The organism is Halorubellus litoreus, assembly GCF_037081675.1.
GTDB classification, from domain to species: Archaea; Halobacteriota; Halobacteria; order Halobacteriales; family Natrialbaceae; genus Halorubellus; species Halorubellus litoreus.
Genome location: NZ_JAZAQL010000001.1, coordinates 377,897 through 434,011 on the forward strand (window position 1 = coordinate 377,897; position 56,115 = coordinate 434,011).

General features: G+C 68.4%; 58 protein-coding genes (2 of these 58 only partly in view). 33 read left to right on the forward strand and 25 right to left on the reverse strand.

The genetic code is table 11. The annotated features are described in order from the left end of the window. On the reverse strand, positions 1–1,499 hold the 5' portion of the coding sequence (locus VYJ16_RS01955; RefSeq protein ID WP_336348639.1) for an ABC transporter permease. 136 nt of this gene lie to the left of the window's left edge; only the first 1,499 of its 1,635 coding nucleotides appear in the window; its start codon is at positions 1,497–1,499; its stop codon lies off the left edge, out of view. A gap of 257 nt (positions 1,500–1,756) precedes the next feature. Here VYJ16_RS01955 and VYJ16_RS01960 point away from each other — a divergent pair, with 257 nt between their 5' ends. Continuing rightward, positions 1,757–2,776, forward strand: coding sequence for an ABC transporter permease (locus tag VYJ16_RS01960; protein ID WP_336348640.1), 1,020 nt, complete (start codon positions 1,757–1,759; stop codon positions 2,774–2,776). Between the two features lie 90 nt (positions 2,777–2,866). On the opposite strand, the gene hpt is transcribed toward VYJ16_RS01960, so the two are convergent. From hpt to VYJ16_RS01980, 4 genes are all read right to left on the reverse strand, one after another. Further along, the gene (gene hpt / locus VYJ16_RS01965) at positions 2,867–3,436 is read right to left on the reverse strand and encodes a hypoxanthine/guanine phosphoribosyltransferase (RefSeq protein ID WP_336348641.1); all 570 of its coding nucleotides are present in this window, start codon (positions 3,434–3,436) and stop codon (positions 2,867–2,869) included. Between the two features lie 56 nt (positions 3,437–3,492). Further along, positions 3,493–3,954, reverse strand: coding sequence for a hypothetical protein (locus VYJ16_RS01970; protein WP_336348642.1), 462 nt, complete (start codon positions 3,952–3,954; stop codon positions 3,493–3,495). 63 nt (positions 3,955–4,017) lie between these two features. Then, positions 4,018–4,485, reverse strand: coding sequence for a type IV pilin N-terminal domain-containing protein (locus tag VYJ16_RS01975; protein WP_336348643.1), 468 nt, complete (start codon positions 4,483–4,485; stop codon positions 4,018–4,020). Positions 4,486–4,563: 78 nt separating this feature from the next. Continuing rightward, positions 4,564–5,142: a DUF7344 domain-containing protein gene (locus VYJ16_RS01980; RefSeq protein ID WP_336348644.1), complete on the reverse strand. Its 579-nt coding sequence runs from the start codon at positions 5,140–5,142 to the stop codon at positions 4,564–4,566. Between the two features lie 277 nt (positions 5,143–5,419). On the opposite strand from VYJ16_RS01980, the gene mbhE reads away from it, so the two are divergent. The 8 genes from mbhE (at position 5,420) to VYJ16_RS02020 (ending at position 12,870) form a co-directional block, all read left to right on the forward strand. Next, a complete protein-coding gene (gene mbhE / locus VYJ16_RS01985) occupies positions 5,420–7,873 on the forward strand; it encodes a hydrogen gas-evolving membrane-bound hydrogenase subunit E (RefSeq protein ID WP_336348645.1) in 2,454 nt (817 codons plus the stop codon). Further along, a complete protein-coding gene (locus tag VYJ16_RS01990; RefSeq protein ID WP_336348646.1) occupies positions 7,870–8,358 on the forward strand; it encodes an MnhB domain-containing protein in 489 nt (162 codons plus the stop codon). The genes mbhE and VYJ16_RS01990 overlap by 4 nt, the downstream gene beginning before the upstream one ends. Then, entirely contained in the window at positions 8,355–8,750 is a 396-nt protein-coding gene (locus VYJ16_RS01995; RefSeq protein WP_336348647.1) for a sodium:proton antiporter, read from the forward strand. The genes VYJ16_RS01990 and VYJ16_RS01995 overlap by 4 nt, the downstream gene beginning before the upstream one ends. After that, positions 8,747–10,396, forward strand: coding sequence for a complex I subunit 5 family protein (locus VYJ16_RS02000; RefSeq protein ID WP_336348648.1), 1,650 nt, complete (start codon positions 8,747–8,749; stop codon positions 10,394–10,396). The genes VYJ16_RS01995 and VYJ16_RS02000 overlap by 4 nt, the downstream gene beginning before the upstream one ends. Positions 10,397–10,527: 131 nt before the next feature. Then, positions 10,528–11,160 carry a Na+/H+ antiporter subunit E gene (locus tag VYJ16_RS02005; RefSeq protein ID WP_379761979.1) on the forward strand — a complete coding sequence of 211 codons (633 nt, stop codon included), beginning with the start codon at positions 10,528–10,530 and terminating at the stop codon, positions 11,158–11,160. After that, entirely contained in the window at positions 11,153–11,470 is a 318-nt protein-coding gene (locus VYJ16_RS02010; RefSeq protein ID WP_336348650.1) for an MrpF/PhaF family protein, read from the forward strand. The genes VYJ16_RS02005 and VYJ16_RS02010 overlap by 8 nt, the downstream gene beginning before the upstream one ends. A gap of 2 nt (positions 11,471–11,472) precedes the next feature. Beyond that, positions 11,473–11,892: a monovalent cation/H(+) antiporter subunit G gene (gene mnhG, locus VYJ16_RS02015; protein WP_379761981.1), complete on the forward strand. Its 420-nt coding sequence runs from the start codon at positions 11,473–11,475 to the stop codon at positions 11,890–11,892. A 156-nt stretch (positions 11,893–12,048) separates the two neighbouring features. Beyond that, complete coding sequence (locus VYJ16_RS02020; protein ID WP_336348651.1) at positions 12,049–12,870, forward strand: helix-turn-helix transcriptional regulator; 822 nt, start codon at positions 12,049–12,051, stop codon at positions 12,868–12,870. Between the two features lie 533 nt (positions 12,871–13,403). On the opposite strand, the gene coaBC is transcribed toward VYJ16_RS02020, so the two are convergent. After that, positions 13,404–14,609, reverse strand: coding sequence for a bifunctional phosphopantothenoylcysteine decarboxylase/phosphopantothenate--cysteine ligase CoaBC (gene coaBC / locus VYJ16_RS02025; protein WP_336348652.1), 1,206 nt, complete (start codon positions 14,607–14,609; stop codon positions 13,404–13,406). A 98-nt stretch (positions 14,610–14,707) separates the two neighbouring features. After that, positions 14,708–16,141 (reverse strand): NEW3 domain-containing protein, encoded by a 1,434-nt coding sequence (locus VYJ16_RS02030; RefSeq protein WP_336348653.1) that lies wholly within the window; start codon positions 16,139–16,141, stop codon positions 14,708–14,710. A gap of 143 nt (positions 16,142–16,284) precedes the next feature. Here VYJ16_RS02030 and VYJ16_RS02035 point away from each other — a divergent pair, with 143 nt between their 5' ends. From VYJ16_RS02035 to VYJ16_RS02045, 3 genes are all read left to right on the forward strand, one after another. Then, entirely contained in the window at positions 16,285–16,809 is a 525-nt protein-coding gene (locus tag VYJ16_RS02035) for an SRPBCC family protein (RefSeq protein WP_336348654.1), read from the forward strand. Between the two features lie 118 nt (positions 16,810–16,927). Then, positions 16,928–18,265 (forward strand): Trk system potassium transporter TrkA, encoded by a 1,338-nt coding sequence (gene trkA, locus VYJ16_RS02040; RefSeq protein WP_336349654.1) that lies wholly within the window; start codon positions 16,928–16,930, stop codon positions 18,263–18,265. Further along, positions 18,262–19,887: a TrkH family potassium uptake protein gene (locus VYJ16_RS02045; RefSeq protein ID WP_336348655.1), complete on the forward strand. Its 1,626-nt coding sequence runs from the start codon at positions 18,262–18,264 to the stop codon at positions 19,885–19,887. Before trkA ends, VYJ16_RS02045 begins: the two co-directional genes overlap by 4 nt. A 45-nt stretch (positions 19,888–19,932) precedes the next feature. On the opposite strand, the gene VYJ16_RS02050 is transcribed toward VYJ16_RS02045, so the two are convergent. The 4 genes from VYJ16_RS02050 to VYJ16_RS02065 form a co-directional block, all read right to left on the reverse strand. After that, a complete protein-coding gene (locus tag VYJ16_RS02050) occupies positions 19,933–20,295 on the reverse strand; it encodes a hypothetical protein (protein ID WP_336348656.1) in 363 nt (120 codons plus the stop codon). Between the two features lie 180 nt (positions 20,296–20,475). Further along, the gene (locus VYJ16_RS02055; protein ID WP_336348657.1) at positions 20,476–21,045 is read right to left on the reverse strand and encodes a plastocyanin/azurin family copper-binding protein; all 570 of its coding nucleotides are present in this window, start codon (positions 21,043–21,045) and stop codon (positions 20,476–20,478) included. 102 nt (positions 21,046–21,147) lie between these two features. Continuing rightward, entirely contained in the window at positions 21,148–22,212 is a 1,065-nt protein-coding gene (locus tag VYJ16_RS02060; protein WP_336348658.1) for a M42 family metallopeptidase, read from the reverse strand. A gap of 97 nt (positions 22,213–22,309) precedes the next feature. Continuing rightward, positions 22,310–23,251 (reverse strand): DMT family transporter, encoded by a 942-nt coding sequence (locus VYJ16_RS02065; RefSeq protein WP_379761984.1) that lies wholly within the window; start codon positions 23,249–23,251, stop codon positions 22,310–22,312. Positions 23,252–23,442: 191 nt separating this feature from the next. On the opposite strand from VYJ16_RS02065, the gene VYJ16_RS02070 reads away from it, so the two are divergent. Continuing rightward, complete coding sequence (locus VYJ16_RS02070; protein WP_336348660.1) at positions 23,443–23,931, forward strand: Lrp/AsnC family transcriptional regulator; 489 nt, start codon at positions 23,443–23,445, stop codon at positions 23,929–23,931. A 93-nt stretch (positions 23,932–24,024) separates the two neighbouring features. Then, positions 24,025–24,324: an MTH865 family protein gene (locus VYJ16_RS02075; RefSeq protein ID WP_336348661.1), complete on the forward strand. Its 300-nt coding sequence runs from the start codon at positions 24,025–24,027 to the stop codon at positions 24,322–24,324. Between the two features lie 43 nt (positions 24,325–24,367). On the opposite strand, the gene pdhA is transcribed toward VYJ16_RS02075, so the two are convergent. After that, a complete protein-coding gene (pdhA, locus tag VYJ16_RS02080; protein WP_336348662.1) occupies positions 24,368–25,429 on the reverse strand; it encodes a pyruvate dehydrogenase (acetyl-transferring) E1 component subunit alpha in 1,062 nt (353 codons plus the stop codon). A gap of 219 nt (positions 25,430–25,648) precedes the next feature. Between pdhA and VYJ16_RS02085 the strand changes: the two genes are divergently transcribed. The 3 genes from VYJ16_RS02085 to VYJ16_RS02095 all read left to right on the forward strand — a co-directional run bounded on the left by VYJ16_RS02085 (position 25,649) and on the right by VYJ16_RS02095 (position 28,352). Further along, a complete protein-coding gene (locus tag VYJ16_RS02085) occupies positions 25,649–26,971 on the forward strand; it encodes a M28 family peptidase (protein WP_336348663.1) in 1,323 nt (440 codons plus the stop codon). Positions 26,972–27,077: 106 nt separating this feature from the next. Further along, positions 27,078–27,866: an NAD(+)/NADH kinase gene (locus tag VYJ16_RS02090; protein ID WP_336348664.1), complete on the forward strand. Its 789-nt coding sequence runs from the start codon at positions 27,078–27,080 to the stop codon at positions 27,864–27,866. Positions 27,867–27,890: 24 nt separating this feature from the next. Continuing rightward, positions 27,891–28,352, forward strand: coding sequence for a DUF7313 family protein (locus VYJ16_RS02095; RefSeq protein ID WP_336348665.1), 462 nt, complete (start codon positions 27,891–27,893; stop codon positions 28,350–28,352). Between the two features lie 382 nt (positions 28,353–28,734). Here VYJ16_RS02095 and VYJ16_RS02100 read toward each other — a convergent pair whose 3' ends face one another. The 8 genes from VYJ16_RS02100 to VYJ16_RS02135 form a co-directional block, all read right to left on the reverse strand. Further along, on the reverse strand, positions 28,735–28,992 hold the full coding sequence (locus VYJ16_RS02100) for a DUF7314 family protein (RefSeq protein WP_336348666.1): 258 nt from the start codon (positions 28,990–28,992) through the stop codon (positions 28,735–28,737). Then, a complete protein-coding gene (locus tag VYJ16_RS02105) occupies positions 28,985–29,299 on the reverse strand; it encodes a DUF7315 family membrane protein (protein ID WP_336348667.1) in 315 nt (104 codons plus the stop codon). The genes VYJ16_RS02100 and VYJ16_RS02105 overlap by 8 nt, the downstream gene beginning before the upstream one ends. 19 nt (positions 29,300–29,318) lie before the next feature. Further along, on the reverse strand, positions 29,319–30,107 hold the full coding sequence (locus VYJ16_RS02110) for a cytochrome b family protein (protein WP_336348668.1): 789 nt from the start codon (positions 30,105–30,107) through the stop codon (positions 29,319–29,321). 4 nt (positions 30,108–30,111) lie between these two features. Further along, positions 30,112–30,906, reverse strand: coding sequence for a cytochrome b (locus tag VYJ16_RS02115; protein ID WP_227131801.1), 795 nt, complete (start codon positions 30,904–30,906; stop codon positions 30,112–30,114). A 4-nt stretch (positions 30,907–30,910) separates the two neighbouring features. Continuing rightward, on the reverse strand, positions 30,911–31,759 hold the full coding sequence (locus VYJ16_RS02120) for a ubiquinol-cytochrome c reductase iron-sulfur subunit (RefSeq protein ID WP_336348669.1): 849 nt from the start codon (positions 31,757–31,759) through the stop codon (positions 30,911–30,913). 2 nt (positions 31,760–31,761) lie between these two features. Continuing rightward, positions 31,762–32,154 carry a DUF7318 family protein gene (locus VYJ16_RS02125; protein ID WP_336348670.1) on the reverse strand — a complete coding sequence of 131 codons (393 nt, stop codon included), beginning with the start codon at positions 32,152–32,154 and terminating at the stop codon, positions 31,762–31,764. A gap of 3 nt (positions 32,155–32,157) precedes the next feature. Beyond that, entirely contained in the window at positions 32,158–32,820 is a 663-nt protein-coding gene (locus VYJ16_RS02130) for a plastocyanin/azurin family copper-binding protein (RefSeq protein ID WP_336348671.1), read from the reverse strand. 61 nt (positions 32,821–32,881) lie between these two features. Continuing rightward, complete coding sequence (locus tag VYJ16_RS02135) at positions 32,882–33,934, reverse strand: DUF7319 domain-containing protein (protein WP_336348672.1); 1,053 nt, start codon at positions 33,932–33,934, stop codon at positions 32,882–32,884. 93 nt (positions 33,935–34,027) lie between these two features. Here VYJ16_RS02135 and VYJ16_RS02140 point away from each other — a divergent pair, with 93 nt between their 5' ends. After that, on the forward strand, positions 34,028–34,510 hold the full coding sequence (locus VYJ16_RS02140; RefSeq protein ID WP_336348673.1) for a DUF7321 family protein: 483 nt from the start codon (positions 34,028–34,030) through the stop codon (positions 34,508–34,510). 64 nt (positions 34,511–34,574) lie between these two features. Here the strand turns inward: VYJ16_RS02140 and VYJ16_RS02145 are convergent, their stop codons facing one another. Both VYJ16_RS02145 and nth read right to left on the reverse strand, forming a co-directional pair. Then, a complete protein-coding gene (locus VYJ16_RS02145; protein ID WP_336348674.1) occupies positions 34,575–34,814 on the reverse strand; it encodes a hypothetical protein in 240 nt (79 codons plus the stop codon). A gap of 80 nt (positions 34,815–34,894) precedes the next feature. Next, complete coding sequence (nth, locus tag VYJ16_RS02150; RefSeq protein ID WP_336348675.1) at positions 34,895–35,578, reverse strand: endonuclease III; 684 nt, start codon at positions 35,576–35,578, stop codon at positions 34,895–34,897. 181 nt (positions 35,579–35,759) lie between these two features. Between nth and VYJ16_RS02155 the strand changes: the two genes are divergently transcribed. The 9 genes from VYJ16_RS02155 (at position 35,760) to VYJ16_RS02195 (ending at position 45,865) form a co-directional block, all read left to right on the forward strand. After that, the gene (locus VYJ16_RS02155; protein ID WP_336348676.1) at positions 35,760–37,640 is read left to right on the forward strand and encodes a hypothetical protein; all 1,881 of its coding nucleotides are present in this window, start codon (positions 35,760–35,762) and stop codon (positions 37,638–37,640) included. Positions 37,641–37,717: 77 nt separating this feature from the next. Beyond that, positions 37,718–38,725: a phosphomevalonate decarboxylase MvaD gene (mvaD, locus tag VYJ16_RS02160; protein WP_336348677.1), complete on the forward strand. Its 1,008-nt coding sequence runs from the start codon at positions 37,718–37,720 to the stop codon at positions 38,723–38,725. Positions 38,726–38,818: 93 nt separating this feature from the next. Continuing rightward, positions 38,819–39,727, forward strand: a complete 909-nt coding sequence (locus VYJ16_RS02165; RefSeq protein ID WP_336348678.1) for a rhomboid family intramembrane serine protease — start codon at positions 38,819–38,821, stop codon at positions 39,725–39,727. A 28-nt stretch (positions 39,728–39,755) separates the two neighbouring features. Then, positions 39,756–40,514: an endonuclease V gene (locus VYJ16_RS02170; protein WP_336348679.1), complete on the forward strand. Its 759-nt coding sequence runs from the start codon at positions 39,756–39,758 to the stop codon at positions 40,512–40,514. Between the two features lie 233 nt (positions 40,515–40,747). Then, the gene (locus tag VYJ16_RS02175; RefSeq protein WP_336348680.1) at positions 40,748–41,629 is read left to right on the forward strand and encodes an SDR family oxidoreductase; all 882 of its coding nucleotides are present in this window, start codon (positions 40,748–40,750) and stop codon (positions 41,627–41,629) included. 3 nt (positions 41,630–41,632) lie between these two features. Next, positions 41,633–43,090 (forward strand): glycerate kinase type-2 family protein, encoded by a 1,458-nt coding sequence (locus tag VYJ16_RS02180; RefSeq protein WP_336348681.1) that lies wholly within the window; start codon positions 41,633–41,635, stop codon positions 43,088–43,090. A gap of 90 nt (positions 43,091–43,180) precedes the next feature. Beyond that, entirely contained in the window at positions 43,181–43,618 is a 438-nt protein-coding gene (locus VYJ16_RS02185) for a DUF5788 family protein (protein ID WP_336348682.1), read from the forward strand. A gap of 18 nt (positions 43,619–43,636) precedes the next feature. Next, positions 43,637–45,400 carry a DNA polymerase/3'-5' exonuclease PolX gene (polX, locus tag VYJ16_RS02190; protein ID WP_336348683.1) on the forward strand — a complete coding sequence of 588 codons (1,764 nt, stop codon included), beginning with the start codon at positions 43,637–43,639 and terminating at the stop codon, positions 45,398–45,400. A 15-nt stretch (positions 45,401–45,415) separates the two neighbouring features. After that, a complete protein-coding gene (locus tag VYJ16_RS02195) occupies positions 45,416–45,865 on the forward strand; it encodes a Mut7-C RNAse domain-containing protein (protein WP_336348684.1) in 450 nt (149 codons plus the stop codon). 319 nt (positions 45,866–46,184) lie between these two features. Here the strand turns inward: VYJ16_RS02195 and VYJ16_RS02200 are convergent, their stop codons facing one another. Further along, positions 46,185–47,204, reverse strand: a complete 1,020-nt coding sequence (locus VYJ16_RS02200) for a cell division protein CdpA domain-containing protein (RefSeq protein ID WP_336348685.1) — start codon at positions 47,202–47,204, stop codon at positions 46,185–46,187. Positions 47,205–47,376: 172 nt separating this feature from the next. On the opposite strand from VYJ16_RS02200, the gene VYJ16_RS02205 reads away from it, so the two are divergent. The 3 genes from VYJ16_RS02205 (at position 47,377) to VYJ16_RS02215 (ending at position 49,013) form a co-directional block, all read left to right on the forward strand. Beyond that, positions 47,377–47,661, forward strand: coding sequence for a DUF5789 family protein (locus VYJ16_RS02205; RefSeq protein WP_336348686.1), 285 nt, complete (start codon positions 47,377–47,379; stop codon positions 47,659–47,661). An 84-nt stretch (positions 47,662–47,745) separates the two neighbouring features. Beyond that, positions 47,746–48,453, forward strand: coding sequence for a CPBP family glutamic-type intramembrane protease (locus VYJ16_RS02210; protein WP_336348687.1), 708 nt, complete (start codon positions 47,746–47,748; stop codon positions 48,451–48,453). Between the two features lie 95 nt (positions 48,454–48,548). After that, positions 48,549–49,013 (forward strand): DUF302 domain-containing protein, encoded by a 465-nt coding sequence (locus VYJ16_RS02215; protein ID WP_336348688.1) that lies wholly within the window; start codon positions 48,549–48,551, stop codon positions 49,011–49,013. Between the two features lie 50 nt (positions 49,014–49,063). Here the strand turns inward: VYJ16_RS02215 and VYJ16_RS02220 are convergent, their stop codons facing one another. Continuing rightward, on the reverse strand, positions 49,064–49,276 hold the full coding sequence (locus VYJ16_RS02220; RefSeq protein WP_336348689.1) for a hypothetical protein: 213 nt from the start codon (positions 49,274–49,276) through the stop codon (positions 49,064–49,066). A gap of 72 nt (positions 49,277–49,348) precedes the next feature. Further along, positions 49,349–50,629, reverse strand: coding sequence for a DNA repair protein NreA (gene nreA / locus VYJ16_RS02225; RefSeq protein WP_336348690.1), 1,281 nt, complete (start codon positions 50,627–50,629; stop codon positions 49,349–49,351). An 882-nt stretch (positions 50,630–51,511) separates the two neighbouring features. Between nreA and VYJ16_RS02230 the strand changes: the two genes are divergently transcribed. The 3 genes from VYJ16_RS02230 to smc all read left to right on the forward strand — a co-directional run. Continuing rightward, the gene (locus VYJ16_RS02230; RefSeq protein ID WP_336348691.1) at positions 51,512–52,594 is read left to right on the forward strand and encodes a glycosyltransferase family 4 protein; all 1,083 of its coding nucleotides are present in this window, start codon (positions 51,512–51,514) and stop codon (positions 52,592–52,594) included. Positions 52,595–52,841: 247 nt separating this feature from the next. After that, positions 52,842–53,225 carry a DUF7518 family protein gene (locus tag VYJ16_RS02235; protein ID WP_336349683.1) on the forward strand — a complete coding sequence of 128 codons (384 nt, stop codon included), beginning with the start codon at positions 52,842–52,844 and terminating at the stop codon, positions 53,223–53,225. A 33-nt stretch (positions 53,226–53,258) separates the two neighbouring features. Continuing rightward, positions 53,259–56,115, forward strand: the 5' portion of a protein-coding gene (gene smc, locus VYJ16_RS02240) for a chromosome segregation protein SMC (RefSeq protein ID WP_336348692.1). Its footprint extends 719 nt past the window's final position; the window shows 2,857 of its 3,576 coding nt (coding positions 1–2,857); its start codon is at positions 53,259–53,261; its stop codon lies beyond the right edge, outside the window.

A 56,115-nucleotide genomic window follows, 5' to 3' on the forward strand; every position in this document is an offset into this window, starting at 1 on the left:
GCGATGCTCTCGCCGAGCGAGATGACCATGATGTCGTTCAGACTCAGGTACGCGATGGCGGCTTCGGCGAGGATGAGCATCGGGATGCGGCGCGTCACCGACGTGAGGACGGTGTTCGAGACGTTCGGGAGGATGTGCTTGCGCATGATGCGGCGGTCGTCCGCGCCCGCGGAGCGCGCGGCGGTGACGAACTCGGCTTCGCGACGCTGGACGACCTCCGAGCGAACGAGGCGGGCTGCACCGCCCCAGGAGAGCAGGCCGAACACGAGGATGAGCAGGAAGAGGCTCCGGCCGAACACGTAACTCAGGACGATGTACGCGACGAACGCGGGGATGGTCTGCTGGATGTCGATGTAGCCCGTGATGGTGTCGTCGACGAGTCCGCCGGTGTAGCCGGCGAACGTCCCGACGAGCGTCGCGATCGGGAGCATGATCATCGACGTGAGGAGCGCGACCTCCAGGCTCACGCGGAACCCGACGAACAGGACCGCGAGCACGCTCTTCCCGACGTAGTTCGTCCCGAGCGGGTGCTCCCACGTGCCGAGACACCCGGAGTCCACCACCTGTCCGGCGCAGTTCGACGGCGAGGAAACGCCGATCGCGGGGCCGAACTCGAGGAACTCGTACATCGTGAACCGGACCGCGAACAGCGTCACCAGGCCGACGCCGACGACGGTCGCGGCGAGCGCGAGTGGCTCGCGGACGCGCTCGACGCGATTGTAGAGCGCGAGCACGACGCCGAACGCGATGGCGGCCGCGAGCAGGAGCGTGAACAGGTCCGTCGTCCCGAACGGCGTCGAGACGGGCGCGGGTGGCTGATGGGAGAACGTCTCGTAGCTGCCGTCGACCTCCTTGAACGTCGTCGGCATCCCGACGACTGCATTCCCGAACGCACCCCCGAGCACGAAGAACGTGACGTACGCGAGTGCGACCGCGCCCGTCGGGTGGTCCTTCAGTCGTCGAAGGTACAGTCGCGTCCGGTCGAGGTCGTCGAACAGGCGGCCGAGCACGAAGCACGCGAACACGAGCAGCGAGAACACGAACACCCACTCGACCCCGTAGACGTCCCAGTAGAGGTACCCGTAGTAGGGTATCTCGACGCTATCGAACGTCGGGTCCGGCGCGAGATAGTAGTAGTCGTACGCGAACGCGACCGCGAGCACCGTCGACAGCGCCGCGAAGACCTTCGTGCGGACGGCGACGCGACGCCAGTTCTCCACGACGGGGAGTGCGAACGCGAACAGGAAGCAGACCGCGAGGACGAGGTACGCGAAGTCGAGCGACGACGGCTCGACCCATCGGACCGTGCCAGCGAGGACGTCCACGGTCGGCACGCGCGCCCCCGACTCGGCGACGTTCGCGTACGCGAACACGCCGAGGATCGCAGCGAGGACCGTCGCGAACGCACCCCGGCGAACGCTGACGTCGTCGGGTTCCTCGACGCGCTCCCAGTCCACGCGCTCGAACGCCGCGAGTTCCCGACGGTCACCGGTCGCCATCGACGCTCACCTCATCGCAGGGCGTGGCCGAACGTTGCAGCATCGACCCAACGATTCACCCCCACATCTAAAAAGATGACATAGTGTCAAACGCCGGCTTTAGTATCGATACCGGTCACGTCGTGCGGTTCTCCGGGATTCCGCCGTGATACACACCCGGTTTTAATACCGAGCCTCGGAGAGTGTGGTTCGATGACCGACACTCGCTGCCGTCGCCGGCGATCCCGACACCAGACCCTCGTCGGGGAGGCCGAACCGTGAGCTTCCAGCTGAAGGTGGCGCGACGCGGGGCGTTCGCCGTCCTGTCGATGTTCCTCATCGTCACCGTCGCGTTCGCGTTCGTCACCCTCACCGAGGACCCGAACGTCGGCGCCGTCGCGTACGAGGCGTCGAACACCGGCGGCGACCCGAAGGAAGCCGTGCAGGCGTACCGCGAAGCCAGGAACCTGAACGACCCGTTCCTCCAGCGGTACGCGAAGTGGATGATGAACGTCGCGACGCTCGACTGGGGGCTCTCCTACAGCACCGGTCAGTCCGTGCTCGGCGTGCTCGGCAGCAGCCTCCCGTTCACGCTCCTCTATCTCGTCCCGTCGATGCTCCTGTCGCTCGTCATCGGCGTCACCGTCGGCCTCTACTCGGCGCTGAACCAGCACTCGCTGAGCGACAAGTTCGCGACCGCGACCGCGTACTTCAGTCTCGGCACGCCGAACTTCTGGCTCGCCCAGATACTGTTCGTGGTCGCCATCACGCAGATGAACTGGGTCCCGTACCTCTACATCGCCCCCGGCTTCGACATCTGGGGCGGCACCCTCTCGCTTCCGTTACTCCCGGACGTGCCACTCCTGAAAGGCGACCTCGTGAAGTACTACTCGCTGCCCGTCGTCACGCTCACGACCGTGCTTCTCGCCGGCCAGCTCCGGTACGCGCGCGCCGAGAGCCTCGAGTACGTCGACGCGGACTTCGTGAAGATCGCGAAAGCGAAAGGCGCGGGCCCGATCCGGATCGCGGTCCACATCCTCCGGAACGCCGCCATCCCGCTCGTCGCGCTGTTCTTCACGGACATGCTCAGCGTCCTCGTCCTGAACATCTTCGTCATCGAGTTCGCGTTCGCCATCCCCGGGTTCGCGCAGGTGAGCATGAACGCCATCACCGCCCGCGACCTCCCGCTCATCCTCGGGATGACGATGGTCATCGCGCTCGTCGGCGTGTTCGGGAACTTCCTCCAGGACATGGCGTACACCGTCCTCGACCCCAGAGTCGGGAGCGACGCGGAGTAGGTCGACCGCGGACATCGCTCTTCTCCCTTCCAATCAAGACGATACACCGAACCGACGGCCTGGCGGCCGTCGGATGCTACCGGAGTCCGGTCAGTCGTCGCCGTCGGCGTCGACGATGACGACCTCGCCGTCGACGACGTCGACGTTCACGAGCGTCTTCACGTCGTAGCCCGCGTCCGCGACCTCGTTGTCGCCGCCGACCTTCTTGATGACGGCGACGGTGTCGACGACGTCCGCGCCGATGTCGTCGAGCGCGCCCAGTACGGCCGCGAGCGTCCCGCCCGTGGAGAGGACGTCGTCGAGGACGAGCACGCGGTCGCCCTCGCGGACGTCGTTGATGTACATCTCGTTCTCCGAGTATCCCGTCGTCTGGTGGAGCGCGGTCTCGCCGTCGAGCCCGTACTCGCGCTTCCGGATGACGGTCAGCGGGATGTCCGTCATGAGCGACACGGCCGTGGAGATGTGGATACCCATCGCGGCCGGTGTGACGATCTTGTCGACGTCGTCGAGTTCCGCCTTCCGGATGATGCGGATGACGATCTCGCGCAGCAGCCCCGGGTCGAGCTGGGGGACGCCGTCCGAGATCGGGTGGACGAAGTAGTGATAGCCGTCTTTCTCGATGATCGGGCACTCGAGCAGGGACTCCTGCAGTCGGTCCATGCCGGAACTACTCCATGCGAAGCAAAAAGCTGGCGGTCGACGCGCCGATATCGGCGTCAATCCTCGACCGTCGTCGCGGGCCCGTTCCCGGCGTCCGTGCCTGCCGCGCTCGCGGTCGCTGCATCCGCGTTCCAGGACGCGAGCACGAGGAACTCGTCGTCGTCGGTCACCCAGAGGACGTAGACGCTGTCGTCGGCGTCGACGCCGTCGAGCGTCGCTGACTCGCCCGCGGAGACCGTCCGGCCGCTCGAGAAGTTCCCGACCGGCTCGAACCCCTGGTTCACGAGGCGGACGCGGTCCGCGTCCAGGTTGTCGCCGCCGTAGTGCGTGACGACGAGCGTATCCGTCGACGGGTCGTGCGCGAACGTGAACGACGCCTCCGGCCGCGGCTCCGTCGGCAGCACGGCCGATTCCAGGTCGAAGACGACGACGCCGGCGACGAACGCAGTCGCGACGACGAGCGCCGCCATCAACGTCGCGTGCAGTGCGTTCGTCCCACCGGCTCGACCCGTCACCATGTACTGATGACATCTCGGGCGGTGGCTACGAGAAGCTTCCGGCAGTCGACACGCGCACTCCCGTCAGGAGTCGGTGCTCGCGATGATGGACGACCGCTGGCCCTCCTGCCAGACGAGCTGGACCGACGACGACTCCTTGATGTTCGCGGTGTCCTCCTCGATACGGAGTTCGTCGCCGCTCGTGACCCCGTCGTTCCAGTCGGTGCCCGCACCGGTCGTGAAACCGCCCACCGACGACCCGTCCTCCCACGCGATGGCGCCGTCGACGGTCACGCGGAGCGTGCTCGTCGCCAGCTCGTCACCGCCGTTGTGCCGGAGAATAACTGCGTCATCGGTCCCGCCGCCGCTCGCGATGTCGAACTCGAACTCGATGACGGCATTCGGTTGCTGTTCGGTGACGGCGTTCCCGATGTCGAGGACGAACGCGCCGATGGCCGCGGAGAGGACGACGGTCACGGCGACCATCAGGATGACGCCGATGACCGGCGAGACGGCGTCGTCGTCGGTCAGCAACCCGCGGATGTCGGTCATCGACCCACGGTTAGCCGTGGACTTGGTTAAAACGTCCGGCCGGAGCGACGAGCGTACCGGCCCGTCGAGCGAGCCCGTTCAGGCGTCGTCGAGGTCGATCTCGGGCGGCGAATCCAGGTCCGCGAGGCGCATGTTCCGCTCGTGGTAGACGTGCACCGCGGCCGTGAGCGTGAACGCGATCGAGATGAGGAACGCCCACCCGAGCCCGTCGAGGACGTCCGAGTACGGGACCTCCGCCCAGATGGCGACGCAGAGCGCGCACGCGACCGCCCCCATCGAGAGGTAGAGCTCGCGCCACGGGAGTTCGTGCCCGGGCACGATCTCGAGGTAGATCGCGAGGTCGTTCGCGCGGTCGGTCGCCTCGATGACGCCCTCGTCGGCGTCGTAGTGCACGATGTTCACCTCCGAGAGTCGCGGCAGGTGCGTCTGCTGGAGCGTCGTGTACACGCGCTTGCGTTGTTCCGCCGAGACGTCCTCGCACGTCGTGTCGTACTCCCACGCGGCGACCTGCGTCGCGAGTTCACCGAGCTCGACGGGTTCGTCTCGTCGCTTCAGGTACTGGAGCACGAACCGCCGGCGTTGGTTTCGAAGTACGTCGAATATCTCGCCCTTGGAGAGGTCTTTCGAGGACCGCGCCGAGGACGCTAGCACGCCCACGATTCGCCCTCCGTCGGTACAGGGACCACCTGACCACCAGTCATGCTTGCCCCAACGTCACGCGCCGACGACCATAACTATTCTGTGGCAATCCCCGCCGGCACCGCGACACCCCGCGGCAATGTGACGTCGCGACACCCCCGCGGCAATGTGACGTCGCGACACCCCCGCGGCAATGTGACGTCGCGACACCCCCGCGGCGGTCGGACACCTCGATACCCGGAGGCGTCGGGTTTGAGAAGTATTAAGTCCGGAACGTGCCGGGTTGGGACTAGACATGGCTGTAGATCTCGCGACGTTGCTTGCCGTCGTGGGGTTGCCGTTCCTCGCCGCCGCACTCACCCCGTTCGTCTACCGGTTCCTGGGCGAACGGACGGCGTACTACGCCGCGGCGGTCGCGCTCGCGTGCCTCGGACTGGTCGCGAGCCTCTTCGGCACCCACGGTGCGGCGAGCGTCCAGTGGATACCCGCCCTCGACGTATCCCTCCGGTTCTACGTCGACGGCCTCTCGCTGCTCATCGCGACGCTCGCGAGCGGCGTGGGCGTCCTCATCCTCACCTACTCCGGCGCGTACATGCACGACGAGTCGGGGCAGGCGAAGTACTACGCGGCGCTGCTGGCGTTCATGGGGTCGATGCTCGGCGTGGCGTTCGCCGCGGACATGATCGTCCTCTTCCTGTTCTGGGAGTTGACGAGCCTGTCGTCGTACGTCCTCATCGGGCACTACCAGCGCGCGGGCCCGTCGCTGTACGCGAGTCGGAAGTCGATGCTCATCACGGTCGCCGGCGGGTTGTTCATGCTCGCGGGCTTCCTCGTCCTGCACGCGGTGTCGGCGGACGCGCTCGGGTCGGCGACGTGGGCGCTGTTCGGCGACGGCGGCATCCTGATGCCGGAGAACGCCGCGGCGATGCAGGCCGCGCTCGCCGAGCAGGGCCTGCTCGTGCCTGTGGTCGCGCTCGTCGGCATCGGTGCGGCAGCGAAGTCCGCGCAGGTCCCACTTCATATCTGGCTGCCGAACGCGATGGAGGCCCCGACGCCGGTGTCGGCGTTCCTGCACTCCGCGACGATGGTGAAAGCCGGCGTCTACCTCGTCGGGCGCCTCCGGCCGCTCCTCGGCGGCGAGGAGTGGACGGCTGCGTTCGTCGCACTCGGGTTGCTGACGATGACGGTCGCCGCCATCCTCGCGGTCGCGGCGACGGACATCAAGGAACTGCTCGCGTACTCCACGGCCTCCCACCTCGGACTCATCATCGCCGGGTTCGGGTTCACGTCGTTCTACGGCGCGGAGACCGGCGCCTTCCACATCGTGAATCACGCGCTGTTCAAGGCCGCGCTCTTCCTCGTCGCCGGCATCGTCGCGCACGAGGCCGGGACGCGCGCGCTGAACGAACTCGGGGGGCTCCGCGAGGACCTCCCGATCACGGCCGGTATCGCGGTCATCGCCGGCCTCGGGATGGCGGGCGTCCCGCCGTTCAACGGGTTCTACTCGAAGGAGTTCCTGTTCAAGGCCGCGTGGGAGTACGCGACCGTGCACGGCGGCGTCGCGTTCCTCGTGCCAGTCGTCGCGGTGTTCGGGAGCGTCTTCACGTTCCTGTACTCCATCCGGTTCGTCGCGATGTTCTTCGGCGACAAACCGGACGCGCTCGGGCACGTCCACAGTCCACCAGCGATAATGCTCGGCCCGCCGGCGTTGCTCGCGACGCTCGCCGCGGTCGTCGGCCTCGGCGGCGTCACCGCGACGTTCGGCGTCCACCTGGAACCGCTCGAGACGTTCGTCGCGAGCGTCATCCAGGCGACCGGCGGCGAACTCGGCGGTGGCGCGCACGCGGTCGCCGCGAGCGGCGCGGCGGGCGCGGTCGCGAAAGGCAGCGAGTTCACGTACCACCTGCCGACCTCCCGGGAGACCCTGCCGGCGGCGACGATGAGCGCCATCACGATCGTCCTCGGCGCGGCGGCGTACACCGAGTACGACGCGCTCCACGACCGCCTCGACGACCTCATCTCGGGACCGTTGACCGCGAACTACTACTACGACGGCCTCACCGACGGCGCGAACCCGTTCAGTGACCGCGTCCGCGAGGCCGTGCAGACGCGGCGCCTGCGGACGTACGCGACGTGGACGCTCGCCGCGTTCGTCGTCCTCACGCTCGGCGCGTACGCCGCCGCGGAGGTCGCCGTCGCGCTCCCCATCGACGAACTGTTCCCCGTGACGCCACCGAAGCTCGCGACCTGGCTCGTGCTCGCGCTCGCCGGCGTCGGCGCCGCGATGGTCGTCCGCGCGAACTCGCACGTCGCAGGCGTTCTCACGCTCTCCATCCTCGGGTTCATGATCGCCATCTTCTACATCCTCTCGAAGGCACCCGACCTCGCGCTCACGCAGCTCGTCGTGGAGACGCTCTTGCTCGTCATCTTCCTGCTCGTCCTCGACCGCCTCCCGGCGTTCTACGGGAACGTGACGCGGTCGACCGCGCTCCGTGACGGCGTCCTCTCGGTCGCGGTCGGCGCGACCGTCGCGACGACCGTCCTGCTCGCGACCGCCACCCGACCGGACTCCATCGCGACGTACTTCGTCGAGCGCGCGTACCCCGACGGCGGTGGAAGCAACATCGTCAACATCATCCTCGTCGACTTCCGAGCGTTCGACACCATGGGCGAGATCGCCGTCGTCTCGATGGCCGCGCTCTCCATCATCACACTCATCGCCCTGCGGGAGCGAGGTGAGACGCAATGAGTCGCTATGGAGATGACACGACCGTCATCGCGCGAACCGCGACGCGCATCGTGTCCCCCATCATCTTCGTCACCGCGATCGCGCTCCTCCTCCAGGGGCACAACCTCCCCGGTGGCGGGTTCATCGCGGGCGTGCTGACCGCGGCCGGGTTCGCGCTCATCTACGTCATCTTCGGCGTCGACTACGTGCAGGACACGCTCCTGCATCGGGACGTCGAACCGGCCTTCGGCATCCCGCGACCGGCGCTCGCCGCGGACTACCGCACGATGTTCGCGCTCGGCCTGCTGGTCGCCGCCGGCGCGGGCGTCGTCGCGATGTTCTTCGCCGACACCGGGTTCGCGTTCCTCGGCCAGCACGACTGGCTGTACGACGTGAAACCGCTGTTCAAGTTCCACTTCGCGAGCGCGTTCGCGTTCGACCTCGGCGTGTACCTCGTCGTCGTCGGCGGCCTGCTCGCCATCGTCTCGGTGGTGGGGGCAGAATGACGGAAGTCGTGCTCGCGGCCGTGCTCGGGTTCCTGTTCGCCGTCGGGACGTTCCTCGTCCTGCGGCGCGACGTGGTACGCGTCGTCTGGGGCGTGAGCATCATCTCGCAGGCCGCGAACGTCTACCTCATCACGATGAGTTCGCTCGGCGGCGGCGCGGTCCCGTTCGTGTCCGCCGGTGGGGCGGATGCGCCGGCGACCGTCGACCCACTCGTGCAGGCGCTCGTCCTGACCGCGATCGTCATCGGGTTCGGGACGACCGCGTTCGCGCTCGTCCTCACGTACCGCACGTACGAGGAACACGGCACCATCGACATGCTCGAACTCGCTGACGGCACGGAGGAAGCGGAGACGAACGGTGCGGTGGCGACCGACGGAGGTGCCGACGAATGAGTCCGCCGGTCGCGGTCATCGCACCGCTGCTCGTCGTCCTCGGGACCGCCATCCTGACCGCGCTCGCGCACCGGTCGCTGCGCGTCCAGCGCGCGCTCTCCGTGCTCGGCGGCGTCGCGTACCTCGGCGCGGTCGCGTACCTCTTCGCTCGCGTGAAAGCCGAGGGGACGCTCGTCTACCAGCTGTCGGACTGGCGAGCGCCCTACGGTATCACGATCGTCGCGGACGACCTCTCGGTGTTCATGCTCGCGTTCGGCTCGTTCGTCGGCGTCGCCGCGCTCGCGTTCGCGGTCGCGTACGTCGACGAGGTCGGGCAGCGCGTGAGCTTCCATCCGCTCTATCACTTCATGCTCGTCGGCGTCACCGGGTCGTTCCTCACCGGCGACATCTTCAACCTCTTCGTGTGGTTCGAGGTGATGCTGATGTCGAGCTACGTCCTGGTCGTCTTCTACTCGGGGCCCGAGCACACGCGCGCCGCGCTCCAGTACGTCGTCCTGAACCTCGTCGGGAGCGCGCTCATGCTCGTCGCCATCGGCGGCCTGTACGCGACGACGGGGACGCTGAACATGGCGGACATGGCGCGACGGCTCGCCGACCCGGCGGCGTTCGGTATCACGACGCTCGCGCCCGTCCTCGGCCTCTCGGTCGTCCTGTTCGTCGTGTTCGCGCTCAAAGCGGGTATCGTCCCGTTCCACTGGTGGGTGCCCGCGGCGTACCGCGCCGCGCCCGCACCAGTGTCGGCGGCACTCGCTGGTGTCGTCAAGAAGGTCGGTATCTACGCCATCATCCGCCTGTACTTCACGGTGTTCGCGCCCGCCGACCTCGGCGAACTCGCGCTCCCCGGACTCAGTGGGTCCGGGCCGCTCGCGTACTTCGGCCCGGTCCTGCTCGTGATGGCGATCGCGAGCATCCTCCTCGGCGGGGTCGCGGCGGTGAACCGGGACCGGATCGACGACCTGCTCGCGTACTCGAGCGTCGGTCAGGTCGGGTTCATCGTGCTGCCGCTCGCCCTCGCCGCGTTCGGTATCGTCGCGGGCGTCGACGCGCCGGCACCGTACGGTGACGTCGCAGGTGTGAGCGGTCTCGCGGTGCTCGGCGTCACCGCCGCGCTCGTGTACTCGCTGAATCACGGGCTCGCGAAGAGCGCGCTGTTCCTCGCGAGCGGCGCCATCCACGACGCGACGGGCACCTCGCGCCTCGACCGCCTCGGCGGGCTCGCAGAGCGCGCGCCCGTGCTCTCCGGCGGGTTCTTCGTCGCCGCCATCGGCCTCGTCGGCATCCCGCCGCTCGTCGGGTTCTTCGGGAAGTTCCTCGTGTTCGACGCCGCGGTCGTCGCCGGGAGCGAACTCGCGCTCGGCGGGGCACTCGCCGGCGCGATACTCACGATAACGTACGTCACGCGAGCGTGGAACCGCGGCTTCTGGGGGACGCCCACGGAGGTCGTCGACGCGACGCACACGAACCGCACGCAGGTCGCGGTCGTGGTCGTCCTCGCGCTCGCGGTCGTCGGCGTCGGGGTCGCGTTCGACCCCGTGCTCGAAGCCGCCATCGAGGGCGCGACCGCGGCGCTCGACACGCAGGGGTACGTCGACGCCGTGAACCCAGACACTACCAGTAGCGCCACCAGCGGAGGTGGGCACGCATGAACGACCACGCACCCGACGACAGCGATGTGCGCGACGGCAGCGACGCGGCCGAAGCCGCCGACGCACCCGACGAACCAGCGAACACCGCGCCGCGCGAGGACCTAAGCGACGACGCGCCCCGGCGCTGGCCGCTGCTCGGGTTCGCGTTCGCCGTCCTCTGGCTGTTCGTCCGCGGCGTCGACATCGCCGAAGGCGGCGAGCTCGTCCTCGGGTTGGCGCTCGGCGAGTTCCTCATCGGACTCACGGTCGGCATCCCGATCGCCTTCCTCTTCCGGCGGTTCTTCAGTCCGACGCCCGTGCTCGTCCGGACGCCGCGAGCCGTCCTCGCCGCACTACAGTACGCGACGGTGTTCCTCTGGGAACTCCTGACGGCGAACGTCGACGTCGCGTACCGCGTCCTCTCGCCGTCGATGCCGATCGACCCGGACGTCATCGAAGTGCCCTTGCGGGTCGAGACAGACCTCGCCATCACGACCATCGCGAACTCCATCACGCTCACACCGGGGACCCTCACCATGGACTACGACGCCGAACGGAACAGCCTGTACGTGCACGCCATCGCCGCGGACGACCCGTCGAGTATCGTCGACCCGATCCGGACGTGGGAGGACCTCGCGCTCGTGATGTTCGACGAACGCCGCGACCCCGGGAGTCCGGTTCCGGAACCCGAGGGTGACGCGACCGTCGAGCACGAAGGCGTCGACGCCTGGTCGGCCGACGTCGACGAACGCGACGAGGACGCCGGAGGTGAGGACGATGCGTGACCTCGGGGTCGCGCTCGCCGCGAACGAACCGCTCGGCGGACTCGCGCACGACGTCATCGGTCTCGGCCTCGTCGTCGCCGCCGCCGTGACGCTGTTCTCGGCGTACCGCGTCGTCGCGGGCCCGTCGACGCCGGACCGCGTCGTCGCGCTCGACACCATCGGGACGAACGTCGTCGCCATCGCCGCGCTGTACGCGATGTGGACGGGTCGCGGCCTGTTCGTGGACGTGGCGCTCGTCCTCGCCATCATCGGGTTCATCAGTACCATCGCGGTCGCGCGGTTCGTCACCGAAGGAGACATCATCGAATGACCATGCTCGCCTCCCTCCCCAACGCAATCGACGGCATCGCACCTTCGACGACCGGCGCGGACGCGGTCCCGCTCGCAGCCGGCGGGTCCGCGAGTCTCAATGGACCGATCCAGGCCGCGCTCGTCGTCGCGCTCGTCGCCGTCGGCACGTTCTTCCTCGTCGTCGGCGTCGTCGGCCTCGTCCGCCTGCCGTCGGTCTACAACCGGATGCACGCGACGAGCAAGGCGACGACGCTCGGCGCGTCGTCGATGCTCCTCGCCGGCTTCCTGTACTTCGGCGGTGACGGGTCCGGGCTCGCGGCGCTCGTCGCGGTCGCGTTCCTGTTCATCACCGCGCCGACCGGCGCGCACATGATAAGCCGCGCCGCCCAGAAGATGGGCATCCCGTTCGAGGACACCGTCACCTGGCCGCGCGACGACTGACCGCGCGCGAGCACGCCGCGGCGACGACCGACCCGGGGTCGTGTCGCGGGCGAACGCACCACGGGAGCGTGTCCTTCGGGAGTGCACCCCCGGAGACGGGTGAATACCGCCATTGCCGCAACTAATTTATCGCTGCAACAACAGTTAAATGAGCGTATGCCCGAGCGAGCGGTGGACACTGGGAGGGAGACGGAACCGGCGACCGAGTCGAGCCCGCCGACCGACGAACTGCTGCGAGCGCTCGCGAAGTCGCGAACGCTCGTCCGCTCGCTTCGAGACGGCCCGAAGTACAAACGAACGCTCGCCGAGGACCTCGACGTCTCCAAGTCGACGGTCTACAACTGGGCGCGGGAACTCAACGAACACGGTGTCGTCGCCCGAACGCACGAGGGATACGAGCTCACGGCACTCGGCGCGCAGGTCGCGGCGGTCTTCCAGATGACCGTCGAGACCACCGAGCACCTCTACGAAGCCCGTCCGCTGCTCGAAGCCGTGCCCGAGTCGATGGCGCCGCCACCGTGCGTGATGGCGACCGCGTCCGTCGTGACGACCGATACCAGTCCGACCGCGCCACTGGACGCGTTCATGACGTGGGTCGAGGACGCGACGCACGTCACCGGCCTCCCCGGACTCACGTACCCGCGGAGCTTCGAGGCGGTCGCCGACGACCTCCGTAGCGGCGACATGACGTGCGACGTCGTCATCGAGAACGACGACGTCGACGCGCTCACCGCGAAGTACCCCGCCGTCTGCGAGCAGGTGCTCGCCGGCCCATCGACCGTCCACTACGTCGACGAGACCCCACCGGTGGGACTGTACCTCCTCCCGGACAGCACGCCGAACGTCGGCGTGACGACGTACACCGACCGCGGCCACATCGCCAGCTTCGTCCGCCTGTCTGGCGAGGACGCCGCGACGTGGGCGCGTGGCGTCTACGAGGACGTTCGCAAGGACGCGACGCTCGTCGACTCGCAGTAACTGGTTGCGACCGGTCGCTCCGCGCAAGCCCCTGGTCGGGAGTGACGACTCGACGATGGCAACTCGAGCGACTCGGGAGAACGTTACCGAGGTGGGATGGCCGCGGTCGACGATTCGCGCAAGTCGACGTCGAGGGTATCGACCGCGGGACAACGGTTGGTGGGTGACTAACCGCAAAGAACCCGGCCGGAGGATGGGCTCGAACGACCACTGGGGAGTGGTGGCTCCGGCCGGAGAGAGACAGGCGACGTGGGCGTCGTTGCCGTCAGCTCGTCGTCGGGGGGCGGAACGGGGCCGCGTCCAGGGAGGTCGCTCCGTCTCCGGTCGAGCGGTCGACGCCCGCGAGAGACCACGTCCCTCCCGTCACCACCGTCCATGCGAAGACAACGCACGGCAGTCACCACCTAGCTAACTGGTTGCAGGGCCTGCTAGTTGCTACGCGGACACAACGGACCCCCACCCCCTCAACGTTCCTGATTTATCAACGCCATCGGGGTTCGCGAGCGCGACCTCGTCGAGTCCGTCCACGCCCGCTACGAGAGGACCTCCGCGAGCGCCGCCGCCACCTCTCGCCCGAGCGCCGCCTTCGACCCCGTGAACGCAGCGTACCCTTCCGCGTGCACGAGGAGCGCGCGCGTCTCGTCGGCACCCATGACGCTCGCGTCGTTCGCCACCACGAACGCGAGGCCCGCGCGCTCGAGGGTCTCCCTGGCCTGCTCGACCATCGCCGCATCGTCGCCGCTCGTCTCGGCCTTGAACCCGACGATAGGGAGGTCCGGGTGTGCGTCGCGCACGGTATCGATGAGCTTCCGCGTCGACTCCAGTTCGAGCGACAGGTCCTCGCGACCACTCCGGATCTTCTCGTCCGCGCTCGCGACCGTGTAATCCGATATCGCGGCAACCGATACGAGCGCGTCCGCATCCTCGTCCTCGACCACTCGCAGGACCGCGTCGGTCATCTCCGCGGCCGTCTCCACGTCCACGACCGAGGCGTACGGCACGTCGCCGTCCGGATGCACGAGCGTCACGTCCGCACCCGCGACGTACAGCGCTCGCGCCAGCGCACGGCCCGTCTTCCCCGACGACCGGTTCGTGAGGACGCGCACGGGGTCCACGCGCTCGCTCGTCGCCCCCGACGTCACCACCACGTGCTCGCCCGCGAGCGGCCGACCCCCGGCGGCACGCGCGGTCGCGAGCACGATCGCCTCCTCGGTCGCGATCTTCGCCTTCCCCTCCTCGACGCGCGGGTCGACGAACGACACCCCCCACGATTCGAGCGTGTCGATAGCGTCGAGCACCCCCGGATGGTCGTACATCGGCTCGTGCATCGCGGGCGCCACCACGACCGGCAGGCCCGTGCCGAGCGCGGTCGTCGCGCACGTCGTCACCGTCGAATCGTCGACCGCACTCGCCATCTTCCCGACCGTGTTCGCGGTCGACGGCGCTATCAGGAGGACGTCAGCCCACTCGTCGCGCCCGCAGAGCGCGACGTGCTCGACGCTCCCCGTGATCTCCGTGACGACGTCGTGCTCGGTCGCGAACTCGAGCGCCCACGGATGCACGATTCCCGTCGCGCTCTCGGTCATCACCGCTCGAACGCTCGCACCCTCCCGGCGGAGTTCGTGCGCGAGTTCGACGGTCTTCACCGCTGCAATCGACCCCGTTACGCCGAGCGCCACGTTCACGCCGGCGAGCGCGCCATCGTCTCGTCGCTTCGGTTCGTCCGACTCCGCAGTCATACCACGCGATTGGAGTGCCCCACACAAGAGCGTACCCGATACCGAACCCGCGCCCGAACGACCGTGCACGGTCGGTCGCGCCGTGACCGGTCGGGCGGTCAGCGGAATCGACGCGAGATGAGGACGCCGATCGAACCGATGGACAGCAGCGAGAACACGCCGTCGAAGTGCTGTCGTTTCGGGTCGTCGATCGGTTTCGAGATCGGGTCGAGCACGGAGAGCGGATCGAATCCGTCGTCCGCACCGCCGACACCGAGGACCGCGTTCACGTCCTGACTCGTCGACTCGGAGCCGCTGTCCGCGTTCGATGCCTCGTCGCTCGAAGCGCCGGCGTCACCGGCGGCCTCGGTCGAGGAATCCTCGCCGGCTTCGTCGTTCGCGCCCGAGCGTTCGTCCGCGGACGCGGAGTCGTCTCCACCCTCGGAGTCGCTCCCGCCGGATAGTCCACCGTCGCCGTCGTCGCTCCCGGACGTCCCCTCCGACCCGGAGTTCGAGCCGTCGCCCGACTCCGAGCCGTCACCCGATTTGGAACCGTCGCCGGACTTCGAGCCGTCACCCGATTTGGAACCGTCGCCGGACTTCGAGCCATCGGGCTTCTTCGAACCGTCGCCGGACTTCGAGCCGTCACCCTTCTTCGAACCGTCGTCAGGTTTCGAGCCGTCACCCGACTCCGGAGCGTCGTCGTCGGAACTTCCGTCGTCACCGCCGCTGAGTCCACCGTCGTCGGAGTCGTCATCGCCGCTCCCACCATCGTCACCGCTACCGTCGTCGCCACCGTCCAGTCCACCACCGGAATCGTCGTCGCCAGACCCATCGTCACCACCGGACCCGTCGTCACCACCGGACCCGTCGTCACCACCGGACCCGTCGTCACCACCGGACCCATCGTCACCACCGGACCCGTCGTCACCACCGGACCCGTCGTCACCACCGGACCCATCGTCACCACCGGACCCATCGTCACCACCGGACCCATCGTCACCACCGGACCCGTCGTCACCACCGGACCCATCGTCGCCAGACCCGTCGTCGTCGTCGCCGCCGCCGTCCTTCTCGCCGACGACTATCGTGGTGTTGGCACTGGCCGTATTCCGTTCGCGGTCACCGACCTGCGCGCGCAGCGTCAGGTCGCTTCCGTCGTGGTCCTCCGGGACCTGCATCGTGACGGAGACAGTCCGGTTCGCACCGGGTTCCAGCGTCTCGAACTGCCAGCCGACGCCGCGTCCCGCGAAGTTCGCGCCGTCGTCCGAATGGCTCTGCACCGACCACGTCGGCGGGAACCGCGCCTGGAGGGATGCGGACGACGCCGCAGTCGAACCGGTGTTCTCGACGACGAACGTCACCGTCACCGTCCCGCCCGGGTCCGTCGATCCGGCGGATATCGAGAGCGCGAGGTCGACGGCGGACGCGTCCGTCGACTCGTTCACCGGACTCGTCGCGCCAGTCCCGTCGACCGCACCGGCGACCGGCCCGGTAACGGCGAGGGCGGCGACGAGCACGACGAGCACGCGAACGCCACGTTTGTTTCTCATTAGTAGTTACTCCAATTATACCGTAGCGCGACAAATATATCTTTCCGTGCAGGCTCTACTGGCTTGAATTTTCGGCCCTGGAGCCGAGTTCGAGCGAGGTTCGGCGACGAAACGTTTACCTCCGGACCGCCGTCAGTACGGTCGTGGAGCGAGTCGAGGTCACGACCGTCGTGTACGCGGACAGACAGCGAGTGTACGAGTTCCTGCTCGACTTCCCCGGGTACGCCGCGTACTCCGAGCACATGAAGCGCGTCGGCCAGCGCGGCGACGGCGGCCCCGGCACGCGATACGACCTCACGTTCGCGTGGTGGAAACTCACCTACACCGCGCACTCGGAGGTCACCGAGACGCACCCGCCGGAACGCATCGACTGGCGTATCACGAAGGACATCGACGCGACCGGTCACTGGTTCGTCGAATCCGTCGACCCGCCGGACGGCGAGGACGTCGCGACGCAAGTCCGGTTCCTCGTCGAGTACGACCCGGACTCCGCGACGGTCGGGAACATCGACCTGCCGCGGTTCGTCTCGCTGTCCTGGGTCGTCGAGAAGGTGAAACCGAAGATCCAGCGCGAGGCGACCAACATCGTCGAGCGCGTCGTCGTCGACCTCGAAGGGCAGCGACGGCGCGTCGACCTGGACGTCGACACGACGTCGAGCGACGGCTGAATGCGCCGCGAGCGCCCGCGAACGGCCGCGAGCGCGCAGCAGGCGCCGCGACGCGCGCATGACAACCCTCTTGTTCGGGCCGTTCGTCCGCCCCGATTATGTACGAGGTGAGCGCGTGATGCGAGTGGTGGTCGTGGGTGCTGGCGAGGTCGGTGCGAACATCGCCAGCGGGCTCGCTGACGCGCACGAAGTGGTGGTCGTCGACACCGACCCCGAGCGCGTCGAAGCGATCACGTACCAGTTGGACGTCCTCGCCATCGAGGGCGACGGGACGTCCCTCGCGACGCTCAAGGAGGCCGGGGTGGAGGACGCGGACATGCTCATCGCGAGCACGGACAGCGACGAGGCGAACATCGTCGCGTGCGCCACCGCGAAGACCGTCTCGGACGCGTTCACGGTCGCTCGCGTCCGGAAGACCGATTACTTGACGACGTGGCGTGGCGCCGAGGGCGCGTTCAGCGTCGACTTCATGGTGTGCACGGACCTGCTCGCCGCGGAGACCATCGTCCGCATCGCGGGCCTGCCGGGCGCGCAGGACGTCGACTCGTTCGCGGGCGGACGCGTCCGCATGGCGGAGTTCGAGGTGACCGAGGAGAGCACGCTCGCGAACGAGACCGTCGAGTCCGCGGACCGCTTCGAGTCGTTGACGTTCGCCGCCATCCTCCGGAACGGCGACGTGGAGATTCCGCGTGGTGACACGCTCATCGAGCCGGGTGACAAGGTCGTCGTCATCGGGAGTCCGGAGAGCTGTCGGTTGTTCGCGTCGGAGTTGACGCCGACGAACGGCCTGGAGAGCTCCGACGAGGTGTACGTCGTCGGCGGGAGCGAGATCGGGTATCAGACGGCGCGACTGCTGGAAGCGCAGGGCGTGACGCCGCGGGTCATCGAGCGAGACCCGGAGCGCGCTCGCGAACTCGCGGAGGAACTCGTCGGGAGCGTCGTCCTGGAGAACGACGGGACGGACATCGACTTCCTGGAGCGCGAGCACGTCGCGGACGCGGACCTCGTCGTCGCGGCGTTGTCCTCGGACGAGAAGAACCTCCTCGTGAGTCTGCTCGCGAAGCGCCTGGGCGCGAAGCGGACGGTCGCGGTCGTCGAGGACGGGTCGTTCGTCGACGTCTTCGAGACCGTTGGCGTGGACGTGGCGGTGAACCCGCGGGAGGTGACCGCCGAGGAGATAACGCGGTTCACGCGCGAGGAGCACACGCAGAACGTCGCGATCATCGAGAGCGACCGCGCGGAGGTCCTCGAGATCGAGGTGGACGACGAGAGCTTGCTCGCGAACCGCACCATCGCGGACGCGACCGCGGACCTCCCCCAGGGCGTGGTCGTCGGTGCAATCACGCGTGACGACGAACTCATCACGCCGCGCGGTGATACGGTCGTCAGACCCGGGGACCACGTCGTCGTGTTCGCGGAGACGTCGATACTGGAGGAGGTCACGCCGCAGCTATGAAGGTGGACTGGCGCGCGAGCGTCTCGCTCGTCGGCCGGGTGACGAAGTACCTCGCGGTCGCGTTGCTGGTCCCCATCGTCACCGGGTTGCTCTACGACCCGCGCACGATCGTCCCGTTCGTCGTGACGGCGCTGGTCGCGGTCGGCGTCGGCACCGTCCTGGAACGCCTCGACGACGACCCGGACATCGGTGCGCGCGAGGGGTTCCTGATGGTGGCGGCGACGTGGTTCGCGGTGTCGGTCGTCGGCGCACTGCCGTACCTCCTCGAACATCTCGCGTTCCAGGGAGGGTCGCTGACATATACCACAGACACGACGCTCCATCACCCGGAAAACGCGCTGTTCGAGACGATGAGTGGGTTCACGACGACGGGCGCGACCGTGATGGGTGACATCTCCTTCGAGAGTCACACGCGAGCGCTCATGATGTGGCGACAGATGACGCAGTGGCTCGGCGGGATGGGTATCGTCGTGCTCGCGGTCGCCATTCTCCCGGAGCTATCGGTCGGTGGCGCACAGTTGATGGACGCGGAGGCGCCGGGCCCGGGCATCGAGAAGCTCACGCCGCGCATCGCGGAGACGGCGCGCGCGCTCTGGGTGGCGTACGCGGGCATCACCGCCCTCGAAGTCCTCCTCCTCTACGGCCTGCACGTCGCGGGAACGGCACCGGCCATGACCGCGTACAACGCCATCGCGCACGGGTTCACGACGATGTCAACGGGCGGGTTCTCGCCGGAGGCGCGGTCCATCGAGGCGTTCTCGGCGGCGGTCCAGTGGTTGATAATCCCGTTCATGGTCGCGGCGGGCACGAACTTCGCGCTGTTCTGGCACGCGACGAAGGGGAACGTCGACAAGCTCCTCAAGGACGCGGAGTTCCGCGCGTACGCCGGCGTCATCGGCGTCCTCGCGGCTGTCGCCGCGGCGTTCATCTACCTCGACCCGGGGCTGTCCGGGCCGGCGACGGCGTCGACGGCACCGCACTACGCCGACAAGGGCGTCGCCGCCGGGCCGATCGCGCACACGTTCCCGATATTCGGTGACGTCGAGGGAGCGCTCCGGCAGGCGACGTTCCAGGTGGTGTCGTTCGTGACGACGACGGGGTACGCGACGATGGATTTCAACGCGTGGAACGGTTCGGCGCGGTACGTGCTCGTGTTCGCGATGTTCATCGGTGGGTCCGCCGGGTCGACCGGTGGTGGTATCAAGATCGTGCGGTGGCTCGTCATCCTGAAGTCGCTGCGTCGCGAGCTGTTCACGACCGTTCACCCGGACGCGGTCAGGCCCGTGCGGCTCGCGGGGAAGCCGCTGGACGAGCGCGCCATCCGCGGCATCTACGGGTTCACGCTCCTGTACTTCGCCATCTTCTTCGTCGCCACGCTCGTGCTCGTCGCGGACGCGGCCGTGATGGCCGAACCCGCGCCGCTGTCCGTCATCGAGGCGATGACGGCGGTTGCGGCGACGCTCGGGAACATCGGGCCGGGCCTGGAACTCATCGGGCCGATGGGGAGCTACATCGACTTCACTATCGAGGCGAAGGTGTTCATGGTCGTCCTGATGTGGATCGGCCGCCTCGAGATCTTCCCGGTGCTCGTACTCCTGACGCGCGGGTACTGGTCGTCCTGACCGCGAACGCGGCTTTTTCGGGGCGCGGTCACCGGGCGCGCTCGCTCACGGGATCGCTGTCGCCGTCGTTGCGAGGTCGCGGTACGCGAGGAGCGATTCGATGCCAGCGACGGCGAGGACGAGCGAGACGGCGACGGCGAACACGCCGGAGACGCGCGTGGCGAGCACGACCCGCTCGCGCTCGGCGGCGTCGGCGTCGCCGAAGACGGTGAGGAACGCGCGCGGTCGGTGAACGGCACCGACGCCGAGGACCGCGGCGGTGGACGACGCGGTGACGGCGAGCACGGCGGCGGCTTCGACCATCGCGTCCGTGAACGCCATCGCGCCGACGGCGACGGCGGTGAGCGCCAACAGGACGACCGCCGCGAGGCCGTACGTGCGCTTGAACGCGGAGACGTCACCGGGCATGCCTCCGTCTGCTGGCGCTGCCCTCCTCAATCTACCGGCAGAACCGACCGGCGGGTCCCGAGGCCGCGTCCGCGGACACCGCTGGCGGGCGGACGCGACGTCGTGCGAACGAGAGTCGTAGCGACGACGTGAAAACGGATGGCGTGGATGCGCCGGGGTCGGCGTTCCGCGACGACGGGGTTACTCCGGCGTCTCGAAGTCGCCGCCGTACCGCATGAAGAAGTACGCCATCGAGAGCACGGAGAGCAATGCGGCGGTGCCGGCGACGGCGAGCGTCTTCGCGCTCCCGGGGAGCACCGGGCCGCTCGACCCGGCAGGTTCGAGGCTCTCGACGACACTGATGCTGGCCTCCATCCCGGCGCCGACGTGGGGCTGACAGAAGTAGTCGTAGTCGCCGGTCGTGTTGAACGTGTGCGAGTACTCGTGGCCGGTGTCGTACGTCTTCGACGCCGGGCCCTCCGTTCCCTCCCATTCCGCGCCGTCGGGCTGGTTCTCGACGACGATGTTGTGGTTGTCCGAGTCCCACACGAAGTTCACGGTCGTGCCGACCGCGATCTCGAGGTCGGCGGGCTCGTACACGAGCGACCCGCCGGGGCCGACGACGACCTCTTCGGTCGCGCCACCGCCGCCCCCGCCTTCGGTGCCTTCCTGTGCGGCGGCGGTCCCCGCAGCGCCGGCCGCGGCCGCGCCCGTGACGGCCGTCATGAACTGCCGGCGCGAGACAGGCGTGTCCGTAGCGTCTTCGTCCATACCCGGTGGTTAGGGGAGCCCCGTACTGAAATCTTCGATTCGCGCACGGCGGTTCCGTGCGGCGAGTCGGTGCTTCGTCCGTCCGGTGCGGTCGCGCCCGACCTACAGCGTGTAGTCGTGGGCGCCGGTCTCGGTGTCGAGGAAGGCGTCGGCGAGGTCGATGGCGGCGGCGACGTCGTCGCCGTGCACGCTCTCGACGGGCGTGTGGAGGTACCGCGTCGGGAACGAGATGGCGCCGACCGGGGTCGGCCCGGAGGAGCGCTGGAAGCCGGCGGTGTCGGTGCCGCCGGCGGGGAGGACCTCGTGCTGGACGGCGACGTCGCGGTCGGCGGCGACCGAACGCAGGCGGTCGACGACCTTCCGGTTCGGGATGACGCTCGAGTCCTTGAACTTGATACCGGCGCCGGCGCCGAGTTTCGTGACGTACTTGTCGTCGTCGGTCTCGGGGACGTCGTTCGCGACGGTCGTGTCGAGGTTCAGTGCGAGGTCGGGCGCGAGGTCGACGCCGATGGCTTCGGCACCCCGCAACCCGACCTCCTCCTGGACGGTCGCGGCGAGGTGCACCGTGACGGGCGGGTCGTCGAGGCGGTCGGCGAGCGCGCAGAGCGCGAACACGCTCACGCGGTTGTCGAGCGCTTTCCCGTTGATGCAGTCGCCGACGACCTCGGTGGTCTGCGTGGTTGAGACGCGGTCGCCGACCGCGACGCGTTCGCGGACCTCGTCGGCGGGGAGGCCGAGGTCGACGTCGACGTCGTGGACGCCGCGTTCGTCGTCGTCGTCGCTCCCGCCCGAGTGCGGGGGGATGGAGCCGATGACGCCCAGGAGCTCCTCGTCGTCCGTGTGGACGACGACGCGCTGCGCGCGCAGGACCTCGGGGTCCCAGCCGCCGAGCGCGTCCACCTGCAGGAACCCGTCGTCGTCGACGTTCCGGACCATGAACCCGATCTCGTCCATGTGCGCGGCGACGACCACCTCGTAGTCGGGATTCTCGCTCCCCTCGATGGTGCCGACGAGGTTCCCCATCGCGTCCGAGCGTACCTCGTCGACCGCGCTCGCGGCCGCGAACTCGCGGCGGACGACGTCGCGGACCGCGTCCTCGTACCCTGGTACCCCGTGCGCTTCGGTCAGCTCGACGAGCAGCGACTCGTCGAAGTCGAAGGCTGTCATGACTCCCCATCCGTCGCCCGCGCACAAAAACCGATAGGACGGCGAGGGCGTCGCCGGTTCACGGCGGGGCGCGCGAGGGAATGTGGTTCGACCCTGGTCAGGTGCGGACGTGCACGCGCCGACGGACCGTGGCGAGAACGTCGGTGAGCGCGTGGCGTTTGAGGACGGCGAAGCCGACGAAGATGACGACGAACCCGAGGGCGGTCGTGGCGTCGACGACGTTCCCGAAGACGGCCCAGGCGACGAGCGCGGCGACGACGGGTTCGAGGTAGGAGACGAGCGTGAGTTCGGTTGCGCCGATGCGTTCCAGGAGCTCGAAGTAGACGAGGAAGGCGACGGCGCCCGAGGCGAGCGCGAGGAACCCGAGCGCGACGATGGCCTCGGTCGTCCACGTGGCGTCGGCGAGGGATTCGCCGCGCGCGAGGCTGGCGAGGTGGAGGCCGATGGCGCCGCCGACCATCGCCCACGCCTGCGTCGTGGGCTTCGGGAGGCCGGCGTCGAACGGGCGTGCGAGGACGCTCCCGAGCGCGAAGCACGCGGTGCCGGCGAGCACGAGCGCGACGCCGACGATGCTGCCGTCGAGCGCGCCCGGGCTCGGGTCGACGACGACGGCGACGCCGAGGATGCCGAGTGCGACGCCGACGAGGCCGGTCGTCGTCAGCGGTTCCTCGAGGTCGAGCGCGCTCCCGACGCCCGCGGTGAGGACCGGGGAGAGGGAGACGACGACCGCGGCGACGGCGCCGGAGACGTACGTCTCGCCGACGTAGAGGAGCGCGGGGTACGCGCCGAACACGAAGACGGCGGGAACGAGGACGCTCATGAACTCGGTCCGGGTGCGGGGTCGCCAGCGGTCGGTCGCGGTGACGGCGTACGCGAGGACGACGACGCCGGCGAGGTCGTAGCGGAGCGCGGCGAACGCGAGCGCGGGGACGTGATGGAGGCCGACCTCGATGGCGACGAACGACGTCCCCCAGAGGATTGCGAGCGATACGAACAACAGGCTCGTGTCTGGGAGTGCTCTCCAGAACTTCTGCGATATCATTGGTTGCTATCCAACGCCAGCCGATGGTAGTATTAAAATCCGTTGCAACTCGAACTCCAGAACCAGAATTGTGAATTGCTCTCGACACAGGAGTTGTACGAAACTACGAATTTTATCGATATTCTGGATTCTATCCGAGCGAAGAACCGGTCGGGAGGCTGAAGTCGGTCGCGTGCGACCGTCGACGCATGGACGACCGCGACGTGCGCCTCCTCAAGGCCATCAGCGAACTCGGCACCGGCAGCCCCGAACGACTCCACGAAGAGACGGACATCCCCGTCTCCACCATCCACTACCGGCTGAACAACCTCCGCGAAGCCGGCGTCATCGAGAACGACTGCTACGACCTCGACCTCGACGCGCTCGGCCTCGGCGTCACCGTCATCCTCGAGGTCCTCACCGACTACTCCGGGAGCCACGAGGACGTCGCCGACGACATCGAAGCCATCGAAGGCGTCACCCAGTTGTTCTCGACGATGGGCGAGACCGACTACGTCGCCATCGCACGCCTCCACGATGGCGACGACGTCGGCCGCCTCATCCGCGACTTCGAGACCGTCGACGCCGTCGAACGCACCAACTCCACGTACGTCATCGACGAACTCCACGAGGACGCCCGCGCCCTCGGCAGCTACAGCATGGAGACCCTGCTCGCCACGCTCACCGACGACGACTGACAGCCGACGACCGACCAGCGACGCTCGACCGACCGGCGACCGACCGGCGACGCACGCCGAGACATAAAGTCCACCGCACGCGTACGGGAGCGCGTGCCCGAGGACGCAACGAAGTGGAGTTCGGTGGAGCGCGACCGCGAGGCCGCCGAACGCGCGGTTCGCCAGCGGCTCGCGGTCGTCCTCGCAGACGTCGCCTTCCCCGTCGAGGACCAGCTCGCCGTCGCCGCAGCCGTCGACGCCCCGCACAGCCAACGCGTCACCGTCGGCGACCGCCGGTTCACCGCGATGGAACTCGCCGTCAGACTCGAACCGTACCAGGACTTCCCCTACGAGTCGCTCGACGCGCTCGTCGACGACGTCGTCGCCGGACTCCGCGAAGAAGAACTACTCTGAATCGCGCCCACCGACCGGGCAGCCGCCCAGAAGAGGTCCGCTATCAGTGGTCGACCTGCGGTTCGTCCACGAGCTGCCGGCGCTGCTCGCGGAGGTGCGCGGGCATGTCCGCGTACGCGTGCTCGAACATCTCGCCGGGGTCCAGGCCCGTGTGGTCCTCTGCAGCCGCCACCGCCTCCCGCACGGTCTCCGTCGCCCACTCCTGGGTCGCCGCCTCGTCCGTCTCCGACCACCCGAACTCCTCCTCGAGGTACGTCCGCGCGCGGTCCAGGGGGTCCTCGAGCCGCCAGTCCTCGGCGTCGGACTCGTCGCGGTACTTCGACGGGTCGTCCGTCGTCGTGTGCGCGCCCTTCCGATAGGTCACCGCCTCGACGAGCGTCGGCCCGCCGCCGTTCCGGGCGTTCTCGAGCGCCTCCGAGACGACGTCGTACACCGCGAACACGTCGTTCCCGTCGACGCGAACGCCGTCGAACCCGTACGCCTGGGCCTTCTGGGCGATGGTCGCGCTCGCCGTCTGGCGTTCCCGGGGCACCGAGATGGCGTAGCCGTTGTTCTGACAGAAGAACACCGTCGGCGTCTCGAAGACGCCCGCGAAGTTCAATGCCTCGTGGAAGTCGCCCTCCGACGTGGCGCCGTCGCCGAACGAGACGAGGCTCGCGACGTCGTCGCCCTTGTACTTCGCCGCCATCCCGACGCCGACCGCGTGAGGCAGCTGGGTCGCGATCGGTATCGTGATGGGGAACGTCGTCAGGTCCGCGGGGTCCTCGTGGTCGATGTAGTTCCCTTCGCCGGAGAGGTGAAGCAAGACCTCGCGGAGGTCGACGCCGCGCTGGAGGAACATCGCGTGGTCGCGGTACGTCGGGAACAGGTAGTCCCGGTCGGGCATCGCCGCGACCGCACCGATCTGCGCCGCTTCCTGGCCGGCCATCGGCGCGTACGTCCCGATGCGGCCCTGTCGGTGGAGGCTGACTGCTTTCTCGTCGAATGTCCGGGCGAGTACCATTGTCTCGTAGAGCGAGCGTGCACGCTCTGCGGAGACGCTGTGGTCGGTGACCTGCGAGCCGCCCGGGGACATGACGCGAACGATGTTGTCAGCCTTCGACATTGGTGACACCTGAGGGTCTATCGGACAATCACCCGCACGGGTAATAAAGAATCGCCTCAAACAGATTCGTTCATGAAATTATCACCGAGTACTTAAACTCATCTCGGATTTATCGGCCGGTTGCGGCTTCAGGTCGTGGCAATATTGACGAATCGTCGAATCGAGCCACGGACTCGCAAGCCGGAAACCCTAACACGAGCCGTCGATTCGTGAGAGCCAATGACAGACTGGATCGGCGAGACGTTCACGAGCGACGTCGGCTGGAACCACCTGGAGACACTCGTCGACATCGGCGACCGCATGGCAGGCAGCGACGGGGAACGCCGTGCAGCCGAAGCGACCCGGGACGCCCTCGCCGACGCCGGCGCGCGCGACGCCCACCTCGCCGAGTTCGACATCCAGGGCTGGGAGCGCGGAACGAGCAGTCTCGACGCCGCCGGCGAGACGTACGACCAGCGCCACGAGGTCATCGCGCTCCCCCGGTCGCCGAGCGGGACCGCGTCCGGCGAACTCGTCGACCTCGGGTACGGCCTCCCGCGGGACTTCGAAGACGCCGACCTCGACGGCAAGGTCGTCCTCGCGCGCTCGGACGTCCCCGAGTGGTACGACCGCTACCTGCACCGCCGCGAGAAGTACTATCACGCCGTCGAGGCCGGCGCCGCCGCATTCGTCTACCGGAACCACGTCGACGGCTGCCTCCCGCCGACCGGGAGCGTCGGCACCGACGCCGACCCCGTCGGCGACATCCCCGCCGTCGGCGTCTCCGCCGAGGTCGGCGCACGCATCGCCCGACGCGCCGACGGCGACATCGTCGACGTCGACGTCACCGCCGCCATCGAGGACGCCACCAGCCAGAACGTCCACGCGACGCTCGGCCCCGACAGCGACGACGAACTCCTCCTGACGAGTCACGTCGACGCGCACGACATCGCCGAGGGCGCGATGGACAACGGCGCCGGCACCGCCACCGTCGTCCAGGTCGTCGACGCACTCGCGAAGCGCGAGAACGACCTCGACACGCGCGTCCACGTCGTCTGCTTCGGCGCCGAGGAGGTCGGGCTCGTCGGCTCCGCGCACCTCGCCGAGCGAGCCGACCACGACGACGTCGCCGCCGTCCTGAACCTCGACGGCGTCTGTCAGGGCCGCGACCTCGGGTTCTACGCGCACGGCTTCGACGAACTCGCCGACGCCATCGACGACGTCGCCGACCGCATGGGCCACCCCGCGTACGTCACCCCCGAACTCGGCCCGCACAGCGACCACTGGCCGTTCGTCAAATGGGGCGTCCCCGGCACGCACGTCTACGGGAAGACCCCCGGCGACGGCCGCGGCTGGGGCCACACGCACGCCGATACCCTCGACAAACTCGAGAAGCGCGACCTCCGCGAACAGGGGATCGTCCTCGCGGAACTCGCCGTCGAACTCGCGAGCGACGATACCACCATCGAGCACCGCGACCCCGACGAGATCGCCGCGCAACTCGAAGACGAGGACCAGGCCGAAGGCATGCGAATAACCGGCGACTGGCCGTACGACGACTGACGCCGAGTCCCGCGCCGTCACGCGACGAGTTCCTGAACGCACACTCGCCGACGGCGCGGCGGCGAGACCTGCAGGGTTTTTGGTCACCCCACCGCAACCCCCGAGTATGGACGAGTCCACGACGGCCGACGCGGTCGTTGGCATCGTCGACGCCACCGCCGCCGACGCACCCGACGTCACCGCGCTCGCCGCCGCCGTCGAGCGGGCCGGCGGCACGCCCGTCGTCGACGACGCCCCCGCACTCGCCGCCACCGACCTCGACGCCGCCGTCGCCCCCGGCGACCGAGCACTCGTCGAGTACGTCCGCGCACACGTCACCGCACCCGTCCTCCCCGTCGACACCGACCCGAGCACGCGCAGCGTCCCCGCCGCCGACGCCGCCGACGCCATCGTCACGCTCGTCGCCCGCGAACACGGCACGACGACGCGCAGAACACTCGCCGTGACCGCGCCCGGAACCGACCCCGTCCGCGCACTCGCGGACGTCACCCTCGTCACGAGCGAACCCGCGCGCATCAGCGAGTACACGCTCACCGCCTCGAGCCGCGTCGTCGGCCAGTTCCGCGCGGACGGCGTCGTCCTCGCCACACCCGCCGGCTCCCAGGGGTACGCGCGCGCCGCCGGCAGCCACGTCGTCGCCCCACACACCGGCGTGCTCGCCGCCGTCCCCATCGCGCCGTTCGCGACGAACGCCGACGACTGGGTCGTCCCCGACGACGACGTCACCCTCACCGTCGAACGCGACGAAGGCGACGTCTCCCTCCGCATCGACGACACCCACGTCACCCGCATCGGGTACGGCGACGTCGTCGAAGCCACCCCCGACGACTCGCTCACCATCGCCGTCACCCCCCAGAGCACCGGGCCGTGGCCGCACGCATTGGAAAAGCACTAATGGCTCAACCACACAGGTTGACCTATGGACCCAGCGACGATGTTCGGACCCCTCGACGCCATCCTCACCAGCAAGGTGCTCGGCGTCGAACTCGTCAAGTACCTGCTGGTCGTGCTCGTGCTCGCCAACATGGCGACGCGCATCCTCGCGTACCAGCGTAACGTCAGCGAAGCCGAAGACGAGGACGTCGAGACCGCCTCCCGCCACCCGCTGCACACCGCCTCGACGGTCGTCCTCATCCTCACCACGTTCTACTACACGACCTACGAACAGCACGGCGGCGTCGTCCTCACGATGCTCGTCCTCGGGATGTTCCTCACGGACTTCTTCGAGTTCGAGACGCGGAGCGTCGACCTCCGCAAGGACAAATCCGTTCGGCGCCCCAACGGCGCGCTCTTCGCGTCCCTGCTCGTCCTCGCGTACGCGACGTTCCAGCTCGCGAACGAGTTCGACGTGTTCGTCCAGGGACTCTCCCAGATCATCTGACCACGCAACCACCTCGACGCCGTTCTTCTCCTCGCACGACCCCGCACCCGAGCACCGCCGCCGGAACCCGACCTACGAAGGCCATTCCTACGAACCCACTCCGCCAACAGTAACCGCCGTACGCGACCGAACACCTCCCTCGACACGCTCCCGGCCGTTCGCAAATCAGAGACCTCCACCACGCGACCGACGACGACAACCGGCGCCCCCAGCCAGCGTCGTCGGCCGCTCGCGCACCTCACGCTCGACTCACCGACACCAACCACTCACGGACCAACACCACCACACCAGTCAAAGACGCCGACCGACGACCACGAGCGCAGAACCCAGTCGCTCGTCGACCATCACTCGCAGAACCGAACGCTATCGCAGAAACGCCGCCTCAGCCCGCGAAGTACTCGCGCGTCTGTTCGGCCGCCGGGATGACGACCCAGAACGTCAACACGCCGATGATGATGAACCAGCGCAGGCCGCTCTCGAGCACGAGCGCCATCTCGCCGTACGTCCCCAAGTCAGCCGGCGGCGCCCCCGTGAGCTGTGCACCCTCGAACGACGGCGTCTTGTACCAGCCAGCCAGGACCATCCAGATCAGTCCCACACCGGCGAGGATAGCCGTGCCTTTGGCGAATTCGTCAGCCATTACCTGAACCTTCGTCGGATTCGTCTTTAGACTTTCCCATTCCTTCAGTCCGGAATCGCGTCGAGAACGCGTACACGAACGCCCCCAGGACGATACTGCCGAGTCCCACGAGCGCGAGCACGACGTTCACCTCGTCCGGCGACGCCTGCGCGCGATTCGTCGCCACGTCCAACGCCACGAACCCGAGGATGACCGCAACCATCGCAATCAACGTCGCGAACACCGTCACCGTCTTGTAGAGACGCATCGGGACCTCGACCTCGCGAGACCCGCGAGCACCATCCTCTACTGGCTCGTCGTCAGTCATCGAAAGAACGGGACAGCAGTTACTTCGGCGGCCGCAGCCGGTAGTACCGACGGTTCAAGTCGTACATGTAGCCCTCCTGCATCGACCGCAGCAGCGCGTACGAGATCGTTCCCGCGACGAACGGCAGCAGGAACGTTACGTCCAGCAGGAGACTCGACCCGATCGGGAGCAGGTTCTTGATGGAGAGCATACTGATCGTGAACGCGAACACGACCCCGAACACGCCAACCGCAGCCCAGAACGGCTGCTCGACCGGGCGGCGCGCACTCCCCTTGTTCAGGAACGGCACGATAGCGATGAACCCGACGACGACGAGGTTCGCGACCACGCCGTACGTGCGGTCCGCCATCAGCTTCGCGCCCTCCGCCGCCGTCTCCCCACCGAGGATGGAGAGCTCGGGGTTCAGCGGGCCGAGCTTCAGGAGGCCGAACGACCAGTAGAGGTACCAGTCCGGGAGGATGATAGCCGGCGTACTACTCGGGTTCGCCGGCGGCCCGATGTGCGGCGGGAGCGCCGCCGACAGGAACAGGATCATCCCGACGAAGAAACTCGTCAGGGAGAGGTTCCGGATCATCTCGTGGGGCCACGCCGGGAACGCGAGCACGTCACGTTCCACGTAATCGGACTCCTGACGGAGGTCCTGGTCCTCGCGTCGCGCCCGCTCGAAGTACTCGTACGTCAACCGGGAGAGTCCCTCCGTGCGCTCCTTGCGCTCGCGCCACGTCGGCGTCTCGTCGTCCGGCGCGACGATGCCGGTGCCACTGCCGCCGTCAGCCATGGGTTCCTCGTCGTTGTTGTTGTCTGCCATTGTATTAGTGTGGTTCCGCGATGCCCTGCATCCAGACGATGCCGATGTGGACCGCGATGAGCGTCGTCACGATGAACGGAAGCAGGAACACGTGCAGGATGTACATCCGTTGCAGCGTCGCCTGACTCAACGTGAACCCACCGAACAGGAGCTGGGCGACCCATTCACCCGCCAGTGGTATCGACAGCGACATCTCAACGCCGATCTGGCCGGCCCAGAACGCGAGCTGGTCCCACGGCAGCAGGTAGCCCGTGTACCCGAACACCATCGTCAGCGAGATGAGGACGATGCCGAGGATCCAGTTGAGTTCGCGGGGTTCCTTGTACGCGCCCGTGAAGTACACGCGGAGCATGTGCAGGAACACCGCTGCGACCATGACCTGGGCCGCCCAGCGGTGGATGGAGCGGAGCATGAACCCGAAGTTCAGGTCGGTCATGATGAACACGATCTGGTTGTACGCACCCGACGGGTCACCCGTCGTCGCCGGCGCATAGTAGAACCCCAAGAGGGCACCCGATAAGGCCGCGACGACGTACGCTATCGTCGAGAACGACCCCAACGCATAGAGTGGATACCAGTACCAGAACTTGTTGTCGAGATTGTACTGTTCCGTGTGACTCTTCGGCATCTGCATGTTGACCTTGTAGTAGAGGTCCTCGAGGAGCTCGAGGTAGTCAACGATGCGGAGACGCCGGTCGAGGTACACGAGGACCATCAGGTAGCCCTTCTCCACGGGCGTCAGGTCTCGCTTCTGTATCCAGCCGCGATGGTCGTGTTCGTCTTTCTTCTCCAGACTCATTGTGTCAGCCCTCCTTCTCCGGCCGCGGCAGTGCCACGAACGACTTCTGCACGATACTGAACGGGTCGTACACGGACTGGTGGCACTGACAGTAGATCTTGTCCGCCGCACCGAAGTTCGCGGAGCCGGCGATGGTCTTGAACCCGGGCACGCAACAGAAGTGCGTGCACTTGTTCAGCCACGCGACACAGCCCTCGGCCGTGGACGCGTCGATCCACTCGTCCTCCTTCGCGAGTTCTTGAACGTTCTCGGAGCGGATCACCTGGATTGGCATCGTCTCCGCGGGCGCGAGGTCCTGAGACCGCCACGTGCCGGCAGCGGGCTTCCCGTTCGCTTTCGTCCCGAACGACGTGTTCCATTCGCGCCAGGGGTCACCGAGCTCCTGGAAGTCGTCGATGTGGATCTTGTCACCGCCCTTGTCGCTGTGCCAGTCGTAGCCGCTATCCGAGTACCGGAAGTAGTTGTCCTGGTCCGCTTCCGGGTACACGCCCGAGTACGTCTGCACGCCGCAGTACTGGAACCACGCGGAGGAGTAGTCGACGCCCGTCCCCTCGTAGTCCTCGGTGACGGCGGCGTCGGCGCCCTCCTCGTACTCCGGCCACGCACCCTTGAGGTAGCCTTCCTTGTCCAGCTCGACGGGAATCTGGGGCATTCCGCGCGGCGCGGGCCCGTCGGTGTTCTCGACGGCGTAGAACGTCGTCGTCCCACCGCCCGCGCCGGTTGGCGCGGTGGCGGTGTTCACGGCGGCGGCGCTCGCTGTCGTGACGCCGGCGAGCGCGGCCCCGCCGACGACACCTTTGACGAACCGCCGACGGTCCGATTCGACCGGATACTTGTCTTCGTCCAGTGGCATAGTTATCGCTTGTAGTACGGGTATACTGCCCGTTTCAGTGTCTCGACGGCGTTCTCGGGGTCGAAGTCCTTCGTCCCGTCGACGTCCTCTTCGCGAACGTAGAGGTCCTCCCACTTCCGGCGTCGTTTCTTGACGATCATGACGTCCGGGAGGAACTCCTTGCGGTACAGCAGGAGGATGAACGCCAGGTCGACGAAGATGATCGCGAGGATCGTGCCGAGGTACATGTTGCCGACCGCGTCCAGTCCCCAGCCGGCGACGAGCCCGTACGTGAACAGGCCGACGAACACGACCTCGATGACGGTGAGGAGGACGATAGCGACCGCGGCGGCCGTGCTCTCGCGAGCGGGCTCGTACCGGTGGATGTCGCCGTAGTTGCTTCCTTTGGTCGACATGGATTATTTCTTGTTGGGGGCCGCGGTGTGCGCGGATTCGCCGTATTTGAGCGTGTAGAACGTGAAGAGCAGCGAGCTGATGATGGCGAGGATGGTCGCCAGTCCGACGAAGTGCGCCTGGAACGGGACGCCCATGTGTTCGGGGTCCTGTTCCTTCCCGCCGCCGCCGGTGGACACCGAGTCCTGCACGGTGATGCTCGCTTCCATCCCCGCGCCGACGTGCGGTTGACAGAAGTACTGGTACTCGCCGTTAGTCGTGAACGTGTGCGAGTACTCGTACCCGGTGTCGTACGTCTTCGAGTCTCCGCCGGGTGTGCCTTCCCAGCCGGCGCCGTCGGGTTGGCTGTCCACGACGATGTTGTGGTTGTCCGAGTCCCACACGAAGTTCACGGTCGTGCCGTTCGCTATCGTGAGGTCCGCGGGCTCGTACACGAGCGAGCCGCCGGGGCCGACCACGACCTCTTTCGTCGGGCCGGAGGGCGCACCACCGCCGGCCGTGGTGTTGTTGGCCGACCCTGTACCGTTCGGTGCGCCCGTGGTCGTCGTGTTGTTGGGCGCGCCGGAGCGTCCTTGGTCCTCGGCGGCGGCGCCTGCGGACGCCGCGCCGACTGCCGCGGCGGCTCCGGTAACGCCGCTGGCAGTTCTCAGAAAGTCCCGCCTTTTCATATACATCCGTAGGTCAGGATTGACGTTGCTTAAACCCACCGATGCGGGTGTCTGGAGGGGGTTACGTGGTGGGGTTCGAGCTCTCGTCGGTGTCTCGCTCCGCGTCGCTGTGACCCGTCGTCGCGGCGTCGGTTTCGTCCGTCCGCTCGCGCTCGGTGGCGCCGTCGACGTCGCGGTCTTCGCGCTCGTCGTCGGTTCCGGCGTCGAGCGCAGTCTCGACGGTTCCCTCGTCGTCCTCGGTCGGGAGGAACGCGGGTCGTTCGCCGTCCTCGAGCCCGATCGCTCGGAGACGGTCGCGGTACTCTTCGGCGCGGAACTTGTCGGAGAGGCGCGCGTTCGCGACGGTGAAGAACAGGACGAACGTGGCGGCGAGGAACAGGAGGCCGAAGACGACCATGAGCCCGCGACCGATCTCGCCGGCGCCGGCGGCCCCTGGCGCGAACACGGCGCCGCCGAGGAGGACGACGCCGGAGAGCCCGAGGACGCCCGCGATTATCTGGAGCATGAAGTTCCCGAGTTCGCCGCTTCCTTCGGGGACCTCTTCGGGGTTCGGGAGGACGGCGCCTGCTGGTGGTTCCTCGGGTTCGTAGGAGTCCATCGAGCAGAGCGCGACCGTCGGTTTCACGTCCCGAAGCACCGTTCCGAACCCTTCGACGGAGCCGTCGGGTCGTACGAGGGCGTACCCTTCGTCGGAGAACGCGAGCACGGCGTCTTCGCCGTCGACGTCGCGGCGTTCGACGACCGCGAACACGTCTCGGGTGGCGACGCGCCGCTCCAGGTCCGCTTGTACGCGTTCGAGGAGTTCGTCGCCGGTGATCCACGTCTCCGCGTCGAACGCGGCGTCCCATTCCTCGGGCGTCATCTCCGCCATGTCTCGCGGGCCGAAGTCCTCGAAGTCGTACTTCTCTTCGACGCGTGCGCGGAGTTCCGCATCCGAGGGCGAGTCGTCGGCTGACGCGGCCGGTTTCGCGTCGGCCGGCGGTGACGCGTCCACGGTCGACTCGGCCTGGTCGTCCCCGTCGGACTCGGCCGGGTCGTCGCCCTCGCCGGTCGGGCCGTCGCTGTCGCTCCCGGGGTCGGGGTCGTCGGCCGACGTCGGTCGGGAGTCAGTCATCCTCCGACACTTCGGTCCACGGGCGTTTACTCTTTCCGACCGCGGGCGTCCGGGAACGCGTCCTTTAGGACGCCCCGGCCGTTAGGGCCGGGCATGGTCGAAGACGTGGTGGTCGCGACGGTCGTCGCCGCCGTCGTCACCGCCAGTTTCCCGTTCTACGTCTACGGTGCCTGGTACATCATCAACCAGCCGGTCGTGACGTGGGACGTCCTCGTGTATCACCTGAAGTTCGTCGTCACCGGGCTCGTCCTGAACACCGTTCCGGTCGTCTTCTGGATGGCGCCGCGGTTGTTCGACAACCTCAGTAGCCTCACCGCCCTCCACGCGTTCCTCGGCCTGCAGGCGTACGCGATGCTCCTGTTCGGCCTCTGGGGTATCGTCCGTATCTTCCAGGCGAAACGCGCGGCGGACCTCTACGACGACCCGGACCAGGACGTCTCCATCGACGAGCTCCACGAACACATGGGGAAGTGGCGGACGCGCCTGCGCGTCGGCGTGTTCGGGTACGTGTTCTTCTGGATTCTCGCGTACCTCGTCGGCGTCGCTCGCTACCTGCGGTGGTACAGCATCCTCTGACGGGCGTTCCGATAGAATCTGGAAGGACGACGACGGCGGCGCCGGCAGCGAGCGCGGTTCGTCGTTACTGCTGGCGGTTCGGCATCTCGTCGGGCGCGTTGTCGTGGCGGTTCTGCTCGCGCGCTTCGTCGTTCAGCTTCTCGGTGTTCTTTCGCTCCCCGGGTTCGCGTTCGTCTTCGGCGTCCTCGACGGCGTCGTCGTGCGCGTCGTCGACGTCCGCGAGCTCCTCGGCGGGGACGTTCGTTCGTTCCTCGGGCGAGAGTTCCTCGTGTCGGTCTTGGTCCGTCGCTTCGTCGTTCGTCATACCTCGAATGCGTCGAGCCACGCGGGTATGCGTCGGGCCAAACCGGCTTGGCCGAGCGACGGCCAGCGGCGTGGTCGACGTCACCAGGCCTCGCCGCTGGCGAGGTCGACGTCGCTGTCGCCCTGTTCGCTCGGACAGACGTCCGCGAGGACGCACGCGTCGCAGTCGGCGCTCCGCGCACCGCAGACGGCGCGGCCGTGGTCGATGAGGAGGTGCGTGAACTGCTGCCATTCGCTCTCCGGGACGACGTCGAGGAGGTCCTGCTCGATGGCTTCGGGCCGTTCCTCGGTCGTCAGTCCGAGGCGTCGGGAGAGTCGCTGGACGTGCGTGTCGACGACGATTCCCTCGACGACGTCGTGCGCGTGCTGGAGGACGACGTTCGCCGTCTTCCGCCCGACGCCGGGGAGGTCGGTGAGCGCACTCATCTCGTCGGGGACCTCGCCGTCGTGCTCGGCGAGTAACTGCTCGCCGATGCCCTGCAGGTACCCGGCCTTGTTGTTGTGGAACGTGATACCGTAGATGGCGTCCGCGAGTTCGTCCTGCGTGGCGTTCGCGTAGTCCTCCGGCGTCGTGTACGTCTCGAAGAGGTCGCTCGTGACCTCGTTCACGCGCTCGTCCGTGCATTGCGCGGAGAGGACGACCGCGACGAGGAGTTCCAGTCGCGACGCGTAGTTCAGCGATATCGTCGAGTCGGGGTACTCCTCGTGGAGGCGTTCGACGACGGTCTCGGCTTGCGCGCGGCGTGAGTCGCGTGGCGTACCCATGGTGGTGTCGTTGGATACCCGACGGTTAGCCGTTCGGGTTTCGGTCACGCACCCGATATGGGCCGTTACGGACCCGTATGGACTGCCTAGGGAACCGAAGCAACCTGCCGAATTAAGTGTTGGCGGCCGTATGTTTCTGCTACGGCCAGTCCCGTGTCCCGGGGGGCCACATGGGGGAATCATGAACACGCACGCCGCCACCAGTAGCGACAGCACCGTCTCTATCACCGACTCGGGGCTTCCGGCGCTCCAGCTCGCGATCCAGTCCGACACGACCGACGTCACGACGGTCGTCGTCGAAACGCAACTCCCGGACGCCATCGACCCCGACGCCGTCGCGGTCGACGCCGACGACTGCACTGTCTACGCGAACGGCGACGTCAGGTGGCGCTCGACCCTCGAACCGGGCGAGAGTGCCACCGTCACGCTCGGCGTCCCGGTCACCGAACCGGAGACGGTCGACGAACTCGTCGACGCACCGGTCCACGTCGTCCCACCCGAGCACGCCGAGCCACCAGTCGACGACCGCGAGCCCGTCGACCCCGTGGACGCCGTCTCGTTCGACGCCGCCGAACCGACGGAGCGCGTTCCGGAAGTCGTGTACGAGCGCGTGCACGAGCACACCACCGACGCGGAGCTGACCGCCGACGCCACGACGGACGACGCCCTCACCGCCCCTCACGATGCCGACCCTGCCGCGAACGCGGTCGTCACGGCGCCAGCGGGTGCGTCCGCGACCGTGGACGACGCTGAAAGAGGGGCCGAATCCACCGAGCACGCACGCGACGACTCCGAGACGCGTGACGAACACGTCGACTCCGAGCCTTCCGACGAGGGTCGTGAGTGGACGGGCGACGCGTTCGAGAACGCGCTCCGCGTCCACGACGACCGATCGCGAGCCGACGAAGCAGCCTACCGCTTCTCGGTCGCGTTCACCGAGGACGCCAGCACGGACTGCGCGATCGAAGTCCTCGAAGGGTTACTGAACGGAACGACCGTCTACAGCGCGAGTCCAACCCTTCCCGACCTCGAATCGGGCGCGAACCCCGACCGACTCGCGGTCACGATATCGACCGCGCTCGACGAGGACGACATCGTCGGCGCGCTCGGGGAACTACGGGGAGTGACCGTGGAGACCTTCGAGGCGGTCGACGTCGACGGCGTCCCCGCGGAAACCATCGACTCGAACGCCGACGAGCAGTTCCAGCTGCTCGACGAGGCACTCGACCCCGAAGAGTACGACGAGTTCGCCGCGGAGGTCGACGCCCTCGAGGAGGGAACGGTCGACTTCGGTTCGGAGCCGGTGTCCTTCGACGAACTCGTCGAGAACCCCGACGACGCATGGGAGTTCGCCGACGACGACGACCGCGAGACCAGTGCCGGGACTGGCGGGAGTACGACGGACGACGACGACCGCGTCGCCGAACAGCTCCTCGACGAACTCGAATCGGGTGGGGTCACGGAGCGCGAGCGCGTCGAACTCCGCCGGCGCCTCGGCGTCGACCCGCGAACGAGCACCGAAGCGCGCATCGACCACCTCCAGACTCGCGTCGAGGAACTCGCGGCGTACACGGACGCGCTCGAAGCGTTCCTCGACGAGAACGGGACCGCACGCGACGTGCTCGAGGACCTGCAAGCCGACGTCGGCTCGCTCCACGAACGCACCGCCGCCGCCGCCGACGAACGCGGCGCGCTCCGAGCGGACGTCGACGAGGTCGAGGCGAGGACCACCGACGTCGAAGCGACGACCGACGACATCGAAGCGACGGCCGACGACATCGAGGAGGCGGTCGATGCGATCGACGCACGCGTCGAGACCATCGAATCCGAGCAAGCCGCCGAACGGGAGCGAGTCGACGGACTCGCGTCCGCCGTGCGCTCGAACAGCGACGACATCGACCACCTCGCCGCGGACGTCCGCGAGGACGTCGACGAACTCGCCGACGCCGTCGACGACCTCACCGCGACCGTCGAATCCATCGACGAACGACTCGCGGAACTCGGCGAGACCGTCGAGCAGAACGCTCGCGTTCGCGAGAAACTCGAGACGCTCACGTCCTGACACACCGACTCCGTCACCGAACCGCATGGAATCCTGCCGCCGTGGGTTTTAAGCGCGCGGTCGTCTCCCGTAGAGGTATGAAAGCTACCGCGATGGCTCACCCGATCCAGGGCCTCGTCAAGTATCACGGGATGCGCGACGACATCGAACGACTCCCCTACCACGACTCCATCAGCGTCTGCACGGCACCGAGTCACACGAAGACGACCGTCGAGTTCTCGATGGACTACGACGAGGACACGTACGTCGTCGACGGCGAGGAACTCGAGGGGTCCGCGTTCGACCGCGTCGAACGCGTCGTCGAGAAGGCCCGGTCGATGAGTGACGCCGCACACACCGTCTACCCCGTCCGCCTCGAGAGCGAGAACTCGTTCCCGTCGAACGTCGGCCTCGGCTCCTCGTCCTCCGGGTTCGCGGCCGCCGCACGCGCGCTCGCCGAAGCCGCCGAACTCGACGCGAGCCTCGAGGACATCTCGACCATCGCACGCGTCGGGTCCGCGAGCGCCGCACGCGCCGTCACCGGCGGGTTCTCGTACCTCACAGCCGGCATGAACGACCAGGACTGCCGGAGTCACCGCATCCCGACCGACCTCGAGAGCGAACTGAAGATCGTCGTCGCACTCGTCCCCGCGTACAAGGAGACCGACGACGCGCACAGCGAGGCCGAACGGAGCCACATGTTCGGCGACCGGATGGCGCACGTCGTCGAACAACTCCAGGACTGCAAGGACGCCCTGCACGAGGACGACCTGGAGCGCGTCGGCGACATCGCCGAACACGACTCGCTGAGTCTCGCCGCGACGACGATGACCGGCCCCGAAGGCTGGGTGTACTGGAAGCCCGCGACCCTCTCCGTGTTCGACACGGTCCGGGAACTCCGCGAGAACGGGTACGAGGACGACGACGACGTGAACTCCGTCCCCGTGTGGTTCTCGACGGACACCGGCGCGTCCGTGTACGTGAACACGACCGCCGAGCACGTCGAGCGCGTGAAGGAAGCCGTCGCCGAGACGGGCGTTCGAACGACCATCTGGGAGGTCGGCGGCCCCGCGAAGCTCCTCGACGACGACGAAGCGCTCTTCTAGGTCGTCCGCGAACGACGCTAGCGGTTCCGTCCGTTGGCGCGGCCGTGCCGGACACCCAAAGCCCCTTGACCCGTCCTCCCGTAGCCGCCGCCAATGGCGAAATGCGACGAGTGCGGCAGGCAAGAGAACATGCCGTACACGTGCTCGCACTGCGGGAGCACGTTCTGCGGCGAACATCGCTTGCCGGAGAAGCACGACTGTCCGGGGTTGACGGAGTGGAACGACCCGAAGGGCGTGTTCGACAGCGGGTTCGACGACTCGGTGAGCGCGGAGAGCAGCGGCCGGTCGTTCACGCTGTTCGGGCCGGGTGGGGCGCTATCCTATTTCCGCGGGAACATGACGTACGTGTTCCTGGCGTTGATGTTCGTGACGTGGTTCGCGCAGATGGCGGTGCTGACGTTCGCGAGCCGGAGCCTGCACAACACGCTGTTCGTGTTGAGCTCGCAGAATCCGGAGTACCTCTGGACGTGGGTGACGTCCATCTTCGCGCACGCTCCCTTCGGATTGGCGCACATCGCCGGGAACGCCATCGTGATCTTCTTCTTCGGCCGACTCGTCGAGGACCTGGTCGGGTCGCGTGACTTCACGCTCCTGTTCCTCGGCACCGGGATGCTCGCCGGCCTCGGCCAGATCGGGTTGTCGATGGCGCTCAATCCGGGCGCGTTCTCGGGCGTCCTCGGGGCGAGCGGCGCGGCACTCGCGATACTCGGCGTGCTGACGGTGCTGGCGCCGGACCTGAAGGTGTACATCTACTTCATCCTCCCCGTCCCCATCTGGGCGATCACGATATTCTACGCGCTCATCTCGTCGCTCGCCATCCTCGGCGGCGGCGTGGGCGCTGGCGGCGTGGCGCAGGGCGCGCACCTCATCGGTCTGCTCGTCGGGCTGGCGTACGGGAAGTACATCGAGGGCGACGTGCGGCGCCCGCAGAGCCTCGGGTTCGGTGGCGGCCGCGGCCCGGGCGGCCCCGGCGGTCCGGGTGGCGGTCGCCGTCGGTTCTGATGGCCGTCGCTCGACAGAGGTGGTCGTGATGGACGTCGTTCGTCCCGAGTTCCTACCGGACGCGTCGGCGTCGCGCGAGGCGATGGAGGCCTTGCAGCGCGACGTGGCAGCCGCGGCGGTGTTCGCGGACGAGTTCGAATTCGACCCGGCGCGCGTCGGCCGCCCGGAGGGGCCGCTGGTCGCGGGCGTCGACCAGGCGTTCCTCGACGACCGTGCCGTGTCGGCGGTCGTCGTCCGCCGCGGTGACGAGGTCGTCGAGCGGGCGTACGCGGTGACGCCACTCGAGATACCCTACATCCCGGGACTCCTGTCGTTCCGCGAGGGCGGCCCCATCGTGGACGCGCTCCGCGGGCTGGAGCACGTGCCGGACCTCGTGCTGTTCGACGGGAGTGGCCGCATCCACTATCGGGAGGCGGGGCTGGCGACGCACATGGGCGTCGCGTTCGACGTCCCGGCGGTGGGCGTGGCGAAGAACCTGCTCTGTGGGACGCCAGAGCGGGACGTCGACGATCTCGCCGAGGGCGAGCGCGTCCCCGTGCTCGCGGACGGTGACGTGACCGCGGCCGATGGCGAGGTGATCGGGTACGCGGTCCAGTCTCGCCAGTACGACTCCGGCCGGCAGTCCATCAACCCGCTCTGGGTGAGTCCCGGGCATCGCGTTTCGGCGACGACGGCGGCGGACGTGGTGCTCGCGACGACCGCGGGCTACAAGCTCCCGGAGCCGACGCGGCTCGCGGACGCGTACGCCGACGAGGCCAAGCGCGAGGTCGAGTCCCGCGAGGAGTGACTGTGGAGCGCGACCGGTGCTGTGGCTGCTGACTGTTCTGGGGCTGGCAGGCGACCCGTGGCCGTGCTCGCGCGCCGGCGGGTCGCACTCCCGCCTGGACCGACGCGCGTCGTGTTAGTCGTGACGGGGACCGTGGCCGCGTCCTCGTTGTTCAATGTCGGGGGTGGAAACGGAGCGAGGAGCGAGTGCCGGGACCGGTGACACTTACGTACCCGCCGGGCGAAGCCCGGGATATGACTGACGCGGACGAGTCGGCGGTCGCGGTCGACGACGAGGATGGGGAGACACGACACAAGGACGTCTGCCTCGTAACGGGAGCGTCCTCTGGGATCGGGCAGGCGACGGCGCTCGCGTTCCTCGCGGAGGACTGGGTGGTGTACGCGACGGCGCGGGATACCGACGACGTGACAGAGCTTGTGGAGGCTGGCTGTCGCACCGCCGAGTTGGACGTGACGGACGGCGAGCAGGTCGACGCGGTGGTCGGGCGCGTCGTCGACGAACAGGGTCGCATCGATTGCGTGGTGAACAACGCGGGGTTCGCGCAGTTCGGGCCGCTCGAGGACGTGTCGACCGCGGCGCTCGAACGACAGTTCGACGTGAACGCGTTCGGGCCGCATCGGCTCGTTCGCGCGGCGCTCCCGCACATGCGCGAGGCCGGGGATGGGACGGTCGTGAACGTGTCGAGTGTCGTCGGCGAGCTGTCGCTCCCGGGGTCGGGGGCGTACGCGGCGTCGAAGGCGGCGGTGGAGTCGATGAGTGACGCGCTCCGCGCGGAGGTCGAGGAGTTCGGCGTGGACGTGGTGGTGGTGGCGCCGGGGCCGGTCGACTCGTCGTTCTACGACCGCGCGGACGAGGAGCTCGACGGGACCGAGCGGTCGGGCGCGTACGACGACATCTACGAGCTGTACGACGACGCGGCGTCGATGGGCGGGTTCGGGCCGGCCTCCATCTCGCCGGCGATGGTCGGGGATGCCATCGTGAACGCGGCGAGCGCGACGGACCCGGCGCCGCGGTATCCCGTCGGGCCGATAGCGAAGTACTCGGGGCTCGCGCAGTTCGTCCCGAAGCGCTTGCGCGACCGGGTGTTCGCGCTGGCGCGGCGGTTGTTCGCGTGAATCGTGTTCGACGTCCTCGAGGGTGACGGCGGCGCCGGGTCCGGTGGCGATGACAGCGATGCGTCGAGTGTGATTGAGACCGCAGTGGCGTGTCTCGCTGCGGGCGTGGAGCGCGCGGACCCGTTCCGGGCGACGCGGGAGGCGGTGTCGGTCGACGGCGACGCGCTCGTCGTCCAGGGTGAGCGGTACTCTCTCGCGGACGTGGACCGCGTCGTCGTCGTCGGTGCGGGGAAGGGCTGTGACCGGGTCGCGTCGGCGCTCGTGGACGCGCTCGGCGGTCGGGTCGACGACGGGCTGGTGGTCGTGGACGAGCCGGCTGCGGGACTCGCGTTGGGGCCGGTGTCGGTGCGCGTGGGCGACCATCCGGTGCCGAGCGAGCGCGGCGTGGCGGCGACGCGTGACGTCCGCGAGCTGGTCGCGGACGCGGACGAGGGGACGCTCGTGCTCGTGGCGCTGACGGGTGGGGCGTCGGCGTTGCTCGCCGCGCCCGTCGAGTCGGTCGGGTTGGACGCGCTCCGGGCGGTGACGAGCGCGCTGCTCGGCGCGGGCGCGGCCATCGGCGAGGTGAACGCGGTCCGGAAGCACGTCTCGACGGTGAAGGGCGGCCGGTTGGCGGTCGCGGCGACGCCAGCGCGCGTGCTGACGGTCGCGGTGTCGGACGTCGTCGGTGACGACCCGGCGATCGTCGGGAGCGGGCCGACGGCGCCGGACGCGTCGACGTTCGCGGACGCGCTCGCTGTCCTGGACCGCTACGATATCGACGCGCCCGCGGTTCGCTCGCACCTCGAAGCGGGTGCCGCGGGCGGAGGCTGGGGTGGCGTTGCGGAGACGCCTGGAGCGGACCACGATGCGTTCGAGGACGTGCCCTATCACGTGGTCGCGTCGGCGCGAACCGCCGTCGACGGTGCGAAGGAGGCGGCCGCGTCCCGAGGGTTCGAGGCGACGGTGCTTTCGACGACGATGCAGGGCGAGGCGAACGAGTGCGGGCGCTTCCACGCCGCGGTCGGTCGGGAGGTCGCGTCCGCCGGGGACCCTGTCGAGCCGCCAGCGGTCCTCGTGTCCGCGGGCGAGACGACCGTGACGGTATCCGGGGACGGGGACGGCGGCCCGAACCAGGAGTTCGTGCTCGGCGCGGCACTCGACCTCGCGGACGGGCCTCGTCCTCCCGACGGCGTGGACGTCGCTGTCGCCGCGGTCGACACGGACGGTCGGGACGGGAGCACCGACGAGGCCGGCGCGGTGCTCGCGGGCGACGCGCTCGCTGACGCGGAACTGCGCGACGGGGCGCGCGATGCGCTCGCGCGGAACGACGCGACCGGGTTCTTCGAGCGGTTCGAGCGCGCCGCAGCGCCCGCAGCGCCCGCGGACGCGGACGACCGTCGGTTCGGCGGGCGGTTGCGGTCGGGGGCGACGGGGACGAACGTGAACGACCTCCGGGTCGTCGTCGTCGACGACCGATAACGCAGTACCCTTGCGGGAGGCCGTCGTTCCGGCGGACGCTCGCGGTAGGGGACCCGCAGCGTTTTGGCGATGGCGGCCGGAGCGTCGACCGTGAAGTCGTACGAGCGCAAGCAGCTCCTGGAGCGCATCGAGCGCGAGAGCGCGACGGTCGGCGCGGACATCCCCGAGACCATCACTGTTCAGGGGGAGGCGTTCGAGCTCCAGTCGTTCGTGTTCGAGATGAAGCGCGTCGACGGCGTCGCGCCCGAGGACCGCGAGCGCGTGCAGGAGGCGAAGCGGAACCTGCGGCGCGAGCGCCTCCAGCGCAAGCAACGCCTCGAGAACGAGGACATCTCCTTCGAGGAGGGTGAGGCGCTCGTCGGCGCGATAATCGGCCTGGACCGCGCGTTGAACGCCTTGGAGAACCTCGGGCCGACGGACCTGGAGCGGGAGGCAGAGGCGCAGGCGGCGGCCGACCGGAAGCGCTGGATGAACTTCCTCCAGCAGGCGCTCGGTCACGACGAGGACGGCCCGCGAACCGGGCTCTGATCGACGGAGACACCTACGATGGCACTCAAGCACGACGTTGCCGACGAACTGGAAGCGTACGCGAACCTCCTGGAGATGGACGGCGTGGAGTACAAGCCGAACGTGTACCGGCGCGCGGTCGAGTCCATCCGCGAGTACCCGGGGTCGCTCGAGGCGCTCGCCGAGGACGGCGAGGACGCGCTGCAGGCGCTGGACGACGTGGGTGACGCGATCTCCTCGAAGATCGTGGAGTTCCACGAGACGGGCGCCATCGAGGAGCTCGAGGCGATGCGCGAGCGGTACCCCGTGGACCTCGACGCCCTGCTGCGCGTGGAGGGCGTCGGCCCGAAGACGGTCGGGACGCTCTACGAGGAACTCGGGGTGACGGACCTCGACGAGCTGGAGGCGGCGGCCGAGGACGAGCGCATCCAGGACGTGAAGGGGTTCGGTGCGAAGACGGAGCAGAACATCCTCGAGGCCATCCCGTTCGCGCGCCAGGCCGGTGAGCGAGAGCTCCTCGGGGCGGCGCGCCCGGTCGCGGAGCGCGTTCGCGCGTTCGTGAGCGAGCACGACGCGGTCGAGAACGCGGAGGTCGCGGGGTCGACGCGCCGCTGGCGGGCGACCATCGGCGACGTGGACGTGCTCGCGGCGAGCGACGACGGCCAGGCGGTCGTGGACGCGTTCGCCGCGTGGGAGCCCGCGGACGCGGTCATCGAGGCGGGCGAGCAGAAGGCGTCGGTGCGGTTCGACGGGATGCGTATCGACCTCCGGGTGGTCGTGCCGAGCGAGTTCGGGAGCGCGCTCCAGTACTTCACGGGGAGCAAGGACCACAACGTCACCCTCCGGAACTACGCCATCGACCAGGGCGTGAAGCTCAACGAGTACGGCGCGTTCGACGTTTCGGACGTCGACGACGTGGACGCTGACGCCGACGACGGCCAGCGGGTCGGTGAACGCATCGGCGGCGACACGGAGGCGTCGATGTACGCGGCCCTCGACCTCCCGCTCGTCCCGCCGGAGCTCCGCGAGGGCCGCGGCGAGGTCCGGGCCGCCATCGACGACGCGCTCCCGGACCTCCTCGTCGAGGCGGACGTTCGCGGAGACCTCCACACTCACACGGACGCGAGCGACGGCGCGAACTCGGTCCGCGAGATGGTCGCGGGCGCGAAGGCGTTCGGTCACGAGTACGTCGCCATCACAGACCACGCGACCGGCCCGGGCGTCGTCGGCGGGATGGGCGTCCCGGACGACGCCCTCCTGGACCTCGCCGACGAGGTCGCGGCGGTGAACGACGACGTCGACGGCATCACGGCGTTCTCGGGCGTGGAGGCGAACGTCGACGCCGACGGCGAGATATCCGTCGCGGACGACGTCCTCGCCGAACTCGACGTCGTGGTCGCGTCCCCCCACAGCAGTCTCGACATGCCGGGTGACGAGGCGACCGACCGCCTCTGTACGGCGATGGAGCACCCCAGCGTGGACGTCCTCGGGCACCCGACGGGGCGGCTCCTGAACCAGCGCGAGGGCCTCGACCTCGACGCGAACCGCCTCGCCGCGGTCGCCGCCCGCGAGGGCGTCGCCTTGGAGGTGAACGCGAACCCGAGCCGCCTCGACCTCTCCGGGAGCGCGGTCAAGGCCGCGGTCGACGCCGGCGCGACGGTCTCCATCAACACGGACTCGCATCGCCCCGAGACGTACGAGAACGTGACCTACGGCGTCCACACCGCGCGCCGCGGGTGGGCGGAGCCCGACGACGTCCTGAACACGTACGACGAGGACGCGCTCCGCGAGTTCCTGCACTGACTCGGGGACGGAATCGTGACGCGAATCCTCCTGGACGCGATGTGCGGCGGGCTCCGCGCGTACCTCCGACTCTGCGGGCACGACGCCGCGTACGCGCCCGACCGCGGCGTCGAGGCCGACGACGCCATCGCCGCACTCGCTCGCGACGAAGACCGCGTCGTCGTCACGCGCGACCGCGCCCTCGCCGCCGCGACCGACGGGATTCTCCTGCGCGAACGCGACCCCGTCGACCAGCTCCGGGAGCTCGCCGCCACCGGCATCCCGCTCGAACCGACCGACGACCCCGAGCGTTGCGGGCACTGCAACGGTCGCCTCGACCGCGTCCCCACCGACGACGCGACGCCAGAGTACGCACCCGACCCCGGCAACGAGGCCGTCTGGCGGTGTCGCGACTGCGAGCAGTGCTTCTGGAAAGGGAGTCACCACGACCGGATGGTCGAGACGCTCGCTGCCGTGCGGACGTAGCCTCGAACCCTCCCGTCAGTTGCAGTGCGGTGTGACGTGGTGCGATGCGGTGCGGTGCAGTGCGATGCGGTGCGGTGCAGTGCGATGCGGTGCAGTGCGATGCGGTGCGGTGCAGTGCGATGCGGTGCGGTGCAGTGCGATGCGGTGCGGTGCAGTGCGATGCGGTGCGGTGCAGTGCGGTTCAGTCGTCCGCCGAGCGGAGCGAGGCGGTTCACCGACGGCGAGGCCATTGGCCGAGCCGTCGGCCTTTTTCACCCATGTTTTTGCCGCGAGCGGTTCGCGCGGAGCGCGAACCCGAGCGGGAAAAAGATGGTCGGTCTTAGTTGTTCGGTTGCCAGGCGTCGCAGGCTTCCATGTCGTCCATCTGTTCGTCGTGGTAGCCGCAGTATGGCTGGATGCCCTGGTTCGTCTGGACGTAGTCGAAGTGCTCGCAGTTCCCGCAGTAGCGGTCGGCGTGGTTCGTCGACGCGGGCTCGGCCGGTTCGTCCTCGAGGACTTCGGCGTCGTAGCCGTCGCCCGCGTGGTCGTCGAGCGGCGAGGAGATGTCCTGCGTGGTCGCGCCACCGTCGCTCGCTGCCGGGTGCGCGCCCGCGGTTCCCCCGCCCTCGGCGCCGGCGCGCTTCGAGCGGCGCGCCTGCTGCTTGCTCTGTCGGCTCGCGTTCCCGCTGGTGCCCGAGTTCGTCGACGCGGACTGCGACGCGGTGGGGTCGGCGGTCTGGGTCTCGACGTTCCCGTCGGGCTGCCGGCCGAGCATCCCGACGCCACTCCCGAGGTCCGCCGCGGACGTCTCGCCCTCGCGCACCGCTTGGGCGGTCTCCTCGTCGACCTCGACGACGCGCGTCTCGCCTTCCTGCGTGATGCGGAGTTCGATGGTGCCGCCGGGGTCGTTCCGCGTCTTGAAGTTCACGACTGCCGTGAACAGCGTCCAGATGCTCGTGAACGCACCGAACACGTACACTGCGGCGACGACGAGCGTCAGGTCCGTGCTCGCGGTCGAGGTCACCCAGTACGTCGGGTACGCGTACCAGAACAGCGCGACGCCGAGCACGCAGATGCTCGCGCCGATGGCCGCGGCACCGCGGACGCGGTTGCTCGCCGGCAGCACCGTGAACACGCCGAGGAGGACGGCAGGGAAGCCGACGCCGCCGAGGACGCCCGCTATCTTGCGCGCGCCGAGGACGTCGATGCCGACCGCCGCGAGGACGTTCGTTCCGCCGGCGACCACGCCCGCGAGCGTCAGGACGACGCCGACGACGAACAGGCCGGTGCCGGCGTACAGTCGGCGGACGCTCCCCACCTCTCCGACGTTGTCCTCGTAGACGTCCGCGAGACTCGTCATGCGTCCGCGTTGGAGCGCATCAAACAAAAGGGTGCGTCAGACAATCGGCGGTCGACGCTCCCGAGTACGCGTCTCGCTCGGTCGGCTGCACGCTCGAACTCGTCGGCTGCACGCGCGAACGACGCTCGGGTGAAGCGAAAGGTTGAATCGCGGCGCTCGCAAAGCGCCGACCATGGCAGACGACGAGGAAGCGGAAGACGAGCCCGCCGTCGAACTCGGTTCGGGTGCGTCCGTCGAGGGCGCCCCGGTCGCACGCGTCGCGTCGCGACTCAAGTACCCCCAGCAGAAGAGTCGGGTCCTCGAACTCGAGGGCGACAGCGAGATCCGGACCCCGGAGGGCCCGCGGACGCTCGCGGACGTCCTCGAGGAGGACGACACGACGTACTTCGACACGCGCCAGTCGTTCGTCGACGCCGTCCAGGGCGTCGTCGGCGACGGCCCGGTCGCGACCGAGTGACTGCGGGACCGTGGTCCGGGCGACGACGCCGGTAGCCGCGACCGCAACCGCGACCGCGGACACCATCTGGTGTGACTCGCGCCGATGAGCGCGCGCACCGCCGACGTCCTGGGTCGCGTCCGCGACGGCTGGCGGGACCTCTCCTGGACGGCGAAGTCCCTCCTCTGGGGGTTCGTGCTCACCGTCCTCTGGATGCGGTACTCGCCCATCGGCCTCGAGCGCCGCATCGTCGTGGACGGCCTCATCTTCTTCGTCGGGCCGATGGCGCTCGCGGCGACTCACGGCCGCGACATCGGGTATCGCGTCGACCGTCGAGCGATACGGAACGCCGTCCTGCTCGCGTTGTTCGTCCTCCCGTTCTACCTCGTCGGGTCCTCGCTTCCCTCCATCCGCGAGTTCTACCCGATGTGGGGGACCGCCGCCGAACTCCGGGACCCGGGCGCGTTCGCGGTGCACGCGGTCAAGCAGTTCGCGCTCGTCGTCGCCGTGGAGACGTACTATCGCGGGTTGCTCTGCGTGGGCGTCGGCGAACGCTTCGGTATCAAGGCCGCGTTCATCAGTCCGGTCGTGTACGCCATCCATCACGCGAGCAAGCCACCCATCGAGATACTGCTCTCCGGGCCGACGGACGTCCTCTTCGGCGCGGTCGACTACAAGTCGAACTCGCTGCTGCCGAGCGTCGTCGCGCACGGCGCCGGCCTCGTCCTCCTGGACTGGCTCGTCATCCACGACCCCATCATTCCGACCGAGACCGTCCTCGAGTGGCTGCGGTGGCTCCCCATCCCCATCTGAGCGGTCGCGGGGACGCGAACGAGGGCTGACGGTTGCGCGCGAGTCGCGCCAATCGCGGCGTACGTTTTTCCGCCGCGAGCGCCGAGTGGAGCGTGATGACACTCCCAATCGACCCCGAGCAGATCAGCGAGTCGGACATCGGCACGAAGCGCGCGGTCCTCGAGATGGAGCACGACGCGGCCGTCGAGCACGTCCGCGAGGCGTTCGTCGACGCCGGGTTCGGCGTCGCGACCGAGTTCTCGCCGAGCGAGTTACTGAACGAGAAGGTGGACGCGGGCCGGGACCCGTACTACGTCCTCGGCGCGTGCAACCCTGGGGTGGCGAACAAGGCGCTCGACGTGACGGAGGACATGGGCGGCCTGTTCCCGTGTAACGTCGTCGTCTGGCAGGAGGAGCCGGGCGTCCAGCACGTCTACCACGTCTCCATCATGAAGATAGCGCGGCTCGTCGGCATCGCGCCCGACAGCGACGAGTGGCAGGCGATCGTCGACGAGACCGGCGAGTACGTCGAGGCGGCGATGGCGAACCTCGACGGCGAGATTCTGGCGGTCGACGACTGAGGCATCCGGGCCGACGCCCGGCCGGCGTCGCGGTCCGGCGTCCGCTCGGCTCAGCGCTCGTCCTCGCGTTCCTCGACGCGTTCGCGGAGGTCCTCGACCTCGCGTTCGAGTGCCGCGACGCGACTCGGGTCGGGGAGGTCGAGCAGTCGACGGACGAGCACGTACCCGATGACGGCGAGGACGACGAGCGGCAGGAGGATGAGCCCGATGACGATGACCTCCGGTGCGCCGGGCAGCTGTAGCGGGAGCGAGAGCGCGGCCATGGCTGGTTGGTTCGACCGGGTGCGTGAAGAATCGTCGGGTCGCCCGCGGTTGCTACCGGGGAGTCGAGCGCGCTACGTCCAGTCCGCGAGCGACGACTGGAGGCCCGAGACCATGCTCGACTTCCGACGGAGACGGTTCGTCGACACGGGAAGGTGCGGTTCGATGGCGCGTATCGCGGTCGCGAAGTCCTCGGCTTCGCCGGGTTCGTCGTCGAACGCGTTCCGAACCGACTCGCGGACTTGCCAGACGCCGACGGGCGCCCAGTAGTCGTCGCTGACCTCGCGGAGCACGAGGCACTTCGCTTGCCGGTCGCGCTCCGCGAGGTGTTCGAGGACGCCGAGTCGGCTCGCGTAGTACGCGCCCGCGGTCTCGTCGACGTACCCGCTCCGGCCCTCGAACCCCTCGCTCGCCGCGCCCATCCAGACCTCGCCCTGCCCTTGATTCCAGATGCTCCCCGGCGCTTTCATCTCCACGAGCTCGTACTCCCACTTCCCGGGTGCGAGCACGACCCAGTAGCGGTTCCCCATGAACTCGTTCTCGTGGACCTCGACCTGGTCGATGCTCTGCGTGCCACGGAGCTGCCCGCGGAGGAACTGGCCGACGGTGTCGTCGACCGCGGTGATGGACCACCGGGTGGGGACGAGCCGTCGGTTCTCGCCGCGACCGAGCGCGCCCGCCGACAGGATGTTGTTTATCTCGTAGACGTCGAACCCGCGACGGTAGAGGTACGTCATCGCACCCTGTGCTTGCCAGTCGTCGTCCTCGAGCGTCTTCTTCACGGGCCGGGGCACGTAGGGGTTCTCCGCGAGTTCCGCGCGGTTCGCTCGCGCTCGCGGCCCCCGCGGCGCACTTATCTCGCCGCCGGAGAGGTCGAGCTCCGGCGTTCCGTCCAGCCCGATCTCGACGTCGACGGGGTCGCCCGCGATGGCGACCTCGCGCTGGGTGCCGAGGAACCCGTTCCACGCGTCGTGCACGCTGTCGGAGTCCGACAGCGAGCCGGCGTCGCGGACGTCCGCGCGCCGGTTCGAGTTCAACAGCGAACTCCGGCGCTGGACGACGTCGTCGATGCCGACCGCGCCGTACCACGACGCGTCCGTCACCAGACTCTCCGGGTCGACGTCCCCGGCCACGGGCGACAGCAAGCCCGTCGACACGTCCGGGTACCCCGACCGACCGACGAACACCGACGGCGACGTCGACCCGAACAGGTCCCCGCCCTGCACCGACTCCTCGAACGCCCGCTCGAAGTCCTCCAGGTACTCCGTCACCTCGTAGGACTTCTCCTTCGCCAGCCGCCGACGCCGCGCGTCCTCGTCGGGCTCCAACCCATCGATGTAATCGTCGAGCCGCATCTACCACTCGTACACGACCACGACGCTTCAACCTTGTTTCTGCGGGGATGCACCCGACGACACCGCGACCGCCCCGCACCGCGACCGCCCCACGACCGCACCGCGACCGCCCCACGACCGCACCGCGACCACATCCGCACCGCGACCACACCACGACCGCACCGCGCCTGCCCTCCCCCTGCTCGCAGCGCGCGCAGTTCCGCGCGCGCTGCTCGCGGCCCGGATTCCCCGTCGAATCGAGCGTTCGACCGCCGGCTGGCGCGCGCTGTCGAGTCGGTGCGAGCGAACGCGAGCGCCGGCGAGTCGACACCGTGCGAGGGACGAGCGCGGCGGCGACCGACGGGAGCCGCCGCGGGAGTCGGCTGGGGAGGCCGAGGCGTCGTTCGGTCGGTGAGCACGGAGACGTAGCCCACGGAGGTTTACGTGAGACGTAAACCCCGTGCGTCGGGCCGACGCGTTCGCCAGCACGCACGGACCCGAAACACGTCGACGTCTCGTGGGACGGTACCCCGGGATGCGGTGCGACCGGCGTGCCCGCAGTCCTCGAACGGCCGTGGTGGCGGTACTGTCGCGGTCGCGGGGCGGTCGCGGTGCCGTCCGGTCGCGGGGCGGTACGGTGCCGTCCGGTCGCGGGGCGGTAGCGGTGCCGTGCGGTCGCGGTGCGGTCGCGGTGTGGTCCAACGGACCGACACCGAGCGCGAGCGAGCGCTACGCGGGGCGAGCGAAGCGAGTCCCGCGAGAAGCGAACGGCGTAGCCGTGAGCAGCGAGCGACGCCCTCGGGAGGTTTTTCGCCCACGTTTTTCCAAGGAGTGGTGCGCCGCAGGCGCACCCGACGCCGGAAAAAGGTGGTGTTTAAGTTCCGTCCTGTGTCGCTTGTGGGTATGCGCGTCGTGTTCGTCGCGTTGGAGACCGCTTTTCATCGTGGGTCCGAGGCGAACTATCGGGTGCGGGGGCTCGCCGAGCGACTCGCTGCGCGCGGGCACGACGTCGTCGTTCTCTGCGGGAAGTGGTGGACGAGCGCGGACGAGACGTGGACGGAGAACGACGTGACGTACGAGGCGGTGGTGGAGGACGTGGACGCGGAGCGGTCGTTCCGGTGGGCGCTCACGACGCGCATCCCGCGTCGGAGTCCGGACGTCGTGCACGCCGCGGGGACACCTGCGAGTCAGGTGCCGGCGGCGAAGAAGGGCGCGCGGATGGCGCGCGCACCGCTCGTGACGGAGTGGTACGGGGACGTCGACGGGTACGGACGGACGGAACGGAAGGCGCTCTCGAAGCCCGACCGCGTCCTCGTCCCCTCGGAGCTCGTCGAGACAGAGGTCCGCGAGCACGTCGACCTCGCCGCGGACGCGGTCGAGGTCGTCCCGAACAGCGTCGACGTCGACCGCATCCGCGCGACGGACCCGGTTCGCGCCGGCGACGTGGTGTACGCGCGCCGGCTCGACGAGGGCGCGAACCTCGAGTCGCTCCTGCTCGCGCTCGCGGAACTCCGGCAGACCGACTGGACTGCGACCGTCGTCGGCGACGGCCCCGAACGCGAGGCGTACGAACGACAGGCGCGGGACCTCCGCATCGACGACCGCATCACGTGGCTCGGGGAGTGCACGCGCGACGAACGAATCTCGGTCTATCGTGGGGCGCACGTGTTCGCGCAGACGGCGAACGAGTGCCTGTTCCCGACCGAGTTCCTGTGGGCGCTCGCCAGCGGGTGCGTCGGTATCGTCGAGTACCACGCGAACTCGAGCGCGCACGAGCTCGTCGAGCACTACCTGAAGCCGGGCGGGGACCGCGACCGGGCGTTCCGGACGACGAGCGAGCAGGAGCTCGCGGACGCCATCCGCGACGCCGCGAGCCTGGACCGGCTCGATTACGACCCGGCGTTCGACGAGTACGACCACGACGCCGTGCTCGAAACCTACCTCCAGTGTTACCGCGAAGAGGTCGAGGCAGCGGGCCTGTTCTAGCCGGGGCGGCGCAGCCACGAGCGCTCCGGGCGCGCCGACGTCGACACCGATACCGGTTCAGATTCAGAATCCGACGCCGGCACCGAACGCGTCCTTATAAATCAGCGTTCGAGTGGTGTGGTATCGTCCCGCAGTACTGGCCGCGAACTCGCGGCTCGCGCCACCAGCAGACCACCCACCAGCTCGTTACAGAAAAAATACATTTGTCTTGCGTACCATTAAGAGACTTCGCCCGCGCGTATCCTGTATGCCAACGAACCGGGTTGAGGAACTCGAGGCCACCGTGGCGGAACTCGAGTCCACCGTCCGCGGCCTCACCGAGGAACTCGTAGAGACCAAAGAGCGCGTGCGCATCCTCGAAGCCGAACTCGACGCCGACCCCCAGACCGTCGTCGAGGACGCCGACCCGAACGTCGACCTCGGCGCCGACGAGAGTCCCGCGCAGACCACCGCCCGCGGGGACATCCCCGAGAGCGAAGCGACCGACACCGAGATCGTCACGCCCGAAGCCGGCCAGGAGGACGTCGCCGAAGCGACGAAGGAAGCAGTCGAAGGAGACAAGCCCACCGAGAGCGAAGCGGGCGACGATTCGGAGGATTCCGACGTCGGCGACGACATCATCGTCGCCTGACGTCGGCGTCCCCGCGGTGGATTCGGACCAACAATGCACATCAAGGAACTCGTCCTCGAGAACTTCAAGAGCTTCGGGCGGAAGACCCGAATACCCTTCTACGAGGATTTCACGGTCGTCACCGGCCCGAACGGGAGCGGGAAGTCGAACATCATCGACGCCGTCCTGTTCGCGCTCGGCCTCGCTCGGACGCGAGGGATTCGCGCGGAGAAACTCACTGACCTCATCTACAACCCCGGGCACGCCGACGGCGACGAAGCCGGCGGCCCGAAGGAAGCCATCGTCGAGGTCGTCCTCGCGAACGACGAGGGCCGGCTCTCGCGGTCGCAGGTCGAGAACGCCGCCGGGACCGACGACGTCGGCGACGTCAGCGAGATATCGGTGAAGCGACGCGTCAAGCAGACCGAGGACAACTACTACTCGTACTACTACCTGAACGGCCGCTCGGTGAACCTCTCTGACATCCAGGACCTCCTCGCGCAAGCCGGTGTCGCGCCCGAGGGCTACAACGTCGTCATGCAGGGCGACGTCACCGAGATCATCAACATGACGCCGTACGCGCGCCGCGAGATCATCGACGAGATCGCGGGCGTCGCGGAGTTCGACGCGAAGAAGGAGGACGCCCTCGAGGAGCTGGAGACGGTCAAGGAACGCATCGAGGAGGCCGAGATCCGCATCGACGACAAGCACGCTCGCCTCGACCAGCTCGCGGACGAACGCCGCGAGGCGCTCCGCTACCGGCGGCTCCGCAGGGAGAAGGAGGAGTACGAGGGCTACCTGAAGGCCGCGGAGTTAGAGGACAAGCGCGAGGCGCTCGACGACGTCGTCGACCGCATCGACCGGAAGCAAGACGAACTCGAAGAGCTGGAGCGCGAACTCGACGAACGCCAGGGGAAGGTGATGCGTCTCGAGGACGACCTCGAGGAGTTGAACCGCGAGATCGAGCGGAAGGGCGAGGACGAGCAACTCCAGATCAAGAGCGACATCAATGGAATCCAGAACGACATCGAGCTCCTGGAGGAGAAGGTCGCGTCGAGCGAGGACGCGATCGAGTCCGCGGAAGCGGACCGCCGGCAGGCGTTCGTGCAGGTGGACAAGAAACAGGAGGAGATCGAGGACCTCGAGGGCGACATCAAGGAGTGCAAGGTAGAGAAGTCCTCGTTGATGGCGGACGTCCAGGACAAGCGCGCGGAGCTCGCGGACCTGCAAGCCGAGATCGATGCGATAGACACGGAGTACGACGAGCTCAAGGGCGAGCTCCAGGAGCGAAAGCAGGCGCTGGAGGAAGCGCGGGACGAGAAGAACGAGCTCCAGCGCGAGCAGGACCGGCTGCTCGACGAGGCGCGGCGGCGGTCGAACGAGATAAGCGAGGTCGAGGACGACGTCGAGGCCGCCGAGGCGGAGATTCCGGAGCTGGAGGCCGAGCGCGAGGACCTCCAGGACGAGCTGGAGAAGGCGCGCAAGAACGCGCTCTCCATCGAGGGCGTCGTCGACGACCTCAAGCGGGAGAAGCAGGAGGCCCAGAGCGACCTGGACGACGTGGAGGACGAGCTCCAGCGCAAGCAACAGGAGTACGCGGAGCTGGAGGCGAACGCCGAAGCGTCGGGTGATTCGTCGTACGGGCGGTCGGTGACGACCATCCTGAACTCGGGTATCGACGGCGTGCACGGGACGGTCGCGCAGCTCGGGAGCGTCGGCGGGCAGTACGCGCAGGCGTGCGAGACCGCGGCGGGTGGCCGGATGGCGAACGTGGTCGTGGACGACGACGTCGTCGGCCAGCAGTGCATCGAGCACCTCAAATCGCGGAACGCGGGCCGTGCGACCTTCCTCCCGATGACGAAGATGCACAACCGGTCGCTGTCGAGTCCGCCGGACGTGCCTGGCGTCGTCGACTTCGCGTACAACCTGCTCGACTTCGATTCGACGTACGCGGACGTGTTCAGTTACGTGGTCGGCGACACGCTCGTCGTCGAGGACCTCGAGACGGCGCGGGACCTCCAGGGCGACTATCGGCTCGTGACGCTCGACGGCGACCTCGTCGAGAAGTCCGGGGCGATGACGGGCGGGTCGAGTTCGGGGTCGCGGTACTCGTTCGCGAAGTCCGGGCGCGGGGAACTGGAGCGCGTCGCCGAGCAGATCACGGAGCTCCAGGAGCAACGCGAGGCCCTCCGGGAGGACCTCCGGGACATCGACGAGCGGTTGGACGACGCGCGCGACCGGAAGGCGGACGCGACGGACGCAGTCCGCGACGTCCAGAGCGACGTCGACGCGGTCGAGGCGGAGATCGAGTCGACCCGGGAGCGCGTCGAGCGCCTCGAGGACCGGAAGACCGAGCTCGAGGGCGAGCGCGAGGACGTGGACGCGGAGATGCAGGAGATCGAGGCGGAGGTGAGCGAGAAGCAGGCCGAGATTGCGGACATCGAGGGCGACATCGCGGAGCTCGAGGACGAGCTCGCGGACTCGCGCGTTCCGGAGTTGACCGCGGAGATGGAGGACGTGGAGGCGGAGATCGACGACATCGAGGGTCGCGTGAGCGACATCGACGGGACGCTGAACGACCTGACGCTCCAGAAGGAGTACGCGGAGGACGCGATCGAGGACCTCCACGACGATATCGAGGATGCCCAGGAGCGCAAGGCCGAGCACGAGGACCGTATCGCGGAGCTCGAGAGCGACATCGAGGCGAAGGAGGCGACGCTCGAGGAGAAGCGCCGGAAGGTCCTGGAGCTCGAGGACGAGCTCGAGGACTTGAAGGCCGAACGCGAGGAGGTCCGCGAGGAGGCGAAGGCGGCGCGGCAGGCAAGGGACGAGCAGCAACAGCAGGTGGATGCGGTCGAGTCGAAGGTGGCGAACCTGGAGGCCGAGCGCGACGACCTCGAGTGGGAGGTCG

Bases quoted from the DNA above. Each gene is read 5' to 3' on its own strand.
- VYJ16_RS02125 (WP_336348670.1), bottom strand. From the start codon at position 32,154: ATGTCGACCAAAGGAAGCAACTACGGCGACATCCACCGGTACGAGCCC.
- VYJ16_RS02140 (WP_336348673.1), top strand. From the start codon at position 34,028: ATGGTCGAAGACGTGGTGGTCGCGACGGTCGTCGCCGCCGTCGTCACC.
- mnhG (WP_379761981.1), top strand. From the start codon at position 11,473: ATGCTCGCCTCCCTCCCCAACGCAATCGACGGCATCGCACCTTCGACG.
- VYJ16_RS02050 (WP_336348656.1), bottom strand. From the start codon at position 20,295: ATGCCCGGTGACGTCTCCGCGTTCAAGCGCACGTACGGCCTCGCGGCG.
- VYJ16_RS02155 (WP_336348676.1), top strand. From the start codon at position 35,760: ATGAACACGCACGCCGCCACCAGTAGCGACAGCACCGTCTCTATCACC.
- VYJ16_RS02170 (WP_336348679.1), top strand. From the start codon at position 39,756: ATGGACGTCGTTCGTCCCGAGTTCCTACCGGACGCGTCGGCGTCGCGC.
- VYJ16_RS02070 (WP_336348660.1), top strand. From the start codon at position 23,443: ATGGACGACCGCGACGTGCGCCTCCTCAAGGCCATCAGCGAACTCGGC.
- VYJ16_RS02215 (WP_336348688.1), top strand. From the start codon at position 48,549: ATGACACTCCCAATCGACCCCGAGCAGATCAGCGAGTCGGACATCGGC.
- VYJ16_RS02165 (WP_336348678.1), top strand. From the start codon at position 38,819: ATGGCGAAATGCGACGAGTGCGGCAGGCAAGAGAACATGCCGTACACG.
- VYJ16_RS02135 (WP_336348672.1), bottom strand. From the start codon at position 33,934: ATGACTGACTCCCGACCGACGTCGGCCGACGACCCCGACCCCGGGAGC.
- VYJ16_RS02145 (WP_336348674.1), bottom strand. From the start codon at position 34,814: ATGACGAACGACGAAGCGACGGACCAAGACCGACACGAGGAACTCTCG.
- VYJ16_RS02030 (WP_336348653.1), bottom strand. From the start codon at position 16,141: ATGAGAAACAAACGTGGCGTTCGCGTGCTCGTCGTGCTCGTCGCCGCC.
- VYJ16_RS02230 (WP_336348691.1), top strand. From the start codon at position 51,512: ATGCGCGTCGTGTTCGTCGCGTTGGAGACCGCTTTTCATCGTGGGTCC.
- VYJ16_RS01990 (WP_336348646.1), top strand. From the start codon at position 7,870: ATGAGTCGCTATGGAGATGACACGACCGTCATCGCGCGAACCGCGACG.
- VYJ16_RS02130 (WP_336348671.1), bottom strand. From the start codon at position 32,820: ATGAAAAGGCGGGACTTTCTGAGAACTGCCAGCGGCGTTACCGGAGCC.
- trkA (WP_336349654.1), top strand. From the start codon at position 16,928: ATGCGAGTGGTGGTCGTGGGTGCTGGCGAGGTCGGTGCGAACATCGCC.
- mvaD (WP_336348677.1), top strand. From the start codon at position 37,718: ATGAAAGCTACCGCGATGGCTCACCCGATCCAGGGCCTCGTCAAGTAT.
- VYJ16_RS02100 (WP_336348666.1), bottom strand. From the start codon at position 28,992: ATGGCTGACGAATTCGCCAAAGGCACGGCTATCCTCGCCGGTGTGGGA.
- VYJ16_RS02205 (WP_336348686.1), top strand. From the start codon at position 47,377: ATGGCAGACGACGAGGAAGCGGAAGACGAGCCCGCCGTCGAACTCGGT.
- pdhA (WP_336348662.1), bottom strand. From the start codon at position 25,429: ATGTCGAAGGCTGACAACATCGTTCGCGTCATGTCCCCGGGCGGCTCG.
- VYJ16_RS02045 (WP_336348655.1), top strand. From the start codon at position 18,262: ATGAAGGTGGACTGGCGCGCGAGCGTCTCGCTCGTCGGCCGGGTGACG.
- VYJ16_RS02175 (WP_336348680.1), top strand. From the start codon at position 40,748: ATGACTGACGCGGACGAGTCGGCGGTCGCGGTCGACGACGAGGATGGG.
- VYJ16_RS02060 (WP_336348658.1), bottom strand. From the start codon at position 22,212: ATGACAGCCTTCGACTTCGACGAGTCGCTGCTCGTCGAGCTGACCGAA.
- VYJ16_RS02235 (WP_336349683.1), top strand. From the start codon at position 52,842: ATGCCAACGAACCGGGTTGAGGAACTCGAGGCCACCGTGGCGGAACTC.
- VYJ16_RS02095 (WP_336348665.1), top strand. From the start codon at position 27,891: ATGGACCCAGCGACGATGTTCGGACCCCTCGACGCCATCCTCACCAGC.
- polX (WP_336348683.1), top strand. From the start codon at position 43,637: ATGGCACTCAAGCACGACGTTGCCGACGAACTGGAAGCGTACGCGAAC.
- VYJ16_RS02010 (WP_336348650.1), top strand. From the start codon at position 11,153: ATGCGTGACCTCGGGGTCGCGCTCGCCGCGAACGAACCGCTCGGCGGA.
- VYJ16_RS01975 (WP_336348643.1), bottom strand. From the start codon at position 4,485: ATGACCGACATCCGCGGGTTGCTGACCGACGACGACGCCGTCTCGCCG.
- VYJ16_RS01970 (WP_336348642.1), bottom strand. From the start codon at position 3,954: ATGGTGACGGGTCGAGCCGGTGGGACGAACGCACTGCACGCGACGTTG.
- VYJ16_RS02220 (WP_336348689.1), bottom strand. From the start codon at position 49,276: ATGGCCGCGCTCTCGCTCCCGCTACAGCTGCCCGGCGCACCGGAGGTC.
- VYJ16_RS02200 (WP_336348685.1), bottom strand. From the start codon at position 47,204: ATGACGAGTCTCGCGGACGTCTACGAGGACAACGTCGGAGAGGTGGGG.
- VYJ16_RS02085 (WP_336348663.1), top strand. From the start codon at position 25,649: ATGACAGACTGGATCGGCGAGACGTTCACGAGCGACGTCGGCTGGAAC.
- VYJ16_RS02120 (WP_336348669.1), bottom strand. From the start codon at position 31,759: ATGCCACTGGACGAAGACAAGTATCCGGTCGAATCGGACCGTCGGCGG.
- coaBC (WP_336348652.1), bottom strand. From the start codon at position 14,609: ATGACTGCGGAGTCGGACGAACCGAAGCGACGAGACGATGGCGCGCTC.
- hpt (WP_336348641.1), bottom strand. From the start codon at position 3,436: ATGGACCGACTGCAGGAGTCCCTGCTCGAGTGCCCGATCATCGAGAAA.
- mbhE (WP_336348645.1), top strand. From the start codon at position 5,420: ATGGCTGTAGATCTCGCGACGTTGCTTGCCGTCGTGGGGTTGCCGTTC.
- nreA (WP_336348690.1), bottom strand. From the start codon at position 50,629: ATGCGGCTCGACGATTACATCGATGGGTTGGAGCCCGACGAGGACGCG.
- VYJ16_RS02000 (WP_336348648.1), top strand. From the start codon at position 8,747: ATGAGTCCGCCGGTCGCGGTCATCGCACCGCTGCTCGTCGTCCTCGGG.
- nth (WP_336348675.1), bottom strand. From the start codon at position 35,578: ATGGGTACGCCACGCGACTCACGCCGCGCGCAAGCCGAGACCGTCGTC.
- VYJ16_RS01995 (WP_336348647.1), top strand. From the start codon at position 8,355: ATGACGGAAGTCGTGCTCGCGGCCGTGCTCGGGTTCCTGTTCGCCGTC.
- VYJ16_RS02115 (WP_227131801.1), bottom strand. From the start codon at position 30,906: ATGAGTCTGGAGAAGAAAGACGAACACGACCATCGCGGCTGGATACAG.
- VYJ16_RS02210 (WP_336348687.1), top strand. From the start codon at position 47,746: ATGAGCGCGCGCACCGCCGACGTCCTGGGTCGCGTCCGCGACGGCTGG.
- VYJ16_RS02110 (WP_336348668.1), bottom strand. From the start codon at position 30,107: ATGGCAGACAACAACAACGACGAGGAACCCATGGCTGACGGCGGCAGT.
- VYJ16_RS02090 (WP_336348664.1), top strand. From the start codon at position 27,078: ATGGACGAGTCCACGACGGCCGACGCGGTCGTTGGCATCGTCGACGCC.
- VYJ16_RS02055 (WP_336348657.1), bottom strand. From the start codon at position 21,045: ATGGACGAAGACGCTACGGACACGCCTGTCTCGCGCCGGCAGTTCATG.
- VYJ16_RS02105 (WP_336348667.1), bottom strand. From the start codon at position 29,299: ATGACTGACGACGAGCCAGTAGAGGATGGTGCTCGCGGGTCTCGCGAG.
- VYJ16_RS02020 (WP_336348651.1), top strand. From the start codon at position 12,049: ATGCCCGAGCGAGCGGTGGACACTGGGAGGGAGACGGAACCGGCGACC.